39 protein-coding genes, 2 tRNA genes and 2 pseudogenes are annotated in these 49,032 nt (G+C 67.9%); 19 read left to right on the top strand and 24 right to left on the bottom strand.

All coding sequences use genetic code 11. The features are described from left to right. Nucleotides 1–648: 2-polyprenyl-3-methyl-6-methoxy-1,4-benzoquinone monooxygenase (gene coq7 / locus EO174_RS12230; protein ID WP_126944631.1), on the bottom strand; the 648-nt coding region annotated here is incomplete at its 3' end. Nucleotides 649–829: 181 nt separating this feature from the next. On the opposite strand from coq7, the gene rplM reads away from it, so the two are divergent. Together rplM and rpsI are read left to right on the top strand one after the other, a co-directional pair. Continuing rightward, entirely contained in the window at nucleotides 830–1,258 is a 429-nt protein-coding gene (rplM, locus tag EO174_RS12225; RefSeq protein WP_016902424.1) for a 50S ribosomal protein L13, read from the top strand. 2 nt (nucleotides 1,259–1,260) lie between these two features. Continuing rightward, nucleotides 1,261–1,653, top strand: a complete 393-nt coding sequence (gene rpsI / locus EO174_RS12220) for a 30S ribosomal protein S9 (RefSeq protein WP_016902423.1) — start codon at nucleotides 1,261–1,263, stop codon at nucleotides 1,651–1,653. A gap of 449 nt (nucleotides 1,654–2,102) precedes the next feature. On the opposite strand, the gene EO174_RS12215 is transcribed toward rpsI, so the two are convergent. Both EO174_RS12215 and EO174_RS12210 read right to left on the bottom strand, forming a co-directional pair. After that, nucleotides 2,103–2,176: transfer RNA gene (locus EO174_RS12215), tRNA-Gln, on the bottom strand. A 52-nt stretch (nucleotides 2,177–2,228) separates the two neighbouring features. Beyond that, nucleotides 2,229–2,305 (bottom strand) — tRNA-Met (locus EO174_RS12210). A gap of 118 nt (nucleotides 2,306–2,423) precedes the next feature. Between EO174_RS12210 and EO174_RS12205 the strand changes: the two genes are divergently transcribed. The 3 genes from EO174_RS12205 (at nucleotide 2,424) to bfr (ending at nucleotide 4,143) form a co-directional block, all read left to right on the top strand. After that, entirely contained in the window at nucleotides 2,424–3,041 is a 618-nt protein-coding gene (locus EO174_RS12205) for an RNA pyrophosphohydrolase (protein WP_024938192.1), read from the top strand. An 80-nt stretch (nucleotides 3,042–3,121) separates the two neighbouring features. Next, complete coding sequence (locus EO174_RS12200) at nucleotides 3,122–3,331, top strand: (2Fe-2S)-binding protein (protein ID WP_024938191.1); 210 nt, start codon at nucleotides 3,122–3,124, stop codon at nucleotides 3,329–3,331. Nucleotides 3,332–3,672: 341 nt separating this feature from the next. Next, entirely contained in the window at nucleotides 3,673–4,143 is a 471-nt protein-coding gene (gene bfr / locus EO174_RS12195) for a bacterioferritin (protein ID WP_005990707.1), read from the top strand. 255 nt (nucleotides 4,144–4,398) lie between these two features. Here the strand turns inward: bfr and EO174_RS12190 are convergent, their stop codons facing one another. Genes EO174_RS12190 through EO174_RS12180 form a run of 3 tightly spaced genes read right to left on the bottom strand, consistent with a single transcriptional unit; the run spans nucleotide 4,399 to nucleotide 9,329 of the window. Then, nucleotides 4,399–6,666, bottom strand: a complete 2,268-nt coding sequence (locus tag EO174_RS12190) for an ATP-binding protein (protein ID WP_164740180.1) — start codon at nucleotides 6,664–6,666, stop codon at nucleotides 4,399–4,401. A 39-nt stretch (nucleotides 6,667–6,705) separates the two neighbouring features. After that, on the bottom strand, nucleotides 6,706–8,664 hold the full coding sequence (locus EO174_RS12185; protein ID WP_164740179.1) for an EAL domain-containing response regulator: 1,959 nt from the start codon (nucleotides 8,662–8,664) through the stop codon (nucleotides 6,706–6,708). Between the two features lie 38 nt (nucleotides 8,665–8,702). Beyond that, the gene (locus tag EO174_RS12180; RefSeq protein WP_104649169.1) at nucleotides 8,703–9,329 is read right to left on the bottom strand and encodes a DUF4126 domain-containing protein; all 627 of its coding nucleotides are present in this window, start codon (nucleotides 9,327–9,329) and stop codon (nucleotides 8,703–8,705) included. Nucleotides 9,330–9,457: 128 nt separating this feature from the next. Here EO174_RS12180 and EO174_RS12175 point away from each other — a divergent pair, with 128 nt between their 5' ends. The 6 genes from EO174_RS12175 to EO174_RS12150 all read left to right on the top strand — a co-directional run bounded on the left by EO174_RS12175 (nucleotide 9,458) and on the right by EO174_RS12150 (nucleotide 15,203). Then, entirely contained in the window at nucleotides 9,458–10,195 is a 738-nt protein-coding gene (locus EO174_RS12175) for a DUF6776 family protein (protein WP_126944625.1), read from the top strand. A gap of 3 nt (nucleotides 10,196–10,198) precedes the next feature. Continuing rightward, nucleotides 10,199–10,648, top strand: a complete 450-nt coding sequence (locus EO174_RS12170; protein ID WP_104583528.1) for a polymer-forming cytoskeletal protein — start codon at nucleotides 10,199–10,201, stop codon at nucleotides 10,646–10,648. An 83-nt stretch (nucleotides 10,649–10,731) separates the two neighbouring features. Then, the gene (erpA, locus tag EO174_RS12165; RefSeq protein WP_024938186.1) at nucleotides 10,732–11,118 is read left to right on the top strand and encodes an iron-sulfur cluster insertion protein ErpA; all 387 of its coding nucleotides are present in this window, start codon (nucleotides 10,732–10,734) and stop codon (nucleotides 11,116–11,118) included. A gap of 647 nt (nucleotides 11,119–11,765) precedes the next feature. Further along, on the top strand, nucleotides 11,766–13,028 hold the full coding sequence (locus EO174_RS12160; protein WP_119129443.1) for a lipase family protein: 1,263 nt from the start codon (nucleotides 11,766–11,768) through the stop codon (nucleotides 13,026–13,028). Between the two features lie 311 nt (nucleotides 13,029–13,339). Then, on the top strand, nucleotides 13,340–14,230 hold the full coding sequence (nudC, locus tag EO174_RS12155) for an NAD(+) diphosphatase (RefSeq protein ID WP_126944622.1): 891 nt from the start codon (nucleotides 13,340–13,342) through the stop codon (nucleotides 14,228–14,230). 79 nt (nucleotides 14,231–14,309) lie between these two features. Next, nucleotides 14,310–15,203, top strand: a complete 894-nt coding sequence (locus EO174_RS12150; protein WP_126944619.1) for a hypothetical protein — start codon at nucleotides 14,310–14,312, stop codon at nucleotides 15,201–15,203. A gap of 220 nt (nucleotides 15,204–15,423) precedes the next feature. On the opposite strand, the gene EO174_RS12140 is transcribed toward EO174_RS12150, so the two are convergent. From EO174_RS12140 to EO174_RS12125, 4 genes are all read right to left on the bottom strand, one after another. Then, a complete protein-coding gene (locus tag EO174_RS12140) occupies nucleotides 15,424–15,834 on the bottom strand; it encodes a DUF2752 domain-containing protein (protein WP_126944613.1) in 411 nt (136 codons plus the stop codon). Continuing rightward, a complete protein-coding gene (locus EO174_RS12135) occupies nucleotides 15,834–16,178 on the bottom strand; it encodes a CD225/dispanin family protein (protein ID WP_104583533.1) in 345 nt (114 codons plus the stop codon). Before EO174_RS12135 ends, EO174_RS12140 begins: the two co-directional genes overlap by 1 nt. A 241-nt stretch (nucleotides 16,179–16,419) precedes the next feature. Continuing rightward, nucleotides 16,420–18,342 (bottom strand): MFS transporter, encoded by a 1,923-nt coding sequence (locus EO174_RS12130; protein ID WP_126944610.1) that lies wholly within the window; start codon nucleotides 18,340–18,342, stop codon nucleotides 16,420–16,422. Nucleotides 18,343–18,403: 61 nt separating this feature from the next. Next, nucleotides 18,404–19,312 carry a LysR family transcriptional regulator gene (locus EO174_RS12125; RefSeq protein ID WP_119129448.1) on the bottom strand — a complete coding sequence of 303 codons (909 nt, stop codon included), beginning with the start codon at nucleotides 19,310–19,312 and terminating at the stop codon, nucleotides 18,404–18,406. A gap of 97 nt (nucleotides 19,313–19,409) precedes the next feature. Between EO174_RS12125 and EO174_RS12120 the strand changes: the two genes are divergently transcribed. Continuing rightward, entirely contained in the window at nucleotides 19,410–20,600 is a 1,191-nt protein-coding gene (locus EO174_RS12120; protein ID WP_104649175.1) for an MFS transporter, read from the top strand. A gap of 131 nt (nucleotides 20,601–20,731) precedes the next feature. Here EO174_RS12120 and yccS read toward each other — a convergent pair whose 3' ends face one another. From yccS to purH, 3 genes are all read right to left on the bottom strand, one after another. Next, on the bottom strand, nucleotides 20,732–22,945 hold the full coding sequence (gene yccS / locus EO174_RS12115) for a YccS family putative transporter (protein WP_126944607.1): 2,214 nt from the start codon (nucleotides 22,943–22,945) through the stop codon (nucleotides 20,732–20,734). A 241-nt stretch (nucleotides 22,946–23,186) separates the two neighbouring features. After that, nucleotides 23,187–24,482, bottom strand: coding sequence for a phosphoribosylamine--glycine ligase (gene purD / locus EO174_RS12110; RefSeq protein WP_126944604.1), 1,296 nt, complete (start codon nucleotides 24,480–24,482; stop codon nucleotides 23,187–23,189). 120 nt (nucleotides 24,483–24,602) lie between these two features. Beyond that, nucleotides 24,603–26,186, bottom strand: coding sequence for a bifunctional phosphoribosylaminoimidazolecarboxamide formyltransferase/IMP cyclohydrolase (purH, locus tag EO174_RS12105; RefSeq protein WP_126944601.1), 1,584 nt, complete (start codon nucleotides 26,184–26,186; stop codon nucleotides 24,603–24,605). A 74-nt stretch (nucleotides 26,187–26,260) separates the two neighbouring features. On the opposite strand from purH, the pseudogene EO174_RS23225 reads away from it, so the two are divergent. Together EO174_RS23225 and EO174_RS23220 are read left to right on the top strand one after the other, a co-directional pair. Next, a pseudogene (locus EO174_RS23225) lies at nucleotides 26,261–26,413 on the top strand (CDP-alcohol phosphatidyltransferase family protein); the annotation flags it as partial. A 2,483-nt stretch (nucleotides 26,414–28,896) separates the two neighbouring features. Beyond that, nucleotides 28,897–29,295, top strand: a pseudogene (locus EO174_RS23220) (hypothetical protein); the annotation flags it as partial. Between the two features lie 2,898 nt (nucleotides 29,296–32,193). On the opposite strand, the gene fis reads toward EO174_RS23220, so the two are convergent. From fis to EO174_RS12080, 3 genes are all read right to left on the bottom strand, one after another. After that, nucleotides 32,194–32,466 carry a DNA-binding transcriptional regulator Fis gene (gene fis, locus EO174_RS12090; protein ID WP_104583541.1) on the bottom strand — a complete coding sequence of 91 codons (273 nt, stop codon included), beginning with the start codon at nucleotides 32,464–32,466 and terminating at the stop codon, nucleotides 32,194–32,196. A 116-nt stretch (nucleotides 32,467–32,582) separates the two neighbouring features. After that, on the bottom strand, nucleotides 32,583–33,728 hold the full coding sequence (locus EO174_RS12085) for a DUF3426 domain-containing protein (protein WP_126944592.1): 1,146 nt from the start codon (nucleotides 33,726–33,728) through the stop codon (nucleotides 32,583–32,585). Between the two features lie 475 nt (nucleotides 33,729–34,203). Next, complete coding sequence (locus EO174_RS12080) at nucleotides 34,204–34,581, bottom strand: helix-turn-helix transcriptional regulator (protein ID WP_104583543.1); 378 nt, start codon at nucleotides 34,579–34,581, stop codon at nucleotides 34,204–34,206. A 185-nt stretch (nucleotides 34,582–34,766) separates the two neighbouring features. On the opposite strand from EO174_RS12080, the gene EO174_RS12075 reads away from it, so the two are divergent. Continuing rightward, nucleotides 34,767–35,243 carry a hypothetical protein gene (locus tag EO174_RS12075; RefSeq protein ID WP_232099319.1) on the top strand — a complete coding sequence of 159 codons (477 nt, stop codon included), beginning with the start codon at nucleotides 34,767–34,769 and terminating at the stop codon, nucleotides 35,241–35,243. Nucleotides 35,244–35,255: 12 nt separating this feature from the next. On the opposite strand, the gene prmA is transcribed toward EO174_RS12075, so the two are convergent. Then, a complete protein-coding gene (gene prmA / locus EO174_RS12070) occupies nucleotides 35,256–36,176 on the bottom strand; it encodes a 50S ribosomal protein L11 methyltransferase (RefSeq protein WP_039509979.1) in 921 nt (306 codons plus the stop codon). A gap of 394 nt (nucleotides 36,177–36,570) precedes the next feature. On the opposite strand from prmA, the gene EO174_RS12065 reads away from it, so the two are divergent. Both EO174_RS12065 and EO174_RS12060 read left to right on the top strand, forming a co-directional pair. After that, the gene (locus tag EO174_RS12065) at nucleotides 36,571–37,494 is read left to right on the top strand and encodes a hypothetical protein (protein WP_115675837.1); all 924 of its coding nucleotides are present in this window, start codon (nucleotides 36,571–36,573) and stop codon (nucleotides 37,492–37,494) included. Continuing rightward, entirely contained in the window at nucleotides 37,491–37,853 is a 363-nt protein-coding gene (locus EO174_RS12060) for a hypothetical protein (RefSeq protein ID WP_104534522.1), read from the top strand. The genes EO174_RS12065 and EO174_RS12060 overlap by 4 nt, the downstream gene beginning before the upstream one ends. Nucleotides 37,854–38,130: 277 nt before the next feature. Here the strand turns inward: EO174_RS12060 and accC are convergent, their stop codons facing one another. The 7 genes from accC to EO174_RS12025 all read right to left on the bottom strand — a co-directional run bounded on the left by accC (nucleotide 38,131) and on the right by EO174_RS12025 (nucleotide 46,199). Further along, nucleotides 38,131–39,498, bottom strand: coding sequence for an acetyl-CoA carboxylase biotin carboxylase subunit (gene accC, locus EO174_RS12055; protein WP_104583546.1), 1,368 nt, complete (start codon nucleotides 39,496–39,498; stop codon nucleotides 38,131–38,133). Beyond that, complete coding sequence (locus EO174_RS12050; protein ID WP_104583547.1) at nucleotides 39,488–39,922, bottom strand: four helix bundle protein; 435 nt, start codon at nucleotides 39,920–39,922, stop codon at nucleotides 39,488–39,490. The genes accC and EO174_RS12050 overlap by 11 nt, the downstream gene beginning before the upstream one ends. A gap of 20 nt (nucleotides 39,923–39,942) precedes the next feature. Beyond that, nucleotides 39,943–40,431, bottom strand: coding sequence for an acetyl-CoA carboxylase biotin carboxyl carrier protein (gene accB, locus EO174_RS12045; RefSeq protein WP_104649183.1), 489 nt, complete (start codon nucleotides 40,429–40,431; stop codon nucleotides 39,943–39,945). Between the two features lie 91 nt (nucleotides 40,432–40,522). After that, nucleotides 40,523–40,969 carry a type II 3-dehydroquinate dehydratase gene (gene aroQ / locus EO174_RS12040; RefSeq protein ID WP_104583549.1) on the bottom strand — a complete coding sequence of 149 codons (447 nt, stop codon included), beginning with the start codon at nucleotides 40,967–40,969 and terminating at the stop codon, nucleotides 40,523–40,525. 462 nt (nucleotides 40,970–41,431) lie between these two features. Continuing rightward, nucleotides 41,432–43,774: a protein-disulfide reductase DsbD gene (locus EO174_RS12035; protein ID WP_126944589.1), complete on the bottom strand. Its 2,343-nt coding sequence runs from the start codon at nucleotides 43,772–43,774 to the stop codon at nucleotides 41,432–41,434. A gap of 5 nt (nucleotides 43,775–43,779) precedes the next feature. Beyond that, nucleotides 43,780–44,112 carry a divalent-cation tolerance protein CutA gene (gene cutA, locus EO174_RS12030; protein WP_104583552.1) on the bottom strand — a complete coding sequence of 111 codons (333 nt, stop codon included), beginning with the start codon at nucleotides 44,110–44,112 and terminating at the stop codon, nucleotides 43,780–43,782. Nucleotides 44,113–44,387: 275 nt separating this feature from the next. Beyond that, the gene (locus EO174_RS12025) at nucleotides 44,388–46,199 is read right to left on the bottom strand and encodes an endonuclease (protein WP_126944586.1); all 1,812 of its coding nucleotides are present in this window, start codon (nucleotides 46,197–46,199) and stop codon (nucleotides 44,388–44,390) included. A gap of 609 nt (nucleotides 46,200–46,808) precedes the next feature. Here EO174_RS12025 and EO174_RS12015 point away from each other — a divergent pair. Both EO174_RS12015 and groL read left to right on the top strand, forming a co-directional pair. Then, a complete protein-coding gene (locus EO174_RS12015; RefSeq protein WP_003483210.1) occupies nucleotides 46,809–47,096 on the top strand; it encodes a co-chaperone GroES in 288 nt (95 codons plus the stop codon). A gap of 136 nt (nucleotides 47,097–47,232) precedes the next feature. Then, nucleotides 47,233–48,873, top strand: a complete 1,641-nt coding sequence (gene groL / locus EO174_RS12010; RefSeq protein ID WP_011035771.1) for a chaperonin GroEL — start codon at nucleotides 47,233–47,235, stop codon at nucleotides 48,871–48,873. The last annotated feature ends 159 nt before the right edge of the window (nucleotides 48,874–49,032 follow it).

Here is a 49,032-nt window from a genome sequence, read left to right as displayed (position 1 = left end):
CCGGTACGCCACGGCTTTCATGAGTCTGGAGGCCAGGGCCATGGCGCTGGGGATCGGTGGCGGGAGGGGGCGGGCGCCGGCCTGTTCGGCCTGGTCGGCGTGGCGTGCCTCGTCGATCTTCATCACGCGCAGGATCGCGCGGCTGCGCTGGTCGACCTCCGGCAGGGTTTCCAGGTGTTCGTCCAGATGGGCTTCGACCTGGCGCTCGGTCTCGACCACGAAGCCCAGGCTCCAGTCGTCGCCGCGCAAGCCGGCCAGGGCGCCGAGCGCGTAGCTGCCGGCGTACCAGAGCGGGTTGAACAGGCTGGGGCGGCTGTCCAGCTCGTGCAGGCGGTCGGCACACCAGGCCAGATGGTCGGTTTCTTCCTGCGCCGCCTCCAGCAGATGCTGCTGGGTGTGGGCGTCGCGGGCGACCGCGGCCTGGCCGAAATACAGGCCTTGCGCGCAGACCTCGCCGACGTGGTTGATCCGCATCAAGCCGGCGGCGTGGCGACGCTGGTCCGGTTCCAGTGCGACGTCGGGGGTGTCGGCGGCCGGGTTGGGCCGCTCGGCGGGCGGATTGCCGAATACCGTGTCCAGCGCGCGCTGGGCTTCGACCAGCAGCCGGTCGAGCGGGCCATGCAGTCGGAAAGAGGAGGTCTGGGTCATGCGCCGATTCTGGCCCCCGACCGAGCCGCTGCCAACCGCCAGCACTCCGGCCGGCCGGCGACTTGCGTGGCCTTGTATTGTCCCGTACAATCCCGCCTCTTCTGTTTCGCCTTCACAACGCGTGGCAAAGTTCCAGCGGTCATTGCCGCTGCAATCCGCCCGACCACTCAAGAGTTTTCTCATGACTACGTTCACCGCCAAGTCCGAGACCGTCCAGCGCGACTGGTATCTCGTCGACGCCGCCGGCAAGACGCTCGGCCGTCTGTCCACCGAACTGGCCCGCCGCCTGCGCGGCAAGCACAAGCCGGTTTATACCCCGCACGTCGATACCGGCGATTACCTCGTGGTGATCAATGCCGAGAAGATCGTGGTCACGGGCAACAAGCTGAAAGACAAGAAGTATCACCGCTTCACCGGCTACATCGGTAACCTGAAGACCGAGAGCCTGGAGCAGGCGCTGGAGCGCCACCCGGAGCGCGTGATCGAAATCGCCGTCAAGGGCATGCTGCCGAAGGGCCCCCTGGGCCGCACCATGTACCGCAAGCTCAAGGTCTATTCGGGTGCCGAGCATCCGCACGCCGCCCAGCAGCCGCAAGTTCTGGATATCTAATCATGGCTATCACGCAAAACTACGGCACTGGCCGCCGCAAGTCCTCCACCGCTCGCGTGTTCCTGCGCAAGGGTACTGGCAACATCACCGTCAACGACCGTCCGCTGGACGAGTTCTTTGGTCGTGAGACTGCACGCATGATCGTGCGTCAGCCGCTGGAACTCACCAAGAACACCGAAAGCTTCGACATCCTGGTCACCGCCTCCGGCGGCGGCACCACCGGTCAGGCCGGTGCGATCCGTCTGGGCATCGCCCGTGCACTGGTCGAGTACGACGAAACCCTGAAGTCCGAGCTGCGCAAGGCTGGCTTCATGACCCGTGACGCCCGCGAAGTCGAGCGTAAGAAGGTCGGTCTGCACAAGGCCCGTCGCGCGACCCAGTTCTCCAAGCGCTGATCCATCGCGTTTGCTGCGTCCCGGTTCGCCGGGGCGCCCGCTTCAAAAGCCCGGCCATGCCGGGCTTTTGTCGTTTCGGGGGTGCGTATCGTGACTCTGCGCTCGGCGGCCTGGGCGTGCTGGGTCGCGCAGGGCAGGTCTTTCCGGGGCCGGGTCTGGCAGCTTCGCAGGGGCGGCATGGCCCTCTTCTCGTGCCAACAACCTGGCGGCGGCCGCTGCGTCTGTGCACGGTCGCCCGGGGTGATGCCATGCGGGGTGGCCAGGTTCCGGCAGTGGTGCCTGTCTGCTTGGCCGACGCAGCACGCCCATTCCGGCAGGGTGGGGCACCTGCGGCCGATCCTGTGCGCCCTTGGTGCGGCAGTGGTTGGTGCGGGCTATTCCCGGTGGCTGCCGGGGCGGATCATCGGGCAACAAAAAAGGCCCGATCGTCAGATCGGACCTTCTGTGTTTGGCTGCCCCGGATGGATTCGAACCACCGATGCCTGAGTCAGAGTCAGGTGCCTTACCGCTTGGCGACGGGGCAATAAAACGTGTTGGGCCAAGATTATTGCATGCCTGTGAGCGCATGAACACCTTGGTGGCTATGGGTGGACTCGAACCACCGACCCCAGCATTATGAGTGCTGTGCTCTAACCGGCTGAGCTACATAGCCTAGGGAGCCGGCAATTCTTACCAAGCGCTCGCGTGTTGTCAAGCATTTCGTTTTCAGCTTGTGAGCCGGCCGTCGCCGTGGCAGAGTCGGTGACAGTAGATTTTCAGGAGTCCGCATCGTGATCGATCCGGACGGTTTCCGGCCAAACGTCGGCATCGTGCTGATGCGAGAGGATGGTCAGGTGTTCTGGGCACGACGTGTGCGCAGGGACGGCTGGCAGTTCCCGCAAGGTGGCATGAATACCGACGAGACACCCGTGGAAGCCATGTACCGCGAGTTGCGCGAAGAAACCGGGTTGTTGCCCGAGCATGTCGAATTGCTCGGTGCCACCCCTGGGTGGCTGCGCTATCGCCTGCCGAGCCGGGCAGTACGGCGCAATGAGCGCCAGGTCTGCATCGGCCAGAAGCAGGTGTGGTTCCTGCTGCAGTTCACTGGCCACGAATCCCATCTCAAGCTCGACCACACCGACACGCCCGAGTTCGATCACTGGCGCTGGGTAGATTTCTGGTACCCGGTCGAGCATGTGGTGATGTTCAAGCGCGGGGTCTATGCGCGCGCGCTGCGTCATCTGGCTCCACTGGCGCAGACCATCGCCGGCTCGGCGGCGGTCGGGGTGATGCCCGAGCGTGCGCTGGAGGCCTGGTTGCCGGGCAGCAGCGCGGCCGGGCACGACAGCCCGCGCAAGCGTCCACGCAAGCGGGGCGGGCCTCGTGCGGTCCGGATTAATAATGATTAACGTTTGGAATTGACACCTATTCTCGTTTGCGGTGGAATCAGTGCCGGTCCTCTCCGGATCGCCAGCACCCGACCGATACCGTGTACGTCTGCATCTGTAATGGGGTCACCGACCACCAGATCCGCGAAGCGGCCGAGAATGGCTGCGCCAGCCTGGCCGAGCTGACCATGCGCACCGGCTGTGGTTCAAACTGTGGGTCGTGCCTGGAGATGGCGGGCGATGTATTGAGCCAGGCCCATGCGAGCCGCGCGCTGCCCTTGCCCATGCTGGGGCTTGCCAGCGCTGCCTGAGCATTCCTCCGGCGCGTCCGTGCGTCGTCGATGACAGGTTGACGGGGCTGGTGAGCGCATTGACGCCTTCCTAGTGCCACCCGCGCCCCTGGCGTCGACAGGTCGCCTTGCTGGCCTCCGGCCATGCGCTCGCTCCGGAACCGTTGCGGTCACCGCTGGTTCCCTCCACAGTCCGCAGTGACTGCTCGACGCAGATCGACGGGAGCTCCGCTCCCACATAGACCGTACGACGATCCAGCCGGGAGCGGGCAAGCGTCCCGCAACTGATCACGATTCGCGTTCCTTCATGCGCCGCGGCAACGCGCTACAGTGCGGCCGGCTCACTGTCTCGGAGACATCGCATGAAGGGCGATACCAAGGTCATCGAGTACCTCAACAAGGTGCTCTACAACGAACTCACTGCGATCAACCAGTACTTCCTGCACGCCAAGATGCTGAAGAACTGGGGCCTGAAGGAACTGGCCGAGCATGAGTACAAGGAATCCATCGACGAGATGAAGCATGCGGACAAGCTGTCCGACCGCATCCTGTTTCTCGAAGGGCTTCCCAATTTCCAGGCGCTGGGCAAGCTGCGCATCGGCGAGAACCCCACCGAGATGTTCCGCTGCGATCTGGCGCTGGAGCGCGAGGCGGTTGCCGTGCTGCGCGAGGCCGTGGCCTATGCGGAGACCGTCAACGACTACGTGAGCCGCCAACTGCTGGTGGACATCCTGGAGTCGGAAGAAGAGCACATCGACTGGCTGGAAACGCAACTGGATCTGGTGGCGCGCATCGGCGAGCCGAACTACCTGCTGACCAAGCTGGACGACTGAGGGCCGCTGACCGGGCTGCAGCGCTGCCGGCAGGCGGCGCGTCGATGGGTGGCTTCGGCTCACTGCATCCTGGCTCTTTCTGCCGCCGGGCCTTCGGCCTCTTCCATCGCGAGAACAATGCCGGCACGCATGAGGTCATGAGCGGTCGGCGTGGCTGTCGCTGCCCGGAAGCTGCATGTACCACGCGCACGCTCTTGCTGCGAGCGCGTCCTTGGCACCCGACTGACGACCGCTGCCACGGTTTGTTGGCCGCCCTCAGTTGGCGGCGCGGGCCTTGGTCTGCAGGCGGGCGACCTGGCCGAGCAATGCCAGGCGGGCGCGTGCGTATTCGGCGATGACCAGGGCTACCATCACCGAGGGGCGCTCAATGGTGCCGGTACGCGCGGCCAGTTCGATCCGGCGCGCGGCATTGGCCAGCGCCTGGGCGCCGACGTTGGCGCTGGAGGATTTGAGCGTATGCGCCAGATCGCGCAGCTGCATGCTGTCGCGATTGGTGGCCGCGGTTTCCAGGCGTTCGATCATGCCCGGCGCATCTTCCAGGAACAGCTGCATGATGGTGATGGTGTCCGCGCCCGCCACCTCGTACAGCTCATCGATCACGCTGTTGTCCAGGATCGGCAAGGCGCGCGCCTGCGCGGCGCTGCTGGCGCTTTCGGGGGCGGCTGCGGCCTGGCTGCCATGGGGCGTGCCGGCTGGCAGCGGTTGACGCGGCAGCCAGCGTTGCAGGCAGGCGTCGAGCTGCTCGCGGGCGACCGGTTTGGACAGGTAGTCGTCCATGCCGGCGGCCAGGCAGCGCTCGCGATCGCCGGCCATGGCGTTGGCGGTCATCGCCACGATCGGGACCGGGCGGCCGCCGCTCTCGGTCTCCATCGCGCGCCAGCGGCGGGTGGCGGCATAGCCGTCCAGCACCGGCATCTGGCAATCCATGAAGACCATGTCGTAGCGGGTGGACTCCATGCTGCTCAGCGCGGCGTCGCCATCGGTGGCGGTGTCGGCGTCGAAGCCGAGCACGGCCAGCAGCTTCTGCGCGACCAGCAGGTTCACCGGGTTGTCTTCCACCAGCAGGATGCGCACTTCGCGCGTATTGGCCAGCGCCGGTGCCATCGGCTCGGGAATCATCGCCGCGGCCAGCGTGGTGGCGGGGGCCGGCGTTGGATCGGGCGGCAGCACCAGCGAGCGCAGGGTCTCGTCCGGGCTCTGGCGCGGCACCAGGGTGGCATGGTCCTGCAGCTCGGCAGGCACCGGCTCGTCGCCATACAACCAGATCAGGCGCGCGCCACCGAGGTCGTCCGGGCGCGCAAGTGCGCGATGCACGGCGCGCGCGCTGTAGCGCAGCGTGTCGTGGTCGGCAATGACGCAGCGGAAGCCTTCGCCGTCGCTGTGGCGACGCACCCGTTCCAGCGCTTCCTGGGTGGTCTCCATCAGCACATGCGACACCCCCCAGCCGTCGAGCAGGCGCTTGAGACGTTGCGACAGGCGTGTGTCGGAGCTGATCACCATCACCCGGGCGGCATCGGCGCCGCTGTTCTGCTGCAGGTCGCCGATGACCTTGAGCAGCGGAATCTCGAACCAGAACGTGGCGCCGCGCCCGGGCTCGGACTCCACGCCGATGCGGCCGCCCATCAGGTCGATGATGCGCTTGCAGATCGCCAGTCCCAGGCCGGTGCCGCCATACAGGCGCGTGGTGGAGGCGTCGGCCTGGGCGAAGGAGCGGAACAGGCGCGCCTGCTGATCCGGGGCGATGCCGATGCCGGTATCGCGCACCTGGAAGCGCAGCAGGTGCTGGGCGCGGGTTTCGCCCAGGCGGCGCAACTGGATGTCGACGCTGCCGCGCTCGGTGAACTTGATCGCATTGCCGATCAGGTTGCCCAGCACCTGGCGCAGGCGGATCGGGTCGCCGCGCACCAGCAGGCGCACCGATGGCTCGATATCCAGCCCCAGGCGCAGCTGCTTGCCTTCGGCGGTACGCTGCAACAGCTGTACGACGCCGTCGAGCAACTCGCGCAGGTTGAAGGTGGTGATCTCCAGTTCGAGCTTGTTGGCTTCGAGTTTGGAGTAGTCGAGGATGTCGTCGACGATGCGCAGCAACTGCAGCGAGCTGCCGGTGGCGGTCTGCAGCATGTCGCGCTGGTCCAGGCTGAGCTGGCCGCTGGAAATGAGCTCCAGCATCGGGATGATGCCGTTGAGCGGGGTGCGGATCTCGTGGCTCATGGTGGCCAGGAATTCGCCCTTGGCCAGCGTGGCGGCCTCGGCGGCCTGCTTGGCGCGCAGCAGTTCCTGTTCAAGTTCGCCGTGGCGCTGCAGCTCCTGCTGCAGGCGCTCACGGGCGACGTCGGCCTCTTCCAGGCGTTGCGTCAGGGCGTGCTGGGCGCGCGCGCTGCGGTAGCCGGCAGCTGCGGCACACAGGCCGAACACCACTGCCAGTGCTGCAGCGGCGGCCGTCACCGTGCGCCACGGCCCGTCGATGGCCGACCACTGCAGGCCCGCACCCAGCGCTGCGACCAGCGCAGCCAACACGGCCAGGCCGCTCCAGGCGCGGAGGCCTCCTGCCCGCGCTGTCACTCAGAGCACCGCGTTCGTGAAGTCGAAGTCCAGTTCCTTGCCGACCGTCTGCACCAGGTTGCCCTGGATGAAGTCCACGCCACTCATCCACATCGCCGCGGCCGACTGCGGGTCCTCGATGCGTTGGCCGATGATCAGCAAGCCACGCTGATGGGCGATATCGATCACGCCGCGCAGTTCGTCGCGGACTGCCGCATTGCCATGGGCATCGGCGAAGCGGTTGGCCATGCGCACGAAGCTCAGCGGCAGCTGGCTCAGCAGCGCGTTGGCTTCGTCGCCGGGCTCGAACTGGCTCAGGCAGAACTGCACGCCCGCCTGCATCAATCTGGCGCAGAACTGCTGCACGGTGACTGCGTGGATCAAGGCATCGTCCAGGCGCAGGTCGACGATCAGCGATTGCCCGACCACGCCGCGCTCGACCAGCGCCTTGAGCAACCAGTCGGCGAAGGCATCGCGCGCCAGCGTGCGCGGCGACTGCGACACGAACAACCGCAGCGGCGGGTGGGCGTGCTGGTACAGATGCAGCAGGCCGAGCGCGTGGTCCATGACCTGCTGGTCGAGATCGGCGATGCGTCCGGCCGCTTCGGCGGCGGGAATCACCTGGCCGGCCGACAGCAGCGTGCCGTCGGCCTGGCGCAGCCGCAGCAGCACCTGGTATTGCGCCGTGTCGCCACCGGCCACCGCCACGATCGGTTGATACGCCAGTTCGAGCTGGCCTTCGACCAGGCGCAGCTGCTCCTGCTGTTCGGCCTGGCTGGGGGCCAGGTAGGCCTGCACGCCGTCGCTGCGCAGGCGTGCCTGCAGCGCGGTGCGCTCGACCGCTTCCAGTGCGCTGCCGGTATCGTCGAAGCCCAGGCCCAGCGGTGCCACGCCGATGGCGCAGCGCACGTGCACCGATTCTTCCTCGCGCACCGGGAAGGCATGGGCCGACAGCCGCTGGCGGATTTCCAGCGCCTGCTGTTCCAGGCTGGATTCGGGCATGTCCACGCCCAGCAGCAGGAAGCTGTTGTCGTTCAGGCGCGCCAGCGGATACGGCTGCGCGGCACTGGCCAGGCGATGCCCGGCCTGGGTCATCAGGCGCTCATAGGCGGCATAGCCATAGCGCTCGCGCAAGCCGAGCGCGCTGGCGATTTCAATGAAGAACAACCCGCCGGTCTGCCTGCGCGCCAGCGCATCGGCAAGCAGTTCCATCACATGGGCACGTGTCGGCAGGCCGGTCTCCGGATTGCTGCGCACGCTGACCTGTTCACCGGCCTGCTGCAGCGCCTGCTGGCGTGCGCGGCGGATGCGGTTGGACACCGCGGCGATCAGGTGACGCGGGCGGATCGGCTTGGTCAGGAAGTCGTCGGCGCCGCTGTCGAGCACTTCGAACTGACGCTCCGGATCCGGGTCGCCAGTGAGGAAGACGATCGGCAGCAGCTGCTGGCCGGGCTGCTGGCGGATCAGGGTGGTCAGGCGGATGCCGTCCAGCTCGGGCATGTGCAGATCCATCAAAATCAGATCCGGGTGGTAGTCCTGGATCGCCTGCGGCACGCTGGCGGCGGTCATTTCCACCTGCGCATGCATGCCGGCACCGTGCAGCACGCTCTGCGCGAACAGCGCCTGCGAGCGGTCGTCCTCGACGATCAGCACGCGGTACGGCGCATCGGCGGCCATGGTGTCGTCGCCCTCGCGCGATGCCGAGACAGTCGCCAGCGTCGGCGCTGCGGCCGTCGCATGCGCACTGCCGCCTGGCGCGACGGCCTGGGCTGGTGCCATCGGCAGGATCGATGCGGGTGCGGCAGCGGGCACAGGGGCCGGAATGATGGCGGCACTCACCGGCTCTGCCGGGTTGGATGCCGCGGCGGCCTCGTCGGCCCAGCGGCGCCAGTAGTCGGCCGGCGGCGTCTCGGCGCGCAGTGGACGATTACGCGTGGCGGTGTCGTCACGGGTGAAAGGAACCGGATCTCGGGCGGCCATCAATACTCCCTGCAGTCGCGATGATTATGCGATGAACTTCACGATAGCGGGGAGCGACGTGCAGCCGGCGTGGTGGCAGGGCGCATCGGCGCAACCAGCCGCCGCATGCCCCGCCACAGCAATCGCCACACCCACCAGACCACCAGCGTAGCGAGCACGCTGGAGCCCACCGCAACACTGAGTGCCAGCCATGGGTGCGCCAGTGCCAGCGCCAGGGCGGTGGTGGCGATGGTGTCCTCGGCCAGCGAGGCGACCCAGTTGCTGGCCGGTTCGGGCGAGGTGTTGAGCAAGGCGCGGGTGCCGGCCTTGAGGGTGTGGCTGGTCAGCGCCACGCCGGCGCCTGCGGCCAGCACGCCGGTGCTCAGGTCACCGTCCGGCGACAGCGTGGCCGCGGCCAGGAAGGCGCCGGCCGGCACCCGTGCCAGCGTCTGCAGCAGGTCCCAGCCCGAATCCACGCCGGGGATCTTGTCGGCGAAGAACTCGGCCACCGCCAGTGCGCCGGAGGTGCCCAGCACCCACCACGACTGCGCCGGATGCAGGGCCGGCGGCAGCTCGATCCAGCCGAGCAGGCCGGCCAGGCCGACACCGAAGACGGTGAGATAGACGCGGATGCCGGCCAGCCAGGCCAGCAGGATGCCGATCACGAACAGATGGGCTTCGCTCATGGCGTTGCTTCCTGCGAACAATGCGGAACTATCGGATAACCGCCGGTCCAGCGCCAGCACGATGGTTGCCGACGCTCTGGCACACTACGCCGCCCATGACTGCGCCGGCCCGTCCGGACCCGATGCCCATGCGACCAGCCGCACGCGTTCAGATCGTCCAACGTGACTCCGGCGGCGGCCGTTCCGGCGGCCGCTGGCGGTGGCTGGTGATCGCGCTGGTGTGGCTGGCATCGCTGGGCGGGGCATGGTGGATGGCCAGCCGTACCGCTGCGCCGCGCCTGGTCGAGGCCGAGGCGGCGTTGCAGCAGGCGCAACGCAGTCAGGCCCAGCAGCATCGGCAGATTGCGCAGTTGCAGCAGCGCCAGGTCAATCTGGAGATGTCCGACAAGATCAGCCGCGCCGCCAACACCGAAGTGCAGGCCTCGCTGGCCGAGCGTGACGAGCAGATCGCCGCACTGCGTGCGGATGTGGCGTTCTACGAGCGCCTGGTGGGCTCCACCGCGCAACGCAAGGGGCTCAACGCACACTCGGTGCAATTCAGCGCAGAGGCCGGTGGCACCTGGAACTACAGCGTGGTGCTGACCCAGAACCTCAACCGCGGCGCGATCAGCCAGGGCCAGCTGCGCTTTACGGTGGAAGGCGTGCGCGCCGGCAAGCTGGTCACGGTGAACTGGAACGAGCTGCACCAGAAGCCGGACGCGGCCGGGCAGGCCTACTCGTTCCGCTATTTCCAGCAATTGGACGGCAGCGTGATCCTGCCGAAGGATTTCACTCCGCAACGTGTCAAAATCACCCTGAGCGGCGACGGGGCGCCGGTCAATCAGACATTCGACTGGAAAGTCGCCGGGAGTGGCGCGGGGGAGTAGCTCATGTTCGGAAACAAATCCAACCGTGGTGCGCAGACCGTGGTCGATACCTTGATCGGGCCGCAGGTGGTCATCCGCGGCGACCTGGTGTTCAGCGGCGGGCTGTATGTGGAAGGCCGCATCCTGGGCAAGGTGATCGCCGAAGACGGCGCCGGCGCCATCTTGACGGTGGCCGAGCAGGGCAGCATCGAGGGCGAGGTGCGCGCGCCGGTGGTGATCATCAACGGCCAGCTGACCGGCGATGTGCATGCGGCCGAGCGGGTCGAACTGGCCGCCAACGCGCGGGTGCAGGGCAATGTGCATTACCAGGTGGTGGAGATGAGCGCCGGTGCGCAGCTCACCGGGCGCCTGATCCATGCCGCCACCGCCGGCGCGACCGCCGCGTTGCCGGCGCCGGACGCCGGCCGCGCCGAGCCCGCCAAGGCCTTGCAGGCCGAGACAGCCGAGGCCTGAGTGCGTGGCCTGCGGCTGAAGCGGGGTGTCGGGTTTGGCAGGCAGCGCTTGAAGTGGGGCCGCCTGGCCCCCATGCTGACGCCATGAGCACGCTCGTTTCGCTTCCCACCGCCGCCCCGGCCCCGGACTACCAGTCCATCGACCGGCCGCTGAACTTTTCCGTGGCCGCCGCCAGCAAGGTGCGCGAGCTGATCCAGGAAGAAGGCAACGCCGAGCTGGCGTTGCGCGTCTATATCCAGGGGGGCGGCTGTTCCGGCTTCCAGTACGGCTTCGAGTTCGACGAGAACCGCGCCGAGGACGATCTGGCCGTGGCCACCGACGGGGTGACGCTGCTGGTCGACCCGCTGAGCCTGCAATACCTGATGGGCGCGGAAGTGGACTACACCGAAAGCCTGACCGGGGCGCAGTTCGTGATCCGCAATCCGAACGCCAAGACCACCTGCGGGTGCGGCAGCAGCTTCAGCGTCTGAATCGGCGCGGTTGCCGGTGTTTGAGGCGCGGGCGATCTGCTGCGTGCAACGTTTCCATGTTCAGCGCGGCGTGGTGAGTGCGGTAGCGGCATAAGTGCGGCGACAGGGCTGCGTGCGGCATGTCGCTTGTGTGCATTGCGGGTCTTTTGGACGCGATGCATGTCGCGCGACACCAGCACCGATACCGATACCGTTCGCCGGGCGCAGTCAAAACGCCGAGCGATGTGCGCCACGCACTGCGCAGACGATCGCCACCGGGACGAATGCCACGGGGTGGTATGGCGCCAAGCGCTATCGATGTGCATGTCTAACGCGCTGTAAACATTTGCGTGCTGCGGGTTTCGCCGTGCGCGCGCAAGCTTCGTGCGCGTGAGCTGCAGCGCGTGCGGCGATGGACATACTGCACGCACGCTCAGCGCCGGTGCCCGGACATGCTCGCTTCATTCATGCATCGCGTCTTGTCTTGCCTGACACACGCGGGCCTCGCCACTGCGCTGAGCGAGCGTGCCGCGCGCGATGCCACTTCCACACCATGGCGCAGTAAGCGCATCGCCACGCGTGCGTGCGTGGATCGGGCAGCTGATCCCGTTCCTGCGTCGCGCCGGCTCCCCCGCCCCTTGCATCCATCCATGAGAGAACGTCTCACCATGTTGCAGATCAGAACCCGATCGGCGTTTGGCCTGCTGGCCATGCTTGGCATCGCCAGCGCAGTGCTTGCACCCGGTGCGCAGGCGTCACCCGCGCGCGGCAGCTTGCTCAGCAGCAATTTCCTGACCAGCTACACCCGCGATGCGATTGCCGCATTGCTCACCGCCGAGCCGGCGACCGAACAGCCCAGATGCAACGTGCGCGTGGCCGAGTTCACCTATGCCACCGTCGGCGTCGATGGCGAACCGGCCACGGCGTCGGGCGTGGTGCTGATTCCAGGTGGCGAGCGTTGCACCGGTCCGTATCCGTTGCTGGGCTGGGGGCGGTCGACCGCGACGCTTCGCAACGAGGAACAGGCCAAGGACATCCGTGATGCCAAGGGGAACGACCCGCTGGTCACCCGTCTGGCCAGCCAGGGCTATGTGGTGGTCAGCAGCGATTACCTGGGGCTGGGCAAATCCAGCTACGGTTTCCATCCCTACCTGCATAGCGCGTCCGAGGCCAGTGCGACGATCGATGCGCTACGCGCGGCACGCAGCGTGCTGCAGCGGCTGAAGACGCCGTTGTCCGGCAAGGTGATGCTGTCGGGGTATTCGCAAGGCGGCCATGCCGCACTGGCAACCCAGCGGGAAATCGAGGCGCATCTGTCCAGCGAGTTCCATCTGGTGGCCAGCGCGCCGATCTCCGGGCCCTACGCGCTGGAGCAGACCTTCGTGGACAGCTGGAGCGGGAGCAACGCCGTCGGTGAAAGCAGCTTCGGCATCATTCTGGGCAGCTACGCGATCGTCGCGATGCAGCACACGTATCGCAATCTCTATCTGGCGGCCGGGCAGGTGTTTCAGGACCCATGGGCGGCCAGGGTCGAGGGGCTGTTCCCCGGCAAGCTGGGCCTGACCGATCTGGTGCTGGGCGATACGCTGCCCGGGATCGATCAGCTCAAGGCGTATTTCCAGCCCGGCTTCTACCGTGACTTCGCCAGCAACCCGGACAATCCGTTCCGCAAGGATCTGGCACGCAACGACGTGCTGGACTGGGCGCCGCAAACGCCGACGCTGCTGTGCGGTTCGTCCAACGACGCGACCATCCCGCTAAAGAATGCGGTGACCGCCATTGCCGGTTTCAAACGCCGCGGCAGCACCCAGGCAGCGCTGGTGGACATCGGCAGTGGCGACCCCAACGACAACTCGGCTTTCGTGCATCTGACCACCAATGAGCCGTGCATCGTCGCCGTACGGCATCAGCTGCTGGACAAGCAGCGCTGAGGCCTGGATGGTGAGGCGCTGCCAGCGCCGATGATCGGTCGCGTCCCGGGTCCGCCTGGACGCGTCACGATCGGATCGAGGCCTTGTCGCTGTTGCAGGCGACAAGGCTGAGCATGCCCGGATTCGACCTGATTGCCGCAACGCCGTGCCGATCGCGCGTGCCCTGCCGTGCGGCGCAGCGCGCAATGTGACGCAGTCAGCACCGCCGGCGAGCGCGGGCCCCTGGCACGTCTGAACGCGCGCCGCCAGCCGGGCCTGCATCCGTGGCGCGCCGGTTGCAGGCGATGCCGATTATCGGCAGGCTTGCGCCGATGTCAGAGCCTTCCTTTTCCGCCTCCGGTTTTGCCTTCACCCACGCGCCACTGGATCGCGGCGATCTGCTGCGTGACGATGCCGCTGCGCTGGCGCGTCTGTGGCCGCAAGGCCGCGTGCTGCTGCTCGATGCCAAGGGCACCGCGCTGGCCGATGCCGATGGCCAGCCGCTGCTGATGGACGGCGCCGCGCTTGGCGAAGCGCCGGACGGAGCGATCTTTCTGGGGCTGCGCGATGAGGTCGGCTGGTTCTGCCTGCCGTCCGATGTGCCGGGTGTGGAAGCGCCGCAGCGCATCGACCTGCGCCAGGCCGCCGCCGACTGGCCGGCAGACGTCTCCACCGCGTTCGCCTACGCGCGCGCAATGCTGCACTGGCAGTCGCGCACGCGCTTTTGCGGTGTCTGCGGCGGGGCGATCGCATTCCGGCGGGCCGGCTTCATCGCCCATTGCACGCAATGCCAGACCGAGCATTACCCGCGCGTGGATCCGGCCATCATCGTGGCGGTCAGCGATGGCGCGCGCTTGCTGCTGGGGCGGCAGGCGAGTTGGGCGCCGGGGCGCTACTCGGTGATTGCCGGCTTTGTCGAACCCGGCGAGTCGCTGGAGCAGACCGTGGCGCGCGAGGTGTTCGAGGAAACCCGTGTGCAGGTGCAGGACTGCCGCTACCTGGGCGCGCAGCCGTGGCCGTTCCCGGGCGCGTTGATGCTGGGCTTCAGCGCACGCGCTGCGGCAAGCGAAGTGCCGCAGGTCACCGGCGAACTGGAAGACGCGCGCTGGGTCAGCCATGCCGAGGTCACCGCGGCACTGGCCGGCGACGGCGAGATCGGGTTGCCGCCGCGTATTTCCATCGCGCGCGCGCTGATCGAGCATTGGCATCGCGTCCATGGCTGAGCCGGGGCGAGCGGCGCAGCGCACGCAGATCGGGTGCGCGTGCAGCGGCTCGGCTAGACTCGGTTGAGGAGGCCCACCCATGTTCACCACCCTGGTTGCTGTCGTCGTCGCACTTGCGCTGGGCCACCTGGCGCCCGCCCAGGTGGCGCGGTTGCGGCGTTTCGAATGGTTCGGCCAGTGGCTACGCCGGCTGGACAGCCATGCGGCCGGGCGCGGAGCGTGGCAGGGGCGCTATGGCGTGCTGCTGGCACTGTTACCGGCCCTGCTGGTGGTGCTGCTGCTGCAATGGCTGCTGGACGATGTGTGGCGTGGGTTCTGGGCCTTGCTGTTCGGCGTGGCGGTGCTGGCCTGGACCTGGGGGCCGCGCGATCTGGACCGCGATGTGGAAGCGGTGATCGATGCCGACGCGCCGGCGTTGCGGCGTGAGGCCATCTCGCACCTGCAGGCCGCCGGCGGCAGCGTGCACGAAGATGCGCCGTCGCTGGTGGAAGCGGTGGTGGTCAACGGGCTGCGGCGCTGGTTCGCGGTGCTGTGGTGGTTCTTGCTGCTGGGGCCGTTCGGTGCGGTGCTGTACCGGCTGACGGCGCTGGCGGTGGAAAGCCCGCTGTCGGTGCTGCTGCCGCCGCGCAACCTGGCCGGCGCGCGTTGGCTGCTGGCCGCGCTGGAATGGCCGGTGGCGCAGTTGATCACCGTGTCGATGGCGCTGGTGGGCAATTTCGACACGGTGTTCCGTGCCTGGCGTGAAGCGCATGGCAATCGGTGGTCGCTGGAGCCGCATTTTCTCGGTGCGGTGGCGCGTGCCAGCGTCAGTGCCGAACTGCGCGAAGAAGCGCACGACTACACCGATGCAGGGCTGGTGCCGGTGTGGCGCCGCCTGCCGGAAGTGCGCGATGCGATGAGTCTGGTCTGGCGCGTGCTGCTGCTGTGGATGGTGGTGCTGGCGTTGCTGGTGATCGCCGGGTGGGTGCGTTAACACCAGGCCCGATTAGAGGCAGTTAATCACCTGTGCAATCGGTGATAGAAAGCTCAAGAGCATCGCCATTGACGTTCACGAAGAGCCGGCTTCCATCTTCGAACTGGATGACGACTTCGCCAGGTCGGTGACGTCTAACAGACTTAACAATCTTTCCGACTAGTAGCTCAGTGGCGTGCTCGGATTCTTGCTCTAAGTTCACAGATTTGATCCTTGCGGTCTAACCCGGCGCCAGCAAGGTAAACGGGTACCACGGCAAGTTTCTGGCAATCCAATACATCGGCAATGCCCATAACCAGAACTTCGGCTCGGACATGACGGCAACCACCGGTGCGAACCAGCGCGCGCGCCAACCGGCCTTCCAGGCGATCAGGCCGGGCAGGGTGCACAGGCCGAGCACGGCGGCCGGGTTCATGGCGAAGGCGCCGGGGAGATCGAAGTGCACCAGCGCATACAGCGCGCGGGTCATGCCGCAACCGGGGCAATAGCAGCCGGTCACGGCACGGAACACGCAGGGCGGGAACGGGCTGTTGCTCGCGTTCGGATCGAAGCGATACAGCAACGACACGCCGAGAGCGGCCACGCTGGTGGCCGCCCCGAGTCCAAGCCAATGGCGTGGACGCAATTCCATTACTGCATGTGCTGCAACTGCTGCATGTAGTCCATGTAGCCCTGCATGCCGCCGGTGGCGACCACGCCGATGTTGATCAGCAGGCCGATCACGGCCAGCACGCTGGTCACGATGCACCAGGTCTTGGCGGTGTTGGAGGCACGCCGTGCGCCGTCGATGTCGCCCTGGTTGAGCAGGCCGTTGACCTTGCTGGAGAACACGATCGCCACGATGCCGGTGATCAGGGCCGGGCAGCACAGGCAGAAACCGAGCACGGTGGAGACGATCGCCCAGATCAGGTGATTGGGGACCGGGCCGGGTGCGGCGCTGGACGAGGGATGGATCGGCGGTGGGATGGCACTCATGGTGAAGCTCCTTGGGTGGTAAACAACAGCGAGATGTTGCAGCGCGTGGGGAAGGCAGCGATGGGCCGCGCAGGCAGCGTCCACCGGTCACGGCGAACGCGTCTGACACGGTGATGTGGCGTACGGCGACTTCCCCCGGTCCTTCTTGTCGCGCCCGCTAGGCGAGCGCGGCGGCAATACGTGTAATGGCGCACAGGCTACTCGCGGCGCGCGATGGACGCAAAGCCCACGCCGGCCGCACTCATGGCTGATCCTGGCGCAGTGCACGGACCTGCTGCTCGAGCAGCGCGGCGGTCGCCGTGTCGCCGGGAACCGCTGGGCCGGCGGCCACTTCGATATGCGCGCGGATCCGGCGCGGCACGCGCATGCGGCCCAGGCGGGTGTCGCGGCGGCTCCACATGCTCGACCACATGCCACGCAACGCCATCGGAATCACCGGCACCTGGCGGCGCTGCAGGATCTTTTCCACGCCCGACTTGAACGCTGCGATCTCGCCATCCCGGGTCAAGGCGCCTTCGGGGAAGATGCACACCAGTTCGCCGTCGGCCAGCGCCGCGTCGATGCGGTCGAAGGCCTGTTGCATCAGCGCGGCATCTTCGCGCGCGCCGGCGATCGGGATCGCCTTGGCGGTGCGGAAGATCCAGCGCATCACCGGGATGCGGAAGATCTTGTAGTACATGACAAAGCGCACCGGGCGCGGGATCACCGCCGACAGGATCAGCGCGTCCATGTAGCTGACGTGGTTGCACACCAGCAGCGCGGCGCCTTCCTCGGGCACATGGCGGTCGATCTCGCGTGCGCGCAGCCGGTACAGCACGCTCACCAGCACCCAGCTGAGAAAGCGCATCAGGAACTCGGGCACCAGGGTGAAGATCCACAGCGCCACCAGCGTATTGGCCAGCGCCAACGCCAGGAACACCTGCGGAATGCTCAGGCCCGGCAGCGGAATGCGCACGCCCAACAGCACCAGCTGCGGCAACTGCAGCGCGATGCCGATGATGGCGGCGGTGACGATGAACAGCGAATTCTGGATGTTGAGCCCGGCGATCACGCGCGAGAGTTCGGCCTTGGGCGTGCGGCTCTGGATCAACGCGAACAACGGCACCACGAACAGACCGGTGAACAGGCCGATGCCGACCAGATCCACGATCAGGCGCACGCTGCCGGCCTGCTGCACGAACTGGCCGATCGACAGATCGGTGGCGGGCGCAGCGCCGGGGCGTGCGAAATACAGGTCCAGCAGGAAGGCGCTGATGCCGAACGCGCCCAGCGGCACCAGGCCGATTTCGACGGTGCGCCCGGACAGCCGCTCGCACAGCAGCGAACCGACACCGGTGCCGATCGAAAACAGCGCCAGCGCGAACACGTACAGATCCTGCTGCCCACCAAGATTGACCTGCGCATAGGTGGGCAGCTGCGCGGTCAGCACGGTGCCGACGAACCAGAACCACGACACCCCGAGCACGGCGTTGCGTACCGCCGGCGTGCGCCGGGTCAGACGCATGATGGCGCGCGATTCGGGGATCGGGTTCCAGTTGATCTTTAGCTCTGGCGCGCCGGCGTCGACCTTGGGGACCAGCCGCGCGACCAGGTTGCCGGTGACGGCAATGGCAATCACCGCGGTGGCTGCGGCCTCCGGGCCGTGGCTGCCGGCGATCTGGAAGATCAGCCCGCCGAAGATCATGCCGCACAGGATCGAGATCGAGGTGCCCATCTCGACCAGGCCGTTGCCGCCGGTGAGTTCCTCGGGCTTGAGCACCGAAGGCAGGATGGAATACTTCACCGGCCCGAACAGCGTGGACTGCAGGCCGGTGCAGAACAGCGCAATCAGCAGGATCACCATGTTCTCGGTGAGAAAGCCCACCGCCGCCAGCGACATGATCGCGATCTCCATCGTGGTGGTGATCACGATGAGCTTCTGCTTCTCCAGCTTCTCGGCGATCTGCCCGGCCAGCGCGGAGAACAGGAAGTACGGCAGGATGAACAGTGCCGGCGCCAGATTGGTGTACAGCGTGCGCTGCGCCGCATCGATGCCCAGGTAGAACAACAGGCCGATGATGGCCTGCCGGTAGACGTTGTCGTTGAAGGCGCCCAACGCCTGCACGGCGAAGAACGGCAAGAAGCGGCGCTGCCTGAGCAGGGCGAACTGACTGTGACCGGACATGCAGTTTCCTTTGCGAACGCGCGCAGCCTAGCAGGCTTCCACGGCGGGCTGGTGCATGCCGCTACGCGCGGCGCGGCGTGCGTGCCGATGGCGCGCGCCGCGCGGCCTGGGCGCGCAGCAGCGCCACGAAGGCGCGTGCGGCCGGGGTGGGGTCGGGCCGCCACACCGCATAGGTCAAAAAGCCGAAGCGCTCCTTCAGTGCAACCGTCACCACCCCGCGCATGGCCGCGGCCATGGTCTGCGGCACGATACCCACGCCCAGGTCGGCGGCGACCAGTTCGCGCATCAGATCGGCGTGGGTGACCTCGTATTGCTGGCGTTGCCGCAAGCCGGCCTGCGCGAAGGCCGCATCGACGATGCCGCGCACGCCGGCGCCGGCGATCAGCCCGGCCATCGGTTCGTCGTCCAGCTCGGCCAGCGCCACCCGCTTGCGCGTGGCAAAGCGATGGCCGGGCGCCACGATCAGGGCCAGGGCCTCCTCGTGCAGCAGCAGCCGCTGGTCGGGCACCGCGACCTGTGGGCCGACGCCGACCAGCGCCACGTCCAGCCGGCCTTCGCCCAGGTCGTGCAGCAGGGCCTCGCTCATGGCGGTGCGCAGGTGCACGTCCACCCGCGCATGCGCGTTGCGAAACGCGCGCAGCAGCGCCGGCAGCTGCACGGTGGTGAGCGAGGAAATCTGCCCCAGCGTGAGCTGGCCACGCACCGTGCCCAGGGCCTGGGCCATTTCCTCGTGCAGACGCTCGGCCGCGCGCAAGGTGGCGCGGGCGTTGTGCAGGAATACCTCGCCGGCGGCGGTGGGCCGCACCTGACGGGTGCCGCGCTCGAACAGGCGTGCGCCAAGGGTCTGCTCGATCTTGGCGACCTGGTGGCTGAGCGCCGATTGCACGGTGTTGCAACGGCGCGCGGCGGCGGTGAAGCCGCCTTCCTCGGCCACGGCCACGGCGAACTCCAGTTGGCGCAGGGTCAGCATGCGATCTCAAAACGCGATGGACACAGTGAAAACAATACATTGGAAAGATGCCGCATCGCTGCCCACACTGCGCCCACTCCTTCAGCAGGCACCTGCCATGACCGTCGAACCGATTGCCCACCCGCCATTGCCGCGCCGGCTGGTGTTGCTGATGGCCGCCGCCACCGGGCTGGCGGTGGCGAGCAATTACTACGCGCAGCCCTTGCTGGAGACGCTGGCGCAGGCGTTCGGGATCCAGGTGCGCAGTGCCGGCGCGGTGGTGACTGCCGCGCAGCTGGCCTACGCGGCGGGGCTGCTGTTGCTGGTGCCGCTGGGCGACCGGCTGGAGCGGCGCGGGCTGATCGTCGGCCTGTTCGTGCTCAGTGCGCTGGGCCTGCTGGTGAGCGCCGTCTCTCACAGCTTCGGCATGTTGCTGGCCGGCACGATCGTCACCGGTGCCAGTTCGGTGGCGGCGCAGATCCTGGTGCCATTCGCCGCGACCCTGGCCGCCCCGCACGAGCGCGGGCGGGTGATCGGCACGGTGATGAGCGGCCTGTTGCTGGGCATCCTGCTGGCGCGCACCGCGGCCGGGGTGCTGGCCGGTGTTGGTGGCTGGCATACGGTGTACTGGATCGCCTCCGGCCTGTTGCTGGTCACCGCCTGGCTGCTGTGGCGCGGGCTGCCGCGGCACCCGGGCAATGCGCAGCTGTCGTATCCGCAGCTGGTGGGCTCGGTGCTGACGCTGCTGCGCGACGATGCGGTGCTGCGCGCGCGCGCGGTGCTGGGCGGGTTGATCTTTGCCGGCTTCAGCATGTTCTGGACCACGCTGGCGTTCCTGTTGTCCGGGCCCGCCTATGGCTATGGCACGGCGGTGATCGGGCTGTTCGGCCTGATCGGTGCGGCCGGCGCGCTGGCGGCCAACCGTTCCGGTCACTGGTCCGATCACGGCCATGGCGACCGTGTCAGCTGGGGCGGGCTGGTGATGCTGCTGCTGTCATGGGGATTGCTGGCGTTTGCGCCGCAGTCGATCGCGCTGCTGATCGTCGGCGTGCTGCTGCTGGATATCGCGGTGCAAGGCGTGCATATCGCCAACCAGAGCGTGATCTACCAGCGCAATCCGAACGCACGCAATCGCATCACCTCGGCCTACATCACCTGCTATTTCATCGGTGGTGCGGTGGGCTCCACGCTGGGCACGGCGGCCTATGCGCAGGCCGGCTGGAACGGTGTGGTGATCGGTGGGGCGGTACTGGCGGTGGCAGCGCTGGGCTGGGTGGGGCTGAGCGTGGCGCGCAAGCAGTGGAAGTAGGTGCGGCTGCCGGAACGGCGCCGCGGCCACTGGATCAAGTGGCCTGCGCGCGCATCGCGGTGCGTCGGCATCGCCGCTCACATCGATGCGGCAGTGGCTGGGCGGCGCGCATGCGCACCGCCGACGACGCACTAGGCCTTGCTGCTCGCCAGGCGCGGTGCGCCCTCTGCCGGCGCGGTGGTGACCGCCAGGGCCGCGGCACGCAGCTTGGGCAACAGCCGCAGCGTCAGTGCCAGCTGGTCGCGCACCAGGCGCTGCTTGGGCGGCAATTGCACGGCGTGCTGTTCCAGCGCTTCGGCGGTGGCGATTTCCTGGCTTTCGTCGTGCACCGGCAGCGGCTGGCGTTCGCGCAGGGCGGTGGCGATTTCACCCAGCGCGCGCTGCAGGTAGTCGCCGGCCTGCGCGATGGCGGGATCGTGTTCGCCATCGAGCGCGGCGCGATGCGCGCCAAGCGCGGACAGATAGCCGAGCAGGGTGTTGGACAGCGCCAGGAAGCGGAAGCCGGCGTCCAGGTTGCGCCGATAGCGGCCCGGTTCGCGCAGCATGTTGGACAAGGCCACCGACAACGCGGCATCGGCGTTGTGCATGTCGCGCCGGGCAATGCGGTAGGGCAGGTCGTCGCGCATGCCGCTGTCGTATTGCTCCAGCACCTGGGCCAGGTAGCGCGCGCAGCTGGCCAGCACCGTGGCCATCACCTGGTTGAGGCGGCGGCCCTGCCAGTCCGGCAGGATCAGGAACGAGGCGGCCGCGGCGATCGCGCAACCGATCAGCGTATCGATCAGGCGCGGCCAGATCAGCACGAAGCCATCGCCGAGCAGGTTGAAGCAGAACAGCGCCATCACGGTGATGCCGGCGGTGGCCAGCATGTAGCGATCGGTGCGGGTGATGAAGAAGACCAGTGCGGCGGCCAGTGCCAGCAGCAGCTGCACTTCGGTGCCGGGAAACAGCTGCATCAACGCCCAGGTGGCGACCAGGCCGATCAGGGTGCCGGCGATGCGCTGCACCAGCCGCAGGCGGGTGGCGCCGTAATTGGGCCGGCACACGAAGGCGGTGGTGAGCAGGATCCAGTAGCCGTTGTCGGCATGGATGGACTGCATGATGGTGTAGCCGACCACCAGCGCGATGGCCATGCGCAGGCCGTGGCGGAACAGCACCGAACCGGGCGTGAGTTGCTGCATCAGGCGCGCGCCCATTTCGCGCAAGGTATGCGGCGAGGAATCGCGCAGGCGGGTGTCGAGGTTGTCGCTGGTGGAATCGGATTGCGCCGCTTCCGACAGCTTGCGTTCGATGCTCTGCAGGTTGGTCACCAGCAATTCCAGCGCGCCGAGCAGACGTGCGAGGGCGGGGTCGGCACGCGCGTGCAGGTAGTCCAGCGACTGGCGCAGGTCTTCGGTGGCCAGGCGACTGCTGTCGCCGTAGTCGAACGGCTGGCGCAGGCGGATCGCCTCGCCCAGGGCCGCGCAGGCCTTGCCCTGCAGCGCGAGCAGGCGTTGGCAGCGGTACAACACGTCGCTGTGGAAGAACGCGTCGGTCAGCGCTTCGTAGGGATAGTGCGAGGAACTGGCGCGCTCGTGGAATTCCTGCGCCATGTAGTACAGGCGGAAATACAGGCCCGACTGCACGCCCGGCCGCCCGGAGCGGCCGAAGCGGCTCATGATCGCGGTCTTGGCGGCGTTGAGCGCGCCGACCACCTTGGCGTTCTGCTCGGCCAGCGCCAGCCGGCGTGCATGCAGGTCGCTCTGCCGCACCGGTTCGAACAGGTCGGCCTTGAGCCTGAGATACCGGCCCAGCTCGAAGAACAGCCGCGACAGCCGCTCGCGCACCGGGCGGTTGGCAAACAGCAGCGTCCACAGGATCGACAGCACGCCGTACCAGGTGGCGCCGATCAGCAGCAGCGCCGCGCCGTGCCAGGCCACCAGCGGATCGTGGCTGCCGTGCTGGTCCATGCCGATCATGGCGTAGATCGACAAGGCCACGGTGGCCTGCGCGATCGAGGCGTAGCGCTCGCCCAGCGCGCCGAGCAGGGTTAGCGAGAAGGTCGCCACCGCCATGCCGGTCACGAACGCCAGCGGATACGGAAACAGCAGCACCACCGACGCGGCGGCGGCGGCGAAACACAGCAGCGACAGCAGCACCGACTTGATGCGGCCCAGCCAGTTGTCGTCGGTCTCGGCGATGGCGCTGGCGATGGCGCCCAGGAACAGCGCCGGCACCGCGGTGAGCTGCTGCCAGTGCCAGCACACGCCCATCGCCACCGCCAGCGCGATGAACACGCGCAGGCCATAGCTGGCCTTTTCATGGGCCCACAGGCGGCTCAGGCGGGTTTCGAAGGAGGGAGTGGCCACGGTCTCTGCAAGGCAAGGTGCCCGGGCATTATTGCCGCAGGCACGCGCCGCCGGGGTGGAGGGCGGCTAATTCTTTGTCAGTAGGCAGCGTTTGTGCGGATTGGAGCCGATTGCGCGACGACGGTGCCTGCACCGCAGCCCAGCTGCACGTGCCTGCGCGCAGCCGCGTGAGCTGCGCCTCCGGCCAACTGCACGGGCATGTATCGCGCTTGACGACCTTGCAACGTGTGGTTGCGAGTGCTCAGCCCTGTGCGTCGCGCTCGCGGGCGATCGCACGCCAGCCGATATCGCTGCGATGAAAGGCGTTGGTCCAGTGGATCGGCTGCAGGCCGGCATAGGCGTTGCGCTGCGCATCGCGCACCGTGTGGCCCAGCGCGGCAACGCACAGCACGCGGCCACCGGCACTGACGACCTCACCGTTGGCATTTAGTGCAGTGCCGGCATGGAAGACCTTGGCGGTGGCGGGCACGGCGTCCAGGCCGGTGATGACTTCGCCGGTGACCGGGGTTTCCGGATAGGGCTTGGCGGCGATGACCACGCCCAGCGATGGACGCGGGTCCCACTGCGCCTGCGTCTTGTCGAGTTCGCCGTCGATGGCGGCGTCCAGCAGATCCACCAGGTCCGACTGCAGGCGCAGCATCACCGGCTGGGTTTCCGGGTCGCCGAAGCGCACGTTGAACTCGATCACCTTGGGCGCGCCGTGCGCATCGATCATCAGCCCGGCGTACAGGAACCCGGTGAACGGCACGCCGTCGGCGATCATGCCCTGCACGGTCGGCTCGACCACCTCGCGCATGACGCGTGCATGCACCTCGGGCGTGACCACCGGGGCCGGCGAATACGCGCCCATGCCGCCGGTATTGGGGCCGGTGTCGCCGTCGCCGACGCGCTTGTGGTCCTGGCTGGTGGCCATCGGCAAGGCGTGTTTGCCGTCGACCATGGAGATGAAGCTGGCTTCTTCGCCATCGAGAAACTCCTCGATCACCACGCGCGCGCCGGCATCGCCGAACGCGTTGCCCGAGAGCATGTCGCGCACCGCGTCTTCGGCCTCGGCCAGCGTCATCGCCACGATCACGCCCTTGCCGGCGGCCAGGCCATCGGCTTTGACCACGATCGGCGCGCCTTTCTCGCGCACGTAGGCCAGTGCTGCGTCGACGTCAGTGTGCACGGCGTAGTACGCGGTGGGGATGCCATGACGGGCGAGAAAATCCTTGGCGAAGGCCTTGCTGCCTTCCAGCTGCGCGGCCTTGGCAGTGGGCCCGAAGATGCGCAGGCCGGCGGCGTGGAAACGGTCGACCACACCCAGCACCAGCGGCACTTCCGGGCCGACCACGGTCAGCGCCACGGCTTCGCGCTGTGCCAGGGCGAGCAGGCCATCCAGATCATCGACCTTGATCGCCACATTGCGGCATTTGGTTTCGGTGGCGGTGCCGGCATTGCCGGGTGCCACCAGCACTTCGCTCACGCGTGCGGACTGCGCGATCTTCCAGGCCAGGGCATGTTCACGGCCGCCGGAGCCGATGACGAGGATTTTCATTTTAAGGCCGAGATTGGGGAGTCGTGATTGGGGATTGGTTGAAGCAAGGCGGAGACCGGAACAGGAGAGACCAGAGCGACGTTGCCACTCCCGAATCCCGAATCCCGAATCCCGGCTCTATCAGTGCCTGAAATGCCGTACGCCGGTGAACACCATCGCGATGCCGTGTTCGTCGGCGGCGGCGATCACTTCACCGTCGCGCATCGACCCGCCAGGCTGGATCACTGCCTGGATGCCGGCAGCGGCGGCGGCATCGATGCCGTCGCGGAACGGGAAGAACGCGTCCGACGCCATTACCGAGCCGGCCACTGTGAGCTTGGCCTCCTCGGCCTTGAGCGCGGCGATCTTGGCGCTGACCACGCGGCTCATCTGCCCGGCGCCCACGCCGATGGTGCGGTTGTCCTTGGCGTAGACGATCGCGTTGGATTTGACGTACTTGGCCACGCGCCAGGCGAACAGCAGATCGCCCAGCTCGGCCTCGCTGGGCGCGCGCTGGGTGACCACGCTCAGCTCGCCCAGCGACATGCCGCGGTTGTCGGACGACTGCATCAGCAGGCCCGAGCCGATCCGCTTGGTGTCGTAGTTGTTGAGGCCGGTGCCGTGCGGGATCTTGAGCACGCGCACGTTGGCCTTCTTGGTCGCGTAGTCGAGCGCGCCGGGCTCGTAGTCCGGGGCGATCAGCACTTCGACGAACTGGCGGTCCAGGATGGCTTTCGCGGTCGCCGCATCGAGGGTCTTGTTGAAGGCCAGGATGCCGCCGAAGGCGCTGGTCGGGTCGGTCGCATAGGCCAGCTCGTAGGCATCGCCGCAGGCCGCGCCCACCGCCACGCCGCAGGGGTTGGCATGCTTGACGATCACGCAGGCCGGCGCATCGAACTGGCGCACGCATTCCCATGCCGCATCCGCATCGGCCAGGTTGTTGTAGCTCAGCTCCTTGCCCTGCAACTGCTGGAAGGTGGCCAGCGTGCCCGGCACTGGATACAGGTCGCGGTAGAACGCGCCGGCCTGGTGCGGGTTCTCGCCGTAGCGCAGGTCCATCACCTTGACGAAGTTGGAATTGATCTGCGCCGGGAACGGGCTGCGCGTGGGCACCGCTTCGGCGCTGTCGGCCACGGCCGACAGGTAGTTGCTGATCGCCGCGTCGTACTGCGCCACGCGGTTGAACGCGGCCACCGACAGCGCAAAGCGCTTGGCCGCCGACAGCTGGCCGTCGTTGGCATCGAGTTCGGCCAGCAATTCGGCGTACTGCGCCGGGTCGCTGGCCACCGCCACGCGGGCGAAGTTCTTCGCCGCCGAGCGCAGCATCGCCGGGCCGCCGATGTCGATGTTCTCCACCGCATCGGCCAGCGTGCAGTCCGCCCTGGCGGTCACCGACTCGAACGGATACAGGTTCAGCACCAGCAGGTCGATCGGCACGATGCCGTGTTCGGCCATCACTGCTTCATCGACGCCGGCACGGCCGAGCAGGCCGCCGTGCACCAGCGGGTGCAGGGTCTTGACGCGGCCGTCCATCATCTCCGGAAACCCGGTCAGCTCGGCGACGTCGGTGACCGGCAGGCCCGCCTCGCGCAGCGCCTTGGCGGTGCCGCCGGTGGACAGCAGCGCGACGTTGCGCGCTGCCAGCGCGCGGGCCAGATCGACCAGGCCGGTCTTGTCGGAAACGGAGAGCAGGGCCCGGCGCACGGGCAGGAAATCAGAGGCCATTGGTGGGGGCTATCAAGGCGGGGCAGCCGATATTGTAGGCCGCACCGGCGCTCGAATGGGCTCGACCGCCCGTGATGGCGTCGATCCATGCGCTGGCAGGACGCTCCCGGGCGCTGCTGCGGCCGATGCCGGGCACGCTGTCTCGCGGCGGCATCGGCGCCAGCCAGGTGATGCCCGCTGCGGCTGCAGCGTCGTTGCTGGTGGCCGCGCTGGTCGGTCGCGCAGGCCATGGCGGCGTGCGCGACCAGCTGGCCTCGGTCTGCTGCGTCGCTGCCAAAGGTGGCGTTCCCTGTGATCTGCGACAGCGGGGCGCGAGTGCGTGGCGCACCTCGGTGCCCGGCTTGCAGCGATGCCGGGCACCCGATGACGCAGACGACGCGCTCCGGCCACAGGCGTGCCAGGCTTCGATCATCAGGTGATGCGTCGCAACGGGCGATACGTTCGACGCTGCGCGAACGTTGCATCGGCCAGGTAGACGGTTGCAACAGTGCCTGCTGCGCGCGTTGCTGACGCGTTGCCTGACGCCCGTCACCGCTGCGGGCAGTCATCGCCACGATGAAACTGCCAACCGTGCATCGCCTGCAGGCGCGAATGGATCACGCACCTTGAATACACTGCATCTCAGTTGCAGCCCCGCACGGCATTGCCGCGTGACGCGGGGACGCCTGTTTTCGCGGGCGATGGCGCTTCATCTGATGCCGGCATGCGTTCGCGACGCGATGCGGTGAGTGCGCGACACGTTCCTTGATTCGGCTTGTGCACTGACGAACACAATCCGGAGCCGGTCGCAGATTGATCAAAAAAACCGGTCCCCGTGCGTGGCGCACCCAGCTGTTCTTCGGGAATGCGCACCTGTCTTCCGCTGCGGCGACAGTGGCCACGCCGGGCTGACCGACGATCTGTGCTCGCTGACCGATTCGCTCAACCGGTTCACCAGCAACGACGCTCTCGGCGAGGCGTCCCGTCGCTAATTGCTGCAACGGCTGTCGCGCAGGAGCCAGCCTTGCCGTCACTCCCCGCTGCGTCTTGCCGTCACGGCCGTCCATGACCCTGCGATTCAAGCAAGACACCGCAGCGCGCGTGCGCCTGGTGGCGCTCGTCGATGACCAACCGCCGCAGTACCGCGACTGCCCTCGCCAATGGGCGGATCCGTCTCGCCATGACGGCGGGATGACCCGCATCCCTCGATTGGCCAGGGCATGCACGCCGGTTTGCGCAGCTGCCCGGAACATCCTCATGAGAGCAAGCCTATGAATCGCGAAAAAGTCCTGGCCTTACGCACCTGCACGAACAACATGTCCGATCATTGCGGACTGATCTGGCCGCAGTCCGGCAGTGTCGAGTGCCGGCATTGGCAACCCACCATCAAGCAGGAAAACGGTTTGACCGGCCTGTTGTGGGGGCAGGGCACCAATGCGCATCTGAACATGCATGCCGATGCGCATTGGGTGGTCTGCATGGTGGATACCGCCGACATCATCTGGTTGGGCGAGGAGGGAATGATCAAGTTTCCCCGCGCCGAGGTGGTCTACGCCGGCAACCGTGCCGGCGCGATGCAGTGCATTGCCGCGGGCATTGCGCAGCACACCCCGCCCCAGCCGGAGCCACCTGCAGTCGTTGCCGCGGACTTCATTCCCAAGGCAGCGCAGGCGCAGTTCACTGCGCCTGCCGTCGACAGCGGTGCGCCTTCCACCGCGCCACATCCAGTGGCGGCCAGCGGCATCGACCCACAGGCCGCACAGCCTTCGAATGCGATCTTGCGCACCCGCGAAATCGCCACCTATGGCAGCACGCTCACAGGCGCCGATCAGAGCCAGCTGATCGCCGGCTATGGAAGTACCGAGACTGCCGGTAACGGCAGCGAGTTGATCGCAGGCTACGGCAGCACCGGCGTGGCCGGATCCGACAGCACCATCGTTGCCGGCTACGGCAGTTCCCAGACCGCAGGCGGGGGCAGCACGCTGACGGCCGGGTATGGCAGCACCCAGACCGCGCGGCATGGCAGCGACCTGACCGCCGGCTACGGCAGCACGGAAACCGCGGGGGCAGACAGCTCGCTGATCGCAGGCTATGGCAGTACGCAAACCTCCGGCGGCGACAGCTCGTTGACGGCCGGTTACGGCAGCACCCAGACCGCGCAGAACGGCAGCGACCTCACTGCAGGCTACGGCAGCACCAGCACGGCGGGCACCGACAGCTCGCTGATCGCCGGCTACGGCAGCACCCAGACCTCCGGCGGGGAAAGCTCGCTGACGGCCGGCTACGGCAGCACGCAGACAGCGCAGGACGGCAGTGACCTCACTGCCGGCTATGGCAGCACCGGTACCGCCGGTGCCGACAGCTCGCTGATTGCCGGTTATGGCAGTACACAGACCTCCGGCAACGACAGCTCGCTGACCGCGGGCTACGGCAGCACGCAGACCGCCCGCACCGGCAGCGACCTCACGGCCGGTTACGGCAGTACCTCCACGGCCGGCGCGGACAGCACCTTGATCGCAGGGTACGGCAGCACGCAAACCTCCGGCGGCGACAGCTCGCTCACTGCCGGCTACGGAAGTACCCAAACCGCGCGCAAGGGCAGCGACCTGACTGCCGGCTATGGCAGCACCGCAACCGCCGGTGCAGACAGCACCTTGATCGCAGGCTATGGCAGCACCCAGACCTCGGGCGGGGACAGTTCGCTCACTGCCGGCTATGGCAGCACGCAGACCGCGCGCAAGGGCAGCGACCTGACCACCGGTTACGGCAGTACTTCCACCGCGGGCGCGGACAGCACCTTGATCGCCGGGTATGGCAGCACGCAAACGTCAGGTGGGGAAAGTTCGCTCACTGCCGGCTACGGCAGTACGCAGACCGCACGCAGCGGCAGCGACCTGACCACCGGCTATGGCAGTACCTCCACCGCCGGTGCCGACAGCACGCTGATTGCAGGCTACGGCAGCACGCAAACGTCCGGCGGCGACAGTTCACTCACTGCCGGCTATGGCAGCACGCAGACCGCACGCAAAGGCAGCGACCTCACCACCGGCTACGGCAGCACCTCCACCGCCGGTGCCGACAGCACGCTGATTGCAGGCTACGGCAGCACGCAGACGTCCGGCGGCGATAGTTCGCTGACCGCCGGCTATGGCAGCACGCAGACCGCACGCAGCGGCAGCGACCTGACCACCGGCTACGGCAGTACCTCCACCGCCGGTGGCGACAGCACGCTGATTGCAGGCTACGGCAGCACGCAAACCTCCGGCGGCGATAGTTCGCTGACCGCCGGCTATGGCAGCACGCAGACCGCACGCAGCGGCAGCGACCTGACCACCGGCTACGGCAGTACCTCCACCGCCGGTGCCGACAGCACCTTGATTGCCGGTTACGGAAGTACCCAGACGTCGGGCGGCGACAGCTCGCTGACCGCCGGCTACGGCAGCACGCAAACCGCCCGCAAAGGCAGCGACCTGACCACCGGCTATGGCAGCACCTCCACCGCCGGTGGCGACAGCACGCTGATTGCAGGCTATGGCAGCACGCAAACCTCCGGCGGCGATAGTTCGCTGACCGCCGGCTATGGCAGCACGCAGACCGCACGCAGCGGCAGCGACCTGACCACCGGCTACGGCAGTACCTCTACCGCCGGTGCCGACAGCACCTTGATCGCCGGTTATGGCAGCACGCAAACCTCCGGCGGCGACAGTTCACTCACTGCCGGCTATGGCAGCACGCAGACCGCGCGCAAAGGCAGCGACCTGACCACCGGCTACGGCAGCACGTCCACCGCCGGTGCCGACAGCACGCTGATCGCCGGTTATGGCAGCACGCAGACCTCCGGTGGCGACAGCTCGCTCACTGCCGGCTATGGCAGTACGCAAACCGCACGCAAGGGCAGTGACCTCACCGCCGGTTACGGGAGCACTTCCACTGCCGGTTCGGACAGTTCATTGATCGCCGGCTATGGCAGTACCCAGACGGCCGGCTTCAAAAGCATCCTGACCACCGGCTACGGCAGCACCCAGACCGCGCAAGAGGGCAGCATGCTCACTGCCGGCTATGGCAGTTCTTCCACCGCCGGCTCGGACAGTTCGCTGATTGCCGGCTACGGCAGCACGCAGACCGCCGGTTTCAAGAGCATCCTCACTGCCGGCTACGGCAGCACGCAGACCGCGCAGGAGCGCAGCTCGCTCACCACCGGTTACGGCAGCACATCGACGGCAGGGCATGACAGTACGCTGATTGCCGGCTATGGCAGTACGCAGACCGCCGGCTACAAGAGCATTCTCACCACTGGCTATGGCAGTACCCAGACCGCGCAGGAAAGCAGTTCGCTGATTGCCGGCTACGGCAGTTCCTCCATGGCCGGCCCGGACAGCTCGCTGATCGCCGGCTATGGCAGTACCCAGACCGCCGGTTACGACAGCTTCCTGACGGCCGGTTACGGCAGTACCCAGACCGCGCAGAGCAGCAGCTGGTTGATCACCGGTTACGGAAGCACGTCCACCGCCAGTTTCCAGAGCTCGTTGATTGCCGGCTATGGCAGCACCCAGACGGCCGGTTACGAAAGTACCTTGACCGCCGGCTACGGCAGCACCCAGACCGCGCAGGAAATCAGCTGGCTCACCACCGGCTACGGCAGCACGCAAACGGCGGGGCATGGCAGCATCCTGACCGCCGGTTACGGCAGCAATTCCACGGCAGGTTACGAAAGTACCCTGATCGCGGGCTACGGCAGCACCCAGACCGCGGGTTACGAAAGCACCCTGACCGCCGGTTATGGCAGCACGCTGACCGCGCTGGAAAACAGCTCGCTCACCGCCGGCTACGGCAGTACCGAAATCGCCGGGTTCTCCAGCACGCTGATCGCCGGTTACGGCAGCAGCCAGACCGCCGGTGGCGACAGTACCCTGACCGCCGGCTACGGCAGCACGTTGATCGCGCAGGACAACAGCTCGTTGACCGCGGGGTACGGCAGCACCGAGACCGCCGGGCAGGACAGCTCGTTGATCGCCGGCTATGGCAGCAGCTTGACCAGCGGCGTGCGCAGCTATCTGACGGCCGGCTACGGCAGCAACCAGATCGCCAGCTATGGCAGCTCGTTGATCGCAGGGCACGAAAGCACCCAGATTGCCGGCCATCGAAGCATGCTGATTGCCGGCAAGCTGAGTTCGCAGACGGCCGGTTCGCGCAGCACGCTGATCGCCGGCATGGGCAGCGTGCAGACGGCGGGCGACCGCAGCAAGCTGATTGCCGGCGCCGACAGTACCCAGATCGCCGGCGATCGCAGCAAGTTGCTGGCCGGCAGCAACAGCTTCCTTACCGCCGGGGACCGCAGCAGGCTCACCGCAGGCGACGACTGCACGCTGATGGCGGGCGACCGCAGCAAGTTGACCGCCGGAAAGAACAGCATCCTGACGGCCGGCGCCAACAGCAGATTGATCGGCAGCCTGGGCTCCACCCTGACCGGTGGCGAAGACTCGGTGCTGATCTTCCGCTGCTGGGACGGCAAGCGCTATACCAACATCATCGCCAAGACCGGAGAAGAGGGCGTCGAGGCCGACACCGCCTACCAGGTGGACGAAGACAAGAACGTGGTCGAGAAGTTCGACGATCCGTTCGATACCATCGCCACCATCGTGCTGGAACAGGGCAGCGGGCCGGCGTCCGCAGGCGACCATGCAGCGGTGACGCACTTGCCGAACTGAGCAATCCCCTCGTCCAGGCGATCGGCGTTGCCGATCCAGCACTGCGGCCAACCGCCGAAGACGCGGCGGTTGGCCCAATCAGATGAAGAAGGCGCGCGACGCGGGCCACGCCGGGAACTCAGCAGGTCCTGCCTCAAGGCGTGGCAGGGGGACGAATCAGGCAGCCTTACCAGGCATCAACACGCAGAACATTCCACAACACGCTGCGAAGATCGACCAACGGCCGCGCACCCCACCAAGCGTGCCAGCCAGCGCACTGCCAGCCTGCAGCACGCAACAACGCGCCAACGATTCCCCACTCCCGATTCCCGATTCCCGTCCTACGTCAGCCCGTACTCTTTGAGCTTCTTGCGCAGCGTGGCACGGTGAATGCCCAGCATCGCCGCCGCGCGGCTCTGGTTGCCTTCGCAGTGGTTGAGCACTTCCACGAACAACGGGATCTCCATCTCGCGCAATACGATTTCGTACACATCGTCGGCGTCGCTGCCGTCCAGGTCACGCAGGTAACGGCGGACGGACTGGGCCACGTGTTCGCGCAGCGGCGACTTCGGGGCGCCACGACCGGGGTCAGGGCGAGAGGGGGCTGCGTTCAAAGGAGGGTTCCCAGTGTCACGAAGCCGGGACGCGTGGCCGGCGAGGGGGAGTGAGTCTAGCGCGTGACCTCACCGCTCGCCACGCCCGTGTGGCCATCGGCGCAGGTCGCGTCCGCTCAGCGGAAGTCGAAACTGAAGGCGGCGGTGCTCGCGGCCGGCTCGCGTACGGCAAACGCCACCTGCACCGCCTGGCCCGGCGCGAGCGTGTCCTGCGCGGCTGGTGGCTGGCCCAGATACTCCTGCGGCGCTAGCACGCGCGTGCCGATCACCCGCCCGTCGGCGTCGGACAACGACAGCTGCAGCCACGGCCAGGCCTGCGCCCAGCGCGCCTCGTTGCGGAAGCTGGCCTGGACCTGCAGCACGCCCGGCACCCCGGGCAGCGGGCGCACATCGCGATGGAGCAAGGTCAGCGCGGCCGGCTCGCGCCAGGCCGGCAGCGTGCAGCGCGCCACCGCGCAGGCCGCGCTGGCCAGCGGACGCCAGCGCGCATCGGCGGCCAGCTGCGCGCGGTCGGCGATGACGATCTGCAACGCCAGCAGGCCGACCAGCCCGACCAGCAAGGCCCACTGGCGGCCGCTGGCGCGCAGCCGTGGCCGGGCCAGCCCGCGGCGTGCGAAGGCGGGCGCGGCCTGGGCCGCGAGGGGCTGGAACCGGTCAGGTGCCGCTGCGCCGGCAGGGCCTGCGGCGCTGTCGCCTGGCTCGGCGTCCATATCCGGGTCGATGCCGGACGCAGGCGTGGCGTCCGGCACGGATGCAACGCCGGACGCAGCGGAGTGCGCGCGCTGCTGGTCTGCGCCGGCAATGCTGCCGGTCGCCACGCCACCCGGATGTGCGGCGGTCTGCTGTGCAGCAGGAGTGCCGGCGATCGCGGTGCGGGTGTCGCTGGCGCCGGCCGCTGAGCCTTCGGCAGGATCGCCGGGCAGCGGGCGCGCAGTTGCCGTGGTCCAGGCCGGCCGGTCCGGCGCGGTGGCATCCGCTGCGGCCTGGCCGGCACCGCTGCCTGGCAGGGGGATGCCCACCGGCGCAGGCTCGCTGCGCGGCGCGGTCACCAGCGGCTCGAAGGGCGGCGACACGCCCGGTGCTGCCGGTGCGGCCACCGGCTCGGTTGACGGCGCCGGCGCCAGTTCGCTGGCCGGCACCGGCGGCGCGGGCAGCGGCGGTTCGGCAGCAGGCACCACCGGGGTCGGCAGCAGCGATGGAGCCGCCGGCGTCGCACGCAGGAACGTGGCCAGGGGGCGGCGCGGTGGCGGAGTCTCGGACATCGGCAGGCGTGCAGCGGGAAGGGCTCTATTCAACCACGCGCACGCCAGCGGGCGAACCCGGGTGCGTCATGCGTGCGTGCGACACGCACCACAGGCGCCGAAAACGCCTCCAATCGACTGCGGGGATGCATCATCCACCCGGTGGCCGACCGTCGCGCCGCTGTCAGCGCCTTGTCTCGGCCAAGGGCCGCATCCAGCAACGCCCGCATTCCAGCCAACGTGCAAACGAAGTTGCCGGCGCCACGTCATCGAATCCGCTCGGGTCAGCTGCCAACTCGGAGCGCGCCCACGAGGTTGCGGCCAAAGGCGGCATTCCAGCCAGCAAACAGGCGGAAGTCCTGGCACCGCATCATCCACATCCGGCTGGGCGCCCAGTCAGCTCGGAGCTTGCCGTGCGAATGACACCCCGAGCAGTCTGCCCCCGATCCCCGATCCCCGATCCCCGACTCCCGACTCCCGACTCCCGACTCCCGACTCAACGCCTGCGCCGCGTCTTGCCCTCGGCCAGCAGCAGATCGAGCAGGCCGCTGCGCTGGCGCGGGGCCAGCGTGTCGAAGCGGTTCAGCAGCACGCGTTGCTGGTCGTCCAGGTGGCGGTACTGCGCCGGCTCTTCGGCGATCGCCGGCACCGGCGGGCCGAAGGTCCGCTCGCCGCGGCCGGTGGCCAGGTATTCGAAGGCCATGCCGCTGCGCCTGGCCAGGCCGATCAGGTTTTCCACCGAGGGCGCGGTGCCTTCGGCCATCTCCCACTGCGCCACCGCGCTGCGGGTCACGCCCAGTTCGCCGGCCAGCGCTTCCTGGGTCAGCTTGGTCAGCGCGCGGGCTTCGCGGACGCGTTCGTACAACTTGCTCACACGGCACCGTGAGTGGGAACGGGCCGGGAGATATAGCCCTAGCAGCAAACAGGGATAGTTCGTATAACTTTCATATGCCGATATGTTTGCGATACTGTCGTCACGTCAATGATGACGGGATCACAGCGAACTCAAGGAGGATGTCCATGGTCGAGCCAGCCGCTCCCGACACCGCCCGCCCCAGCATGCCGGCAACGCCGCCAGCCAGGCCGCCAGCCGCTCCGCCAACTGCCGCATGGCCGGCACATTCGCCACTGGATCCGGCGATCAACCACTTTCGTGGCGCACCGTGCTACCAGGTCTGGCGGCGCCATGACGCGTGGACCGCCGTCGCCGACGGCACGCAGTGGTCGGCCGGGCTGGCGCCGCGGTGGTGGGCGCTGCGCCAGCGGCACTGGCGGCTGCTGGCGACGGGGATGGGCTTGCTGGCGCTGGCCGGCGGCGTGGCGAGCCTGGGCCTGCAGGCGTGGTCGCTCCCGGCCTGGGCGGCATTGCTGCTGGCCGAGCTGGGCTTGCGTGTCCATGTGGCCCGGCAGGCCGGGCCGTGGCGCAGCGCGGCGCTGCAGCGCGCGGGCTGGCAGGCGGTGACCCGGCTGCGCGCCATCAGCGTGGCCGATGCAGTGACTACCGCGCAGATCCGCGCCGGCCGGCCGCCGCGCTGACGCGAGGCGGCGTCAGTGGCGGCGCACGCCGTCGATGCGCATCCAGTCTTCGTCGCGTTCGCAGCGCAGTTGCTCGAACCAGGGCGCGTAGCGTTGCAGCAGCTCCTCTTCCTGGCCGTGCAGGATGCCCGACAAGGCGATCCGCCCGCCCGGCGCCACGCGTGCGGACAAGGTGTCGGCCAGCGCATCCAGTGCCGACGCCAGGATGTTGGCAACCACCACCGGATAGGTCTGCACCGGCTCGTCCTGCGGCAGGTACACCGCCAGCTGCGCCTGCAGGGCGTTGCGCTCGGCATTGTCGGCAGTGGCCAGCAACGCCTGCGGGTCGTTGTCCACGCCCACCGCGCTGGCAGCGCCCAGCTTCAACGCGGCGACGGCGAGGATGCCCGAGCCGCAGCCGAAATCCAGCACGCTGCGGCCCTGCAGCTCGCCACTGCCGGCCAGGCTGTCCAGCCAGCGCAGGCACAGCGCGGTGGTCTGGTGCGTGCCCGAGCCGAACGCCAGGCCCGGATCCAGGCGGATCACCGCCGCGTCGGGCGCTTGCGCGGCCTCGGGCAGCGCGTGATTCCACGGCACGATGAAGGTGCGCGCGCCGAACTGCATCGGCTTGAACTGATCCATCCAGGCGCGTTCCCAGTCGCTGTCGTCGACCGTGCGGAACGCGACCTGGCTCCAGTCCAGCCCGGGATCGAACGCCTCCAGCGCGGCGAGCAGCACCAGCGCATCGCTGTCGCCGTCGAACAGCGCATTCAGCACCATCGTGTTCCACAGCGGCGTTTCGCCGACGCCGGGTTCGAGAATGGCGCGCTCGTTGCTGGTGTCGGCATTGGCGTCGAGCAGCGTCACCGCCAGCGCGCCGATATCGTCCAGCGCATTCTGGTAACGGGGCTGGGTGGCATCGGAGCAGGGCAGGGTCAGTTCAAGAAACGGCATCGTGGCGGTCGGGCAATTCGAAAGCGTGCATCGTAGACCATTCGTGCGGGCCGACCCTTGCGCAACGGTGCCTGGGTGCCTGCATGCGTCGAGCGCACGATCACGCCGACGCCGACGCCGACGCCGGACGCCGGACGCCGGACGCCGCACTGCGGCCGCAGCGCAGTGCCGCCGGCAGCTGCCGGCAGCTGCCGGCGGCTGAGGCGAACGCGCCGGCAACCAAACAGCCGCCGCGCGCCACTTACACCACACACGCGCAGATCTGCCTCCTCATGCACTCCCTCTTTCGCAACCCGCTCCGGCAGCGTCCGCTTGCGCGCCAGCGCGTGCGAATGCGGGTGCTAGACTCCGCGCCGTCGCTGCGGGGCTTTCCGCAGCAGGGTCGCCGCCGTCCATGCCGTTTGCTCGTTCCCGCCATCTGTGGCTGTTGCTGGCTCCCGTCGCGCTCGCGGCGGCGTGGTGGCATGTGCGCGCGCAACCGGACGATCTGCCCGCTGCGGCGCCGTCAGCGGCGGCAGTCACTGCCCGCGCAGGCGCGCTTGTATCGACGGCGCACGCGCCTGCCGAACGCGGCACTGCCCTGCAGCTGCCCTACCGCGATGCGGTGGACGCGCAGCCGGACCTGTACCGCTATGCACAGCAATTGCAGCAGCAGGTGCGCGCCGGCGATGCGCAGGCGGGGTGGCGCCTGAGCCGCGTCTACGATTACTGCGCCCCGTATGCGTCCAGCCCGGCCGGCTATGCCGCCGACAGCGCGTGGATCGCCGCCCAACACACGCCGGGGGTGGTGGCGATGCACGCCGCGCGCACGCGCGTGGCGCAACGCTGCGCCGGCTTTGCGCCCAGCGATGGCCTGAGCCCACGGCTGGTGGCGCAGCAACGCCAGGCGGCCGCGCGTGCGGGCAACCTGGCGGCCGAGGCGGCATTGCTGGCGCTGGGCGAGCCGCTGCAGCGCGCGCCCAGCTACAGGCGCGCGCTGGTGCAGCGCGTGCTGGCCTCGCGTGATCCGGAGGCCTACCTGGCGCTGGCGCCGGCGATGGGCGCGCGCGCCAGTGGCGATGACAGCCTGGCCGGCTATGTGGCCGGCGATCAGTTCGCCGAGCTGGCCTGGCAGGTGGCCGCGTGCCGGCTGGGGCTGGACTGCAGCGCAGACAGCACCCTGGTCACCAGCTATTGCGCCAACGCGGGCATCTGCTCGCGCGACAGCGCACAGGATTTCGTGTCGTTCGTATTCGATGCCGCGGTGCCGCGGCAGGGAGCAGACAGAGTGGATGAGATGGTCGATGCCTTGGTCTCCGAGCCGGGAGCGCAGTCATGAATTACCGTCGCCTGGCGCACGGCGCCAAGTTCTGGTTCTGGGTCGCGTTGTTCGTGGCGTATTCGGCCGCGGCCGTGGGCATCGTGATGATCGACACCGCCGATCACCGCTACCAGCCGCTGTCGGTCAAGTCCACCACGGTCACCGCCGACGAGCAGCAGCGACGGCATGGCGCCAGCCAGGTGGCCGCGGTGTACCGCGCCAGCAGCGCGATGCCGTTTTCGACCTTGCCGGCCGGCTCCACGTTCCAGGTGGTATGGCCGGATGGTTCCACCGAAACCATGACCGTGGTCGACCCGGCCTCGTCCAGCGGCATCGTGCCGGTGCCGGGCAGCCAGCAGCCGGCGCCGCGGCGCTGAGCGATGCAGCGCATCGCGCTCCGATGCGGGTGCGATGCGCATCCGCGCGGACGACAAGATCTGCGCAGCGGATCCGGTCGCACCCCGGATCCCGTAGGAGCGCACCCGGGCGCGACGAGGTTCCACCGCTAAGGCGCGGTCGCGCCCGGGTGCGCTCCTACGCATGGGTCGGCTGGCCGCGTGCCTGGCCTGCGTGAGGCACTGCCGGCGCGATGCACCGGGAAACAACGCAAAAAAGCCCGGTTTCCCGGGCTTTTCTGTGCTCTGCCTGCTGCGATCAGGTCAGCGCGATCGACTTGTTCTTGCGCTCGGCCAGGCGCTTTTCCAGGTAGTGGATGTTCTGCCCACCGGCCTGGAAGCCCTTGTCGCGCATGATGCGCTGCTGCAGCGGGATGTTGGTCTTGATGCCGTCCACCACCATCTCGCTCAGCGCCACGCGCATGCGCGCGATCGCGGTCTCGCGATCGGGGCCGTGCACGATCAGCTTGCCGATCATCGAGTCGTAGTTCGGCGGCACCTTGTAGCCGGCATAGATGTGCGTATCCACCCGCACGCCGGGGCCGCCGGGCGGATGGAAGGCGGTGATCAGGCCCGGGTTGGGCATGAAGGTTTCCGGGTCCTCGGCATTGATGCGGCACTCGATCGCATGCCCGCGCAGCACGATGTCGCTCTGCTTGATGGTCAGCTTGCGGCCGGCGGCGATGCGTAGCTGCTCGCAGACCAGGTCGATGCCGGTGATGCGCTCGGTGACCGGATGCTCCACCTGGATGCGCGTGTTCATTTCGATGAAGTAGAAGCGTCCGTTTTCGAACAGGAACTCGAAGGTGCCGGCGCCGCGGTAGCCGATGCGGATGCAGGCATCCACGCAGACCTTGCCGATCTCGTTGCGCAGCTCTTCGGTGATGCCCGGCGCCGGCGCTTCTTCCACCACCTTCTGGTGGCGGCGCTGCATCGAGCAGTCGCGTTCGCCCAGATGGATCGCACCACCCTGGCCGTCGGCCAGCACCTGGATCTCCACGTGACGCGGATTCTCCAGGAACTTCTCCATGTAGACCTGGTCGTTGCTGAAAGCGGCCTTGGCTTCGGATTTGGTGGTTTCGATGGCGGCCTTCAGCGCCGCCTCCGAATGCACCACACGCATGCCGCGTCCACCGCCGCCGCCGGCGGCCTTGATGATCACCGGGTAGCCGATTTCGCGCGCCACCTTGGTGTTGGCGACGATGTCATCGCCCAGCGGGCCGCCCGAACCGGGCACGCACGGCACGCCGGCGGCCTTCATCGCGCGGATCGCCTCGACCTTGTCGCCCATCAGGCGGATGGTGTCGGCCCTGGGGCCGATGAAGATGAAGCCCGATTCCTCCACGCGCTCGGCAAAGTCGGCGTTTTCCGACAAAAAGCCGTAGCCGGGATGGATGGCCTGCGCATCGGTCACCTCGGCCGCGGCGATCAACGCCGGGATGTTGAGGTAACTGTCGCTGGAGGCGGCCGGGCCGATACACACCGACTCGTCGGCCATGGCCACGTGCTTGAGGTTGCGGTCGACCGTGGAATGCACCGCGACCGTGCGGATGCCGAGCGTGTGGCACGCGCGCAGGATGCGCAGCGCGATTTCACCTCGGTTGGCGATGACGACTTTATCGAGCATGGGATTCGGGATTCGGAATTGGGGAGTCGTACAGGGCGCTGGGTTCGCGCAAATGTCGCGATTGTTCCAGCGTGCGGATCAATGCATTGAGCCTGGCAAACGTGCGATTCAGCAGATCGGCAGTTGCCGCACCGGGCGATGCGAACTGCAGGCGTGTTGCAATCTGCAGTTGCGTGTCCAGCTCCGCCAGCGAGCCTCGCGCCATCGAGAGATAGCGCAGGTATTCGGCGGTGGAGCGCCGTGCAGCACCTTCGGCGATGTTGGACGGTACGCTGATTGCCGCACGCCGCATCTGTGCTGTCAGTCCAAAACGTTCGGAATCGGGAAAATCGTGGCTCAGGCGGTAGATCGCTTCGACAAGCGACATCGCATCGCGCCACACCGTCAGGCGCTCATGCGGTCGCTCTTGCGAATCCCGAATCACGATTCCCGAATCCCGGCGCTTCAGCCAATCACAAACAGCGGCTGATCGAATTCCACTGGCTGGCCGGTTTCGCCGAGGATGGCCACGATGGTGCCGGAGACGTCGGCTTCGATCGGGTTGAACATCTTCATCGCCTCGATGATCGCCAGCGTTTCGCCGGCCTTGACCTGCTGGCCGACGGTGACGAAGGCCGGCTTGTCCGGCGAGGGCGAGGTGTAGAACGTGCCGACCATCGGTGCGCGCAGCACGTGGCCGTCCGGCAAGGCGGCAGCCTGCTTGGCGCCGCCGGTGGAGGCCTCGGTGGGCGACTGCATCGGCATGCTGGGCGCCGCCGCCGGGGCCTGCGCGAGCGGGGCGGGTGCGTACTGCTGCACCGGCGCGCTCATCACGGTCGTGCCCTTGGGCACGCGCGCCAGACGCACGCTTTCCTCGCCTTCCTTGATCTCGATTTCGGCGAGATTGGATTCTTCGAGCAGGTCGATCAGTTTCTTGATTTTGCGGAGATCCATACGGGCCTCATGAGGTGAATCGGTGGAGGTTGCCGGCGGCTGCCGGCGGAATGGGGTCAGGCGGCCGGCGCAGGTGCCGGCGATACGGGTGTCATGCGTCGCGCTCCAGCCGCGCGATCACCGCTTCCAGCGCCAGCCGGTAGCTGTCTGCGCCAAAGCCGCAGATCACGCCATCGGCCTTGTCGCTGAGATGGCTGTGGTGGCGGAACGGCTCGCGCGCATGCGGATTGGACAGATGGATTTCCACGAACGGCAACCCCACGCCCAGCAGCGCGTCGCGCAGCGCCACCGAGGTGTGGGTGAAGGCGGCCGGGTTGATCAGGATGTAGACGGTGCCGTCCTCGCGCGCGGCGTGGATGCGCTCCACCAGCACGTGCTCGGCATTGGACTGCAGGCAGGCCAGCGTATGCCCGGCCGCCTGCGCGCGGTCCACCAGGGCCGCATCGATCTGCGCCAGCGTGGTGCGCCCATAGACATCCGGCTCGCGGGTACCGAGCAGGTTGAGGTTGGGGCCATGCAACAGCAGCAGGTGGGCCATGACATCCGGGAGAGCGGAAAGGCCGGAAGTCTGCGCGATGTGGCCGATGCTGTCCAGATAGGCGAAGTTAGGCTTGTTTTAAACGTTTGTTTCAAATTTGGACGTGGCAGGCAGTGGTGCTGCTGCGTGGAACCTTGCGGGACCGCCGTTTCGCGGCCGGCGCCTGGCGCGGCCGGTCGGTCGATCGCAGGCCGACCACGCGCTGAATTGCCGTCGGGGCGTTTGCCGTGTCCGCTCGCGCGGCAGTGGGGCTGATTGCCGGCGCAACGATGAGGGCGTCGTGTCGATCCACGCTTGGTGTTCGCCGCGATGCCGATCAACATGGCCGGCAGCGACGTCCTGCCCTTGAATACCGACATCAGCGGTGTCAGCGCTGGCGCTGCCGTTGTCATTACCCGCGCCGTTGCCGGATCAGGCCGCCATGCTCGCCGGCGCGACGGCCGACGTGGCAGGCCGGCCGGCTCAGCGCGCCGCGCGCAGCAACGCATCCTCGGTGATGGCACTGGTCAGCACGGTCGGCAGCACCGCCGGCGGGGCACCGGGGCCATAGACCACGTACAGCGGCACGCCGACGGCCTGGTGCTGGTCCAGGAAGGCGCTGATCCTGGGGTCAACGTTGGTCCAGTCGCCTTTCATGTAGACCGCGTCGACGCGGCGCAGCGCGTCGCGGAAATCGGCGCTGCTCAGCACGTTCTTTTCGTTGGCCTTGCAGGTCACGCACCAGTCCGCGGTCATGTTGACGAACACCACGCGGTTGTCGGCGCGCAGGCGGTCCAGCAGCTGCGGTGAGTACGCCACCACACCCTCGGCGGCGGTGGCCGCCGGCAGGCGCAGGCGGGTGACCCCGACCACCGGCACGATCGCCAGCACCAGCATCACCGCTGCCAGGCCCATGCCGATGCGGTGGCTTTTCCAGCGGCTGCGCTCGAAGCAGAACAGGCCCAGCGCCAGCAGGGTGGCACCGACCAGCATCAGCGCCAGCGCGTCCACGCCGCGCTGCTTGCCCAGCACCCACAGCAGCCAGATCGCGGTGAGATACATCGGGAACGCCAGCACCTGCTTGAGGGTCTCCATCCACGCGCCGGGCGTGGGCAGGCGCCGCGCCAGCGAGGGAATGAAGCCGATCAGCAGGAATGGCAGCGCCAGGCCCAGGCCCAGCGCCAGGAACACCAGCATCGCCAGCAGCGCCGGGGCGGTGAACGCATACGCCAGTGCGGTGCCCATGAACGGGGCGATGCACGGGCTGGCCACCACGCAGGCCAGCACGCCGGTGAAGAAGTCGCCCAGCGGGCCATTGCGCGACGCCAGCGACTGGCCGATGCCGCCCAGGTTGCCGCCCAGCGTGAACACGCCCGACAGGCTCAGGCCCACCGCAAACATCAGGTACGCCAGCGCCGCGACGAACCACGGCTGCTGCAGCTGGAAGCCCCAGCCGGCCGCCTGCCCGGCCGCACGCAGGCCGATCACCAGCGCGCCGATCGCCGCGAACGACACCAGCACGCCCAGCGAATACCAGATCGCATGGCTGCGCGCGTGGCTGCGGCTCTCGCCGCTGTGGGCCAGGCCCAGCACCTTCAGCGACAGGATCGGCAGCACGCAGGGCATCAGGTTCAGCACCAGCCCGCCGAGCAGGGCCAGCACCAGCATCGCCAGCAGGCCCTTGTCGGTATGCGGCGGCTGGGTGCGTTGCGGATTGTCGGCCGAGGCATCTGCGGCCGGTGCCGCAGTCGCCGCGGGCGTCGGTGCCGGCGCCGGCTCGGCAGGCAGTTGCCCGGCGGGCAGCGGCGAAATCATCAGCGGTGCCGCCTGCGCCTGGTTCTGCGGCGACACGGTGCCGGCGGGCAGCTCCAGCGCCACGCGGCGGGTCATCGGCGGGTAGCAGATGCCGTCGGTCTGGCAGCCCTGGAAGGTCGCCACCAGCGTCGTCCTGACCGGCTCGGCGTGCTCGCGCAGCAGCGGCAAGGTGACTTCGGCCTGGTCGAAATACACCACCACGTCGCCGAAATGCTCGTCGCGGTGCGCGCTGCCCTGCGGCCAGCGCGGCAGCCCGGGACGCACCCCGCCGGCGCCTTCCAGCGCCAGCGAGGTGCGGTCGCGATAGATGTAGTAGCCGGGCGCGGGGGTGAAGCGCAGCAGCAGGCTGTTGCCGTCGCCAACGATCGCCTCGAAGCGGAAGGCCTGCTCGGCCGGCAATGGCAGGGCATCCACGCCGGCCGCCTGGCCGGTGCTGCCGAACAGGCGCGGGCCCGCCGGTGCGCGCGGCACCAGTGCGCCCAGGTTCTCGCGCTGGGTGGTGGCGGTGGCGGCGGGCGCTGAGGCCGTCGAGGCCGTCGCGGCCTCGGGCAAGCTCACGCGCAGTTCGCGACGTTGCGGCGGGTAGCACACGCCGGCATCGGCGCAGCCCTGGTATTGCACCTGCAGCACCGCGGTCCGCAGCCCGGCATCGGCCTTGCCGGCCAGCCTGGCCTGCAGTTGCTTGCGGTAGGTCTGCACCTGGCCGAAGAACTCGTCGTGCTTGCTCTGGCCTTCCGGCAGCGCCAGCTCGCCGGCGGCAAAGCCTTGCCCGGATTTGACGCTGATGCGGTGGCGATACAGGTAGTAGCCCGGCGCGATCTTCCAGCGCAGCGCGATGCTGTCGCGGCTGTCGGCGGTGGCGCTGAGCGTGAAGGCCTGGTCCACCGGCAGCAGGTCGGCCTCGCTGACCGCGGCCTGCGCGGGCAGGGGCGCCACCAGCGCCAGCGGTGCGGCGAGCAACGGTACGGCCAGCAGTGCGCAGCGGGCGATCCAGCGGGACAGAGACTTCATGGACGTCAGGATTCCTTGCGGGTTTCGGCCCGGACCCAATCGAGATACGCCGGCAGCCCGGCGCTGGCTTGGACCGCGATCGCCTCCGGCAGTTCATACGGATGCAGCGCCCGCAGCCGCGCGATGGCGTCCGGCACGCGGTCTTCCCAGGTCTTGATCAACAGCTGCACTTCCTGGCTGCGCTCGATCGCCCCGTTCCAGCGATACAGCGACTGCACGCCGGGCAACTGGGTGACGCAGGCGGCCAGGCGTTCGTCCAGCAGCGCGCGCGCAATGCGCTCGGCGCTGTCGGCATCCGGGCAGGTGCTGAACAATAGATGGAGGGAAGCGGCGCTCATGTGACCGCGCAGTGTAATCCCCTGTCTGCAGGGGATCGACCGCAGATTCCGGAACAGGGCGTCAACTTCGCCAGGCCTCGCGGCCTGGCGGCGGTGCCCACGCGCCGGCGGCTCGCGCATGCAAGGACGCGACGCGATGGCGATGTGCCGGATGAAGGGCACAACGTCGGACTCGCGGGCCGGCGGCCGCGCGCGTTCGCCGCGTGGGCGATGGTGTGGGTTGCCGCCGCAGGCCGACGCCCGGCCCGACGCCTTGCGCGCCGGGCCGGGCTGGATCACTCGGCCAGCTGGCAGCTGGCCGGCTTGGCCGAGGTGAACAGGCTCGACGTCGCCCATTCGGGGTGGTCCACGAACGGATTGCGGTTGCCCTGGAAGCTGAAGATCACCTGGTTGCGGGCGCGCTCGGCATCGTCCGGCGGGTCGGCCTGGTGCCAGGCCAGCAGCGTGGACAGCAGGCCCATGTAGGCCGGCGAGGCCGAGGTCTGCACGATCTTGCTGCGGTCGTCGGTGAGCTCCAGGTCCGGCTCGGACTGCCCGGTGGCTGCGTCGGTGCCACCTTCATAGCGGATCGCCATGTACATCACCGCACGCGCCATGTCGCCCTTGCGCTTGCCCCACACCTCGAAGGTGCCGCCGTTACCGTCGGGGGTGCGCACCCAGTTGGAATTGCCCGGATAGCGCCCGCTGCCGCCGCCACTGCCGTCGTTGACCTCGGTGACCCGCTCGCCGCAGCTGCCGGTGCAGGCCGCATAGGGCTTGTTGCCGCGGTCGGCGTTGAAGGCGGTGTCGGTCAGATACAGCATGTGGGTATCGGTGTAGGGCGCATACGGCAGGCCCTTGTCGCCGCTGGCACTGCCAAAGCCCAGCGAGTTGGGCCAGGTGTGCTCGCGGTTGTAGGTCAGCCCGCTGCCGGTGCCGGCACGGTCGCTACCCTTGGCGTAGCTGCGGTTGCGGTAGGCGTCCAGGATCCGGCCGCTGTTGTTGGGATCCTCGTCGGCCATTTCCAGGATGGTCCAGGTGCTGGTGCCCGAGCCGCTGTACGGATAGACCGTGTGGCCCTTGATCACGGTGTGCAGCGAGCAGCGCAACTGGCTGGCATTGGCGGTGTTGACCCGCCCGTAATAGCCGGTACCGCCGCCGCTGGCGGTGGCCACGGTGAAGGCGATGGACTGGTTGGCGGCCGGGCTCAGCCCGCTGGCATCGCGGATGGCGCTGGCGGTGATCGCCAGGGTGCAGCGCTCGCCACCCACCAGCGCGGTGTTGGTGGACAGGCTGAAGCGGGTGCCGCTGGTCGGGTAGCTCAGTGCCACCGTGCCGGAGCTGGCGCAGCTGAGCGCGAAGGCGCCGCTGCCCAGCGTCACCGCCTCGCTGAAGCCCACGCTCAGGTCGCCCGCGGCGGGGAAGCCGGTCGCGCCCTGGGTCGGGGCGGTGCTGGTGATCGTCGGTGCGCCGCCGGTTTCGCCGCCACCGCCGCTGCCGTTGAAGCTCTGGCCGCGGTTGCACGCGCCGAAGGTCTGCGCCGACGAGCCGGCCCAGCTGAAGTTGGCCGCGCTGCTGCCGGTGCCGGTCAGTTGCAGCGAGCTGCCGACCGCGCTGCTGTTGCTCTCGCTGACCGGCAGGGTCTGGCTGGTCACGCCGGCGGCAGGGCCGCCACTGCCGGTGATGGCGCCTTCGTAACTGAGGAACTGCACCAGCTGCCCGTTGGGATCGACCAGCGCCACCCCGTCGTTGGGCCCGTTCTGCACGCCGTTGCTGGCGTAGCCGACCGTGGCCACGCGCACCTGGCTGCCGCAGCTGGCCAGGCTGCCGGCCGGCACCGCAGTGTTGGCGTAGACCGTCGCCGCACCCGGCGTGCTGCCGTTGTACAGATAGATGCGGTAGCCGCTCAGCGATTCGCCGGCGGTGGCCACCACCTCCACGCCTTCGCCGCTGTCGCCGGAGGCGCCCGCGTCGTCGTAATGCAGTTCGTTGATGAACACCGCCGCGTGGGCGGCAGGGGCGGTCAGCGCGAAGGCACAGGCCAGGGGAAGCGCGCAGCGCAGGGACCAGCGCAAGGGGGAAACACGGGCACGGGACGGCAACCTCATCGACAGCTCCTTGTGATCGGGGAATGCGTTGCCGACTGTAAGACGTGCGCATGACAATCGGTGGAACCTGGTTCCATTTTTAGTGCAGCTGGCCCGGTGACTTGGCTAACCCGCTTACCGCTTACCGCTCAGTGCCCCGTGCCCCGTGCCCCGTGCCAAGTGCCAAGTGCCAAGTGCCAAGTGCCAAGTGCCAGTGCCAGTGCCAGTGCCAGTGCCAAGTGCCAAGTGCCAGTGCCAGTGCCAGTGCCCAGTGCCCAGTGCCCAGTGCCAAGTGCCAAGTGCCAGTGCCAGTGCCAAGTGCCCAGTGCCCAGTGCCCAGTGCCGCCAGGCGCCGCAGCCCGTTGCGCAGTCCGGTGGCAAACCCGCCCGCTCGCAGCCACCTGGCGAACTGCCCGCCGGCTCCCAGCGGCCCTGCCACCTGTGGACCGGGACTGCCCGGCGAAAAATTTTTTGCCCCCAGCCCTTGAAAGCTGCCCACACAGCACAATCTCTGGCCCGCACCCGCTCTGTCGGGTTTTTTCCGCGCGCTGTGCTGGCAGTCGTCACATGCGAGTGCTAACATCGCCGATAATTTCCAGACCAATCAATCACTTAAGAGGGTCTTTCTCTATGAGCATCAAGCCGCTTCACGACCGCGTTGTAGTCAAGCCGATCGAAGCCGACGAAGTTTCCGCCGGCGGCATCGTGATCCCGGACTCCGCCAAGGAAAAGTCCACCAAGGGTGAAGTCGTCGCCATCGGCGCCGGCAAGCCCCTGGACAACGGCAGCCTGCGCGCGCCGGTGGTCAAGGTCGGCGACAAGGTCATCTACGGCCAGTACGCCGGCAGCAGCTACAAGTCCGAAGGCGTCGAGTACAAGGTACTGCGCGAAGACGACATCCTGGCGGTCATCGGCTGATAGCCGTTGCCGGCGGGATTCGGGAGTGGGGATTCGGGATTGGCCACTGCGCTTGGCGCAGCTGATCCCGCATCTCCCCCGAACCCCGCTCTAGCCAATCCCCAATCCCCAATCCCAAATTCCGGAGTTACAACCAATGGCTGCTAAAGACATTCGTTTCGGTGAAGACGCACGTACCCGCATGGTCCGTGGCGTCAACGTGCTTGCCAATGCCGTCAAGGCCACCCTGGGCCCGAAGGGCCGCAACGTCGTGCTCGAGAAGAGCTTCGGCGCGCCGACCATCACCAAGGACGGCGTCTCCGTCGCCAAGGAAATCGAACTGGCTGACAAGTTCGAGAACATGGGCGCGCAGATGGTCAAGGAAGTCGCTTCCAAGACCAACGACAACGCTGGCGACGGCACCACCACCGCCACCGTGCTGGCCCAGGCCCTGATCCGCGAAGGCGCCAAGGCCGTGGCCGCCGGCATGAACCCGATGGACCTCAAGCGCGGTATCGACCAGGCCGTCAAGGCCGCCGTCATCGAGCTGAAGAACATCTCCAAGCCCACCACCGACGACAAGGCGATTGCCCAGGTCGGCACCATCTCGGCCAATTCGGACGAGTCGATCGGCAACATCATTGCCGAAGCGATGCAGAAGGTCGGCAAGGAAGGCGTGATCACCGTTGAAGAAGGCTCGGGCCTGGAAAACGAGCTGGACGTGGTCGAGGGCATGCAGTTCGATCGCGGCTACCTGTCCCCGTACTTCATCAACAACCAGCAGAGCCAGTCGGCCGACCTGGACGACCCGTTCATCCTGCTGCACGACAAGAAGATCTCCAATGTGCGTGACCTGCTGCCCGTGCTGGAAGGCGTGGCCAAGGCCGGCAAGCCGCTGCTGATCGTCGCTGAAGAAGTCGAAGGCGAAGCGCTGGCGACCCTGGTGGTCAACACCATCCGTGGCATCGTCAAGGTCGTGGCCGTCAAGGCACCGGGCTTCGGCGACCGTCGCAAGGCGATGCTGGAAGACATGGCCGTGCTGACCGGCGGTACCGTGATCTCCGAGGAAGTGGGCCTGGCGCTGGAGAAGGCCACGATCAAGGACCTGGGCCGTGCGAAGAAGGTGCAGGTCTCTAAGGAGAACACCACCATTATCGACGGCGCCGGCGACTCGGCCACGATCGAAGCCCGCGTTGGCCAGATCAAGACCCAGATCGAGGACACCTCGTCCGATTACGACCGCGAGAAGCTGCAGGAGCGCGTGGCCAAGCTGGCCGGTGGCGTTGCAGTGATCAAGGTCGGCGCTTCGACCGAAATCGAAATGAAGGAAAAGAAGGCCCGCGTCGAAGATGCCCTGCACGCCACCCGTGCAGCCGTCGAAGAAGGCGTGGTCCCGGGCGGCGGTGTGGCCCTGGTGCGTGCGCTGGTGGCGGTCGGTAACCTGACCGGTGCCAACGAAGACCAGACCCACGGCATCCAGATCGCCCTGCGCGCGATGGAAGCCCCGCTGCGCGAGATCGTGGCCAATGCCGGCGAAGAGCCGTCCGTGATCCTGAACAAGGTCAAGGAAGGCACCGGCAACTACGGTTACAACGCCGCCAACGGCGAGTTCGGCGACATGGTCGAGTTCGGCATCCTGGATCCGACCAAGGTCACCCGTTCGGCGCTGCAGAACGCAGCCTCGATCGCCGGCCTGATGATCACCACCGAAGCCATGGTGGCCGATGCACCGAAGAAGGACGAGCCGGCGATGCCGGCCGGCGGTGGCATGGGCGGCATGGGCGGCATGGATTTCTGATCCAGCCCCATCGGTTGTTGCAGCAAAAAAGGACCCCGCCGAAAGGCGGGGTTTTTTTGTGGCCGGTCGTGGATGCCGCAAGAGGCGATCGTCGATTGGTCGTGCCTTGTCCACGCACCCCCCATGAGCCATGACCCCACGACCCCACGACCCCATGAC

Source organism: Xanthomonas sp. BRIP62418, assembly GCF_003993495.1.
Classification (GTDB): domain Bacteria; phylum Pseudomonadota; class Gammaproteobacteria; order Xanthomonadales; family Xanthomonadaceae; genus Xanthomonas; species Xanthomonas euroxanthea.
The sequence above is the reverse complement of the archived record's forward strand: the minus strand, read 5'-3'. Positions and strand labels throughout refer to the sequence as shown.

Coding starts and splice junctions, on each gene's coding strand:
- EO174_RS12170 (WP_104583528.1), top strand. CDS start 10,199: ATGTTCGGAAACAAATCCAACCGTGGTGCGCAGACCGTGGTCGATACC.
- EO174_RS12150 (WP_126944619.1), top strand. CDS start 14,310: ATGTTCACCACCCTGGTTGCTGTCGTCGTCGCACTTGCGCTGGGCCAC.
- EO174_RS12065 (WP_115675837.1), top strand. CDS start 36,571: ATGCCGTTTGCTCGTTCCCGCCATCTGTGGCTGTTGCTGGCTCCCGTC.
- accC (WP_104583546.1), bottom strand. CDS start 39,498: ATGCTCGATAAAGTCGTCATCGCCAACCGAGGTGAAATCGCGCTGCGC.
- rpsI (WP_016902423.1), top strand. CDS start 1,261: ATGGCTATCACGCAAAACTACGGCACTGGCCGCCGCAAGTCCTCCACC.
- prmA (WP_039509979.1), bottom strand. CDS start 36,176: ATGCCGTTTCTTGAACTGACCCTGCCCTGCTCCGATGCCACCCAGCCC.
- EO174_RS12135 (WP_104583533.1), bottom strand. CDS start 16,178: ATGAGTGCCATCCCACCGCCGATCCATCCCTCGTCCAGCGCCGCACCC.
- bfr (WP_005990707.1), top strand. CDS start 3,673: ATGAAGGGCGATACCAAGGTCATCGAGTACCTCAACAAGGTGCTCTAC.
- EO174_RS12035 (WP_126944589.1), bottom strand. CDS start 43,774: ATGAAGTCTCTGTCCCGCTGGATCGCCCGCTGCGCACTGCTGGCCGTA.
- EO174_RS12060 (WP_104534522.1), top strand. CDS start 37,491: ATGAATTACCGTCGCCTGGCGCACGGCGCCAAGTTCTGGTTCTGGGTC.
- EO174_RS12140 (WP_126944613.1), bottom strand. CDS start 15,834: ATGGAATTGCGTCCACGCCATTGGCTTGGACTCGGGGCGGCCACCAGC.
- aroQ (WP_104583549.1), bottom strand. CDS start 40,969: ATGGCCCACCTGCTGCTGTTGCATGGCCCCAACCTCAACCTGCTCGGT.
- EO174_RS12185 (WP_164740179.1), bottom strand. CDS start 8,664: ATGGCCGCCCGAGATCCGGTTCCTTTCACCCGTGACGACACCGCCACG.
- purD (WP_126944604.1), bottom strand. CDS start 24,482: ATGAAAATCCTCGTCATCGGCTCCGGCGGCCGTGAACATGCCCTGGCC.
- erpA (WP_024938186.1), top strand. CDS start 10,732: ATGAGCACGCTCGTTTCGCTTCCCACCGCCGCCCCGGCCCCGGACTAC.
- EO174_RS12175 (WP_126944625.1), top strand. CDS start 9,458: ATGCGACCAGCCGCACGCGTTCAGATCGTCCAACGTGACTCCGGCGGC.
- EO174_RS12125 (WP_119129448.1), bottom strand. CDS start 19,312: ATGCTGACCCTGCGCCAACTGGAGTTCGCCGTGGCCGTGGCCGAGGAA.
- groL (WP_011035771.1), top strand. CDS start 47,233: ATGGCTGCTAAAGACATTCGTTTCGGTGAAGACGCACGTACCCGCATG.
- EO174_RS12130 (WP_126944610.1), bottom strand. CDS start 18,342: ATGTCCGGTCACAGTCAGTTCGCCCTGCTCAGGCAGCGCCGCTTCTTG.
- EO174_RS12120 (WP_104649175.1), top strand. CDS start 19,410: ATGACCGTCGAACCGATTGCCCACCCGCCATTGCCGCGCCGGCTGGTG.
- EO174_RS12180 (WP_104649169.1), bottom strand. CDS start 9,329: ATGAGCGAAGCCCATCTGTTCGTGATCGGCATCCTGCTGGCCTGGCTG.
- EO174_RS12075 (WP_232099319.1), top strand. CDS start 34,767: ATGCCGGCAACGCCGCCAGCCAGGCCGCCAGCCGCTCCGCCAACTGCC.
- cutA (WP_104583552.1), bottom strand. CDS start 44,112: ATGAGCGCCGCTTCCCTCCATCTATTGTTCAGCACCTGCCCGGATGCC.
- EO174_RS12015 (WP_003483210.1), top strand. CDS start 46,809: ATGAGCATCAAGCCGCTTCACGACCGCGTTGTAGTCAAGCCGATCGAA.
- EO174_RS12160 (WP_119129443.1), top strand. CDS start 11,766: ATGTTGCAGATCAGAACCCGATCGGCGTTTGGCCTGCTGGCCATGCTT.
- accB (WP_104649183.1), bottom strand. CDS start 40,431: ATGGATCTCCGCAAAATCAAGAAACTGATCGACCTGCTCGAAGAATCC.
- nudC (WP_126944622.1), top strand. CDS start 13,340: ATGTCAGAGCCTTCCTTTTCCGCCTCCGGTTTTGCCTTCACCCACGCG.
- purH (WP_126944601.1), bottom strand. CDS start 26,186: ATGGCCTCTGATTTCCTGCCCGTGCGCCGGGCCCTGCTCTCCGTTTCC.
- rplM (WP_016902424.1), top strand. CDS start 830: ATGACTACGTTCACCGCCAAGTCCGAGACCGTCCAGCGCGACTGGTAT.
- EO174_RS12025 (WP_126944586.1), bottom strand. CDS start 46,199: ATGAGGTTGCCGTCCCGTGCCCGTGTTTCCCCCTTGCGCTGGTCCCTG.
- EO174_RS12085 (WP_126944592.1), bottom strand. CDS start 33,728: ATGTCCGAGACTCCGCCACCGCGCCGCCCCCTGGCCACGTTCCTGCGT.